55 protein-coding genes (1 of these 55 cut by a window edge) are annotated in these 57,671 nt (G+C 56.3%); 21 read left to right on the forward strand and 34 right to left on the reverse strand.

From position 1 onward, the window contains the following. From AC0L6S_RS13415 to AC0L6S_RS13430, 4 genes are all read right to left on the reverse strand, one after another. Positions 1–600: the 5' portion of an MbnB/TglH/ChrH family RiPP precursor modification enzyme gene (locus tag AC0L6S_RS13415; RefSeq protein ID WP_473424501.1), read on the reverse strand. The gene continues 276 nt to the left of window position 1, outside the view; only the first 600 of its 876 coding nucleotides appear in the window; the start codon lies at positions 598–600; its stop codon lies beyond the left edge, outside the window. A gap of 141 nt (positions 601–741) precedes the next feature. After that, positions 742–1,032 carry a BufA1 family periplasmic bufferin-type metallophore gene (locus AC0L6S_RS13420; RefSeq protein ID WP_473424502.1) on the reverse strand — a complete coding sequence of 97 codons (291 nt, stop codon included), beginning with the start codon at positions 1,030–1,032 and terminating at the stop codon, positions 742–744. A 139-nt stretch (positions 1,033–1,171) separates the two neighbouring features. Continuing rightward, positions 1,172–1,651 carry a YHS domain-containing (seleno)protein gene (locus AC0L6S_RS13425; protein WP_473424503.1) on the reverse strand — a complete coding sequence of 160 codons (480 nt, stop codon included), beginning with the start codon at positions 1,649–1,651 and terminating at the stop codon, positions 1,172–1,174. A 151-nt stretch (positions 1,652–1,802) separates the two neighbouring features. Then, positions 1,803–2,216 carry a nuclear transport factor 2 family protein gene (locus tag AC0L6S_RS13430; protein ID WP_473424504.1) on the reverse strand — a complete coding sequence of 138 codons (414 nt, stop codon included), beginning with the start codon at positions 2,214–2,216 and terminating at the stop codon, positions 1,803–1,805. Positions 2,217–2,418: 202 nt separating this feature from the next. Between AC0L6S_RS13430 and AC0L6S_RS13435 the strand changes: the two genes are divergently transcribed. The 5 genes from AC0L6S_RS13435 (at position 2,419) to AC0L6S_RS13455 (ending at position 6,603) form a co-directional block, all read left to right on the forward strand. Continuing rightward, positions 2,419–2,991: a TetR/AcrR family transcriptional regulator gene (locus tag AC0L6S_RS13435; RefSeq protein WP_473424505.1), complete on the forward strand. Its 573-nt coding sequence runs from the start codon at positions 2,419–2,421 to the stop codon at positions 2,989–2,991. 151 nt (positions 2,992–3,142) lie between these two features. Further along, complete coding sequence (locus tag AC0L6S_RS13440; protein WP_473424506.1) at positions 3,143–3,424, forward strand: PqqD family protein; 282 nt, start codon at positions 3,143–3,145, stop codon at positions 3,422–3,424. A gap of 49 nt (positions 3,425–3,473) precedes the next feature. Continuing rightward, positions 3,474–4,070, forward strand: coding sequence for a LemA family protein (locus AC0L6S_RS13445; protein ID WP_473424507.1), 597 nt, complete (start codon positions 3,474–3,476; stop codon positions 4,068–4,070). Between the two features lie 20 nt (positions 4,071–4,090). Beyond that, positions 4,091–6,043 carry a M48 family metallopeptidase gene (locus tag AC0L6S_RS13450; protein WP_473424508.1) on the forward strand — a complete coding sequence of 651 codons (1,953 nt, stop codon included), beginning with the start codon at positions 4,091–4,093 and terminating at the stop codon, positions 6,041–6,043. 164 nt (positions 6,044–6,207) lie between these two features. Next, complete coding sequence (locus AC0L6S_RS13455; protein WP_473424509.1) at positions 6,208–6,603, forward strand: helix-turn-helix domain-containing protein; 396 nt, start codon at positions 6,208–6,210, stop codon at positions 6,601–6,603. 141 nt (positions 6,604–6,744) lie between these two features. Here the strand turns inward: AC0L6S_RS13455 and AC0L6S_RS13460 are convergent, their stop codons facing one another. Next, positions 6,745–7,494 (reverse strand): YdcF family protein, encoded by a 750-nt coding sequence (locus AC0L6S_RS13460; protein WP_473424510.1) that lies wholly within the window; start codon positions 7,492–7,494, stop codon positions 6,745–6,747. Positions 7,495–7,600: 106 nt separating this feature from the next. Continuing rightward, positions 7,601–8,617 carry a UDP-glucose 4-epimerase GalE gene (galE, locus tag AC0L6S_RS13465; RefSeq protein ID WP_473424511.1) on the reverse strand — a complete coding sequence of 339 codons (1,017 nt, stop codon included), beginning with the start codon at positions 8,615–8,617 and terminating at the stop codon, positions 7,601–7,603. Between the two features lie 168 nt (positions 8,618–8,785). Between galE and AC0L6S_RS13470 the strand changes: the two genes are divergently transcribed. The 5 genes from AC0L6S_RS13470 to AC0L6S_RS13490 are packed head-to-tail and all read left to right on the forward strand — an operon-like array spanning position 8,786 to position 14,140. Next, the gene (locus tag AC0L6S_RS13470; RefSeq protein ID WP_473424512.1) at positions 8,786–9,802 is read left to right on the forward strand and encodes an NAD-dependent epimerase; all 1,017 of its coding nucleotides are present in this window, start codon (positions 8,786–8,788) and stop codon (positions 9,800–9,802) included. Then, a complete protein-coding gene (locus AC0L6S_RS13475; protein ID WP_473424513.1) occupies positions 9,799–11,103 on the forward strand; it encodes a UDP-glucose dehydrogenase family protein in 1,305 nt (434 codons plus the stop codon). Before AC0L6S_RS13470 ends, AC0L6S_RS13475 begins: the two co-directional genes overlap by 4 nt. A gap of 27 nt (positions 11,104–11,130) precedes the next feature. Continuing rightward, entirely contained in the window at positions 11,131–12,201 is a 1,071-nt protein-coding gene (locus AC0L6S_RS13480; protein ID WP_473424515.1) for a nucleotidyltransferase family protein, read from the forward strand. Positions 12,202–12,228: 27 nt separating this feature from the next. Further along, positions 12,229–13,533, forward strand: coding sequence for an oligosaccharide flippase family protein (locus AC0L6S_RS13485; protein WP_473424516.1), 1,305 nt, complete (start codon positions 12,229–12,231; stop codon positions 13,531–13,533). Between the two features lie 49 nt (positions 13,534–13,582). Further along, complete coding sequence (locus AC0L6S_RS13490; RefSeq protein ID WP_473424517.1) at positions 13,583–14,140, forward strand: acyltransferase; 558 nt, start codon at positions 13,583–13,585, stop codon at positions 14,138–14,140. Positions 14,141–14,193: 53 nt separating this feature from the next. On the opposite strand, the gene AC0L6S_RS13495 is transcribed toward AC0L6S_RS13490, so the two are convergent. The 11 genes from AC0L6S_RS13495 to AC0L6S_RS13545 all read right to left on the reverse strand — a co-directional run bounded on the left by AC0L6S_RS13495 (position 14,194) and on the right by AC0L6S_RS13545 (position 26,718). Further along, positions 14,194–15,312, reverse strand: a complete 1,119-nt coding sequence (locus AC0L6S_RS13495; protein WP_473424518.1) for a glycosyltransferase family 4 protein — start codon at positions 15,310–15,312, stop codon at positions 14,194–14,196. Between the two features lie 53 nt (positions 15,313–15,365). Further along, the gene (locus tag AC0L6S_RS13500) at positions 15,366–16,295 is read right to left on the reverse strand and encodes a carbohydrate deacetylase (protein WP_473424519.1); all 930 of its coding nucleotides are present in this window, start codon (positions 16,293–16,295) and stop codon (positions 15,366–15,368) included. Then, complete coding sequence (locus tag AC0L6S_RS13505; protein WP_473424523.1) at positions 16,205–17,389, reverse strand: carboxylate--amine ligase; 1,185 nt, start codon at positions 17,387–17,389, stop codon at positions 16,205–16,207. The genes AC0L6S_RS13500 and AC0L6S_RS13505 overlap by 91 nt, the downstream gene beginning before the upstream one ends. A 45-nt stretch (positions 17,390–17,434) precedes the next feature. Further along, a complete protein-coding gene (locus AC0L6S_RS13510; RefSeq protein WP_473424524.1) occupies positions 17,435–18,484 on the reverse strand; it encodes an EpsG family protein in 1,050 nt (349 codons plus the stop codon). 16 nt (positions 18,485–18,500) lie between these two features. Then, positions 18,501–19,625: a glycosyltransferase family 4 protein gene (locus AC0L6S_RS13515; RefSeq protein WP_473424525.1), complete on the reverse strand. Its 1,125-nt coding sequence runs from the start codon at positions 19,623–19,625 to the stop codon at positions 18,501–18,503. Continuing rightward, positions 19,622–20,839: a glycosyltransferase gene (locus AC0L6S_RS13520; protein WP_473424529.1), complete on the reverse strand. Its 1,218-nt coding sequence runs from the start codon at positions 20,837–20,839 to the stop codon at positions 19,622–19,624. Before AC0L6S_RS13520 ends, AC0L6S_RS13515 begins: the two co-directional genes overlap by 4 nt. Before the next feature lie 12 nt (positions 20,840–20,851). Continuing rightward, the gene (locus tag AC0L6S_RS13525) at positions 20,852–22,009 is read right to left on the reverse strand and encodes a glycosyltransferase family 4 protein (protein WP_473424530.1); all 1,158 of its coding nucleotides are present in this window, start codon (positions 22,007–22,009) and stop codon (positions 20,852–20,854) included. An 11-nt stretch (positions 22,010–22,020) separates the two neighbouring features. Next, positions 22,021–22,803, reverse strand: a complete 783-nt coding sequence (locus AC0L6S_RS13530; protein WP_473424531.1) for a glycosyltransferase family 25 protein — start codon at positions 22,801–22,803, stop codon at positions 22,021–22,023. A gap of 54 nt (positions 22,804–22,857) precedes the next feature. After that, entirely contained in the window at positions 22,858–25,083 is a 2,226-nt protein-coding gene (locus tag AC0L6S_RS13535) for a GumC family protein (protein WP_473424532.1), read from the reverse strand. 31 nt (positions 25,084–25,114) lie between these two features. Continuing rightward, positions 25,115–25,660 (reverse strand): polysaccharide biosynthesis/export family protein, encoded by a 546-nt coding sequence (locus tag AC0L6S_RS13540; RefSeq protein WP_473424533.1) that lies wholly within the window; start codon positions 25,658–25,660, stop codon positions 25,115–25,117. Between the two features lie 107 nt (positions 25,661–25,767). Next, positions 25,768–26,718: a hypothetical protein gene (locus tag AC0L6S_RS13545; protein ID WP_473424534.1), complete on the reverse strand. Its 951-nt coding sequence runs from the start codon at positions 26,716–26,718 to the stop codon at positions 25,768–25,770. A gap of 578 nt (positions 26,719–27,296) precedes the next feature. On the opposite strand from AC0L6S_RS13545, the gene AC0L6S_RS13550 reads away from it, so the two are divergent. Genes AC0L6S_RS13550 through AC0L6S_RS13560 form a run of 3 tightly spaced genes read left to right on the forward strand, consistent with a single transcriptional unit; the run spans position 27,297 to position 29,658 of the window. After that, positions 27,297–28,088, forward strand: coding sequence for a hypothetical protein (locus AC0L6S_RS13550; RefSeq protein WP_473424535.1), 792 nt, complete (start codon positions 27,297–27,299; stop codon positions 28,086–28,088). A gap of 30 nt (positions 28,089–28,118) precedes the next feature. Next, positions 28,119–28,811 (forward strand): hypothetical protein, encoded by a 693-nt coding sequence (locus AC0L6S_RS13555; protein ID WP_473424536.1) that lies wholly within the window; start codon positions 28,119–28,121, stop codon positions 28,809–28,811. Beyond that, positions 28,804–29,658, forward strand: coding sequence for a hypothetical protein (locus AC0L6S_RS13560; protein ID WP_473424537.1), 855 nt, complete (start codon positions 28,804–28,806; stop codon positions 29,656–29,658). Before AC0L6S_RS13555 ends, AC0L6S_RS13560 begins: the two co-directional genes overlap by 8 nt. 85 nt (positions 29,659–29,743) lie before the next feature. Here the strand turns inward: AC0L6S_RS13560 and AC0L6S_RS13565 are convergent, their stop codons facing one another. Beyond that, positions 29,744–30,985, reverse strand: coding sequence for an outer membrane beta-barrel protein (locus AC0L6S_RS13565; RefSeq protein WP_473424538.1), 1,242 nt, complete (start codon positions 30,983–30,985; stop codon positions 29,744–29,746). A 280-nt stretch (positions 30,986–31,265) separates the two neighbouring features. Here AC0L6S_RS13565 and AC0L6S_RS13570 point away from each other — a divergent pair, with 280 nt between their 5' ends. Genes AC0L6S_RS13570 through AC0L6S_RS13595 form a run of 6 tightly spaced genes read left to right on the forward strand, consistent with a single transcriptional unit; the run spans position 31,266 to position 38,759 of the window. Further along, positions 31,266–32,615 carry an O-antigen ligase family protein gene (locus AC0L6S_RS13570; RefSeq protein WP_473424539.1) on the forward strand — a complete coding sequence of 450 codons (1,350 nt, stop codon included), beginning with the start codon at positions 31,266–31,268 and terminating at the stop codon, positions 32,613–32,615. Between the two features lie 59 nt (positions 32,616–32,674). Then, positions 32,675–33,115 (forward strand): FecR domain-containing protein, encoded by a 441-nt coding sequence (locus AC0L6S_RS13575; RefSeq protein ID WP_473424540.1) that lies wholly within the window; start codon positions 32,675–32,677, stop codon positions 33,113–33,115. A gap of 3 nt (positions 33,116–33,118) precedes the next feature. Next, positions 33,119–33,880, forward strand: coding sequence for a hypothetical protein (locus tag AC0L6S_RS13580; RefSeq protein WP_473424542.1), 762 nt, complete (start codon positions 33,119–33,121; stop codon positions 33,878–33,880). Between the two features lie 40 nt (positions 33,881–33,920). Further along, positions 33,921–36,107 carry a CHASE2 domain-containing protein gene (locus AC0L6S_RS13585; RefSeq protein WP_473424544.1) on the forward strand — a complete coding sequence of 729 codons (2,187 nt, stop codon included), beginning with the start codon at positions 33,921–33,923 and terminating at the stop codon, positions 36,105–36,107. 43 nt (positions 36,108–36,150) lie between these two features. Next, positions 36,151–38,349, forward strand: coding sequence for a SulP family inorganic anion transporter (locus AC0L6S_RS13590; RefSeq protein ID WP_473424545.1), 2,199 nt, complete (start codon positions 36,151–36,153; stop codon positions 38,347–38,349). A 29-nt stretch (positions 38,350–38,378) separates the two neighbouring features. Then, complete coding sequence (locus AC0L6S_RS13595; protein WP_473428596.1) at positions 38,379–38,759, forward strand: TFIIB-type zinc ribbon-containing protein; 381 nt, start codon at positions 38,379–38,381, stop codon at positions 38,757–38,759. On the opposite strand, the gene AC0L6S_RS13600 is transcribed toward AC0L6S_RS13595, so the two are convergent. The 15 genes from AC0L6S_RS13600 to AC0L6S_RS13670 form a co-directional block, all read right to left on the reverse strand. Beyond that, on the reverse strand, positions 38,743–39,399 hold the full coding sequence (locus tag AC0L6S_RS13600; RefSeq protein WP_473424546.1) for an HD domain-containing protein: 657 nt from the start codon (positions 39,397–39,399) through the stop codon (positions 38,743–38,745). The genes AC0L6S_RS13595 and AC0L6S_RS13600 overlap by 17 nt on opposite strands. A 188-nt stretch (positions 39,400–39,587) precedes the next feature. Beyond that, positions 39,588–40,607, reverse strand: coding sequence for a hypothetical protein (locus AC0L6S_RS13605; protein WP_473424547.1), 1,020 nt, complete (start codon positions 40,605–40,607; stop codon positions 39,588–39,590). 127 nt (positions 40,608–40,734) lie between these two features. Then, the gene (locus AC0L6S_RS13610) at positions 40,735–41,676 is read right to left on the reverse strand and encodes a UDP-glucuronic acid decarboxylase family protein (RefSeq protein ID WP_473424548.1); all 942 of its coding nucleotides are present in this window, start codon (positions 41,674–41,676) and stop codon (positions 40,735–40,737) included. A gap of 73 nt (positions 41,677–41,749) precedes the next feature. Further along, positions 41,750–43,045 carry an adenylosuccinate synthase gene (locus AC0L6S_RS13615; protein WP_473424549.1) on the reverse strand — a complete coding sequence of 432 codons (1,296 nt, stop codon included), beginning with the start codon at positions 43,043–43,045 and terminating at the stop codon, positions 41,750–41,752. 53 nt (positions 43,046–43,098) lie between these two features. Beyond that, complete coding sequence (locus AC0L6S_RS13620; RefSeq protein WP_473424550.1) at positions 43,099–44,280, reverse strand: ATP phosphoribosyltransferase regulatory subunit; 1,182 nt, start codon at positions 44,278–44,280, stop codon at positions 43,099–43,101. 15 nt (positions 44,281–44,295) lie between these two features. After that, the gene (locus AC0L6S_RS13625; protein ID WP_473424551.1) at positions 44,296–44,487 is read right to left on the reverse strand and encodes a DUF2065 domain-containing protein; all 192 of its coding nucleotides are present in this window, start codon (positions 44,485–44,487) and stop codon (positions 44,296–44,298) included. Between the two features lie 85 nt (positions 44,488–44,572). Next, positions 44,573–45,472 carry a protease modulator HflC gene (gene hflC, locus AC0L6S_RS13630; protein WP_473424553.1) on the reverse strand — a complete coding sequence of 300 codons (900 nt, stop codon included), beginning with the start codon at positions 45,470–45,472 and terminating at the stop codon, positions 44,573–44,575. A gap of 2 nt (positions 45,473–45,474) precedes the next feature. Next, positions 45,475–46,629: an FtsH protease activity modulator HflK gene (hflK, locus tag AC0L6S_RS13635; RefSeq protein WP_473424554.1), complete on the reverse strand. Its 1,155-nt coding sequence runs from the start codon at positions 46,627–46,629 to the stop codon at positions 45,475–45,477. Positions 46,630–46,709: 80 nt separating this feature from the next. Beyond that, a complete protein-coding gene (hflX, locus tag AC0L6S_RS13640) occupies positions 46,710–47,981 on the reverse strand; it encodes a ribosome rescue GTPase HflX (protein ID WP_473424555.1) in 1,272 nt (423 codons plus the stop codon). Positions 47,982–48,036: 55 nt separating this feature from the next. Then, on the reverse strand, positions 48,037–48,288 hold the full coding sequence (hfq, locus tag AC0L6S_RS13645) for an RNA chaperone Hfq (RefSeq protein ID WP_159168392.1): 252 nt from the start codon (positions 48,286–48,288) through the stop codon (positions 48,037–48,039). Positions 48,289–48,435: 147 nt separating this feature from the next. After that, entirely contained in the window at positions 48,436–49,419 is a 984-nt protein-coding gene (miaA, locus tag AC0L6S_RS13650) for a tRNA (adenosine(37)-N6)-dimethylallyltransferase MiaA (RefSeq protein WP_473424556.1), read from the reverse strand. Positions 49,420–49,434: 15 nt separating this feature from the next. Then, complete coding sequence (mutL, locus tag AC0L6S_RS13655) at positions 49,435–51,276, reverse strand: DNA mismatch repair endonuclease MutL (RefSeq protein ID WP_473424558.1); 1,842 nt, start codon at positions 51,274–51,276, stop codon at positions 49,435–49,437. 13 nt (positions 51,277–51,289) lie between these two features. After that, positions 51,290–52,594, reverse strand: coding sequence for an N-acetylmuramoyl-L-alanine amidase family protein (locus AC0L6S_RS13660; protein WP_473424559.1), 1,305 nt, complete (start codon positions 52,592–52,594; stop codon positions 51,290–51,292). Between the two features lie 42 nt (positions 52,595–52,636). Next, on the reverse strand, positions 52,637–53,116 hold the full coding sequence (gene tsaE / locus AC0L6S_RS13665) for a tRNA (adenosine(37)-N6)-threonylcarbamoyltransferase complex ATPase subunit type 1 TsaE (protein ID WP_473424560.1): 480 nt from the start codon (positions 53,114–53,116) through the stop codon (positions 52,637–52,639). Continuing rightward, complete coding sequence (locus AC0L6S_RS13670; RefSeq protein ID WP_473424561.1) at positions 53,113–54,594, reverse strand: NAD(P)H-hydrate dehydratase; 1,482 nt, start codon at positions 54,592–54,594, stop codon at positions 53,113–53,115. Before AC0L6S_RS13670 ends, tsaE begins: the two co-directional genes overlap by 4 nt. 249 nt (positions 54,595–54,843) lie before the next feature. On the opposite strand from AC0L6S_RS13670, the gene queG reads away from it, so the two are divergent. Beyond that, a complete protein-coding gene (gene queG, locus AC0L6S_RS13675; RefSeq protein WP_473424563.1) occupies positions 54,844–55,920 on the forward strand; it encodes a tRNA epoxyqueuosine(34) reductase QueG in 1,077 nt (358 codons plus the stop codon). On the opposite strand, the gene orn is transcribed toward queG, so the two are convergent. Then, positions 55,907–56,452 (reverse strand): oligoribonuclease, encoded by a 546-nt coding sequence (gene orn / locus AC0L6S_RS13680; RefSeq protein WP_473424564.1) that lies wholly within the window; start codon positions 56,450–56,452, stop codon positions 55,907–55,909. The genes queG and orn overlap by 14 nt on opposite strands. Before the next feature lie 84 nt (positions 56,453–56,536). Here orn and rsgA point away from each other — a divergent pair, with 84 nt between their 5' ends. After that, positions 56,537–57,550: a small ribosomal subunit biogenesis GTPase RsgA gene (gene rsgA, locus AC0L6S_RS13685; RefSeq protein WP_473424565.1), complete on the forward strand. Its 1,014-nt coding sequence runs from the start codon at positions 56,537–56,539 to the stop codon at positions 57,548–57,550. The last annotated feature ends 121 nt before the right edge of the window (positions 57,551–57,671 follow it).

The following is a 57,671-nucleotide window of genomic DNA, read 5'->3' on the forward strand; positions in this document are numbered from 1 at the left end:
GTACTCTTCTGGCGCAAGTCTTCCCTGGTTGTGAGCATTTACCAGCAGGTTGTTGATATCTACCAGAAGCCCGCAACCCGTTTTCTCTACCACCGAGCACAGAAACTCCGTTTCGCTTTGATCGTGCCCTGGCTCATCTACATAGACAGAAATATTCTCCACCAGCAGTGGACGGCCGATGGACTGCTGCACGCGATCAATATTGCACGCCAACACCTCGAGTGACTCTCGCGTGCGTTGAACCGGCAACAGATCGCCCGCGTGCGTGCGTGCTCCGCCAATGTCCACCCAACAGAAACACAGGTGGTCGGATACCAGCATGGGATCGAAGCGCCGGGTTATTTCGGAAAGCCTTCGCACTGCAGCATCCGATATCCCGACCGCAGAGCCCAAACCCAGAGCAGTACAATGCAAACTGACATCGTAGAGATCGCGTGCCCGCTCTAGTACCGCGAGATTGGCACCGCCATCCATCGCGAAGTTTTCCGTGTGCACCTCCACAAAATCGATATCTGCAGCTCCGGACAAGGCCGACTCATAGTGCGCGTGGCGTAGCCCTACGCCGACTTTCGGTAATGCTGTCTGGCGAATAGTGGACACTGCAGCTCTCCTCCAAATCTATCTGTAACAGTTCTCGTTGAAAGGCCACTGTTCTGACGTTAAAAACGCGTACCGAACAGTGGCCTCCCCACTCTTGTTTGAGACGCTGTAGCGCCTCGTACGGCAGAGCAGGGCAGGGTTTTACGGGGTAGCCGCTTGCGCGCCCGCGTTATAACGAGCCTTGGCTTCCTCCTTCAGCATACCGCCAAGACTTTCGCAGGTGCCTTCATCAACAAGCTTCCATTCACCAGGGTCCTTGTCGACAGTAGACTGACCGGCGCAGGAGTGTGTCCCTGCAAGATTGCCGCAATCATTCTGGCCAATGCCGGCTATGCCATAGCATTTTTCTTTTCCTGCGGCACTCACAGGGGCAACTGCCAAGGTTGCGAGAGATGCGGCCAGAGCCGTAGTTGCAATTAGTTTCTTGTTCATCTGTATGTACTCCTTTGTATAAAGCTATTTTAAAAAGGGCCCCGAGGATCCTGAAAAGCGGGTCTGGTGGGGGGAAGGTGGGAAGCCAGATCACCTCTCATCAACCGGATCCTCGAAGGCCAACATGGACGAGTCTCAGTTACTCATCATCAAGCTGAGCTACCGTCAGGTTGTGGATGCCAAACCAGTTGCGATCTGCAGTGGCAATGTTGCCCGGCACGTCTTCGAGCCACTTGGCTTGCACCTGCTTGTTCAGATTCAGGTATAACTTTCCATCTACGACACGCCAGGCCAGAGGATCCACATCCAGCTTTTTGTTCAGCGCAACACCCATTGCGCAGTATCCGCCGAACTGTGGCGTGTACTTTGCTGGATCAGCACGGAAGGCGTCGCGATTCTCAGCAGACGCGAAGTGATAGATTGCATCCCTGTATGAAGCACTGTATTCGGGGTTACCCCTCACCGGACCGGATTCAGAAAAGTACGATACGGTATCGTATCCCTGTATCGCGAGGTCATTGCGATCAGTATTAACCTGCACGTCGGCTGCGAAACTGCCCGACGAGATTGCCACCGCTACAACTGCGGCAAAACGCTTGATTGATTGAAATAGTGTCATGTTCTATATCTCCTTAGTACTTGCTTAAATAGTTCGATAAGTGTTGGTATTGCGTGCCGGCAGATACGTGCCACCGACAGTTTGAACAAGGTCCAGATAAAGCGATTGCATCACCTCCCGTTTTCTAGTCGACGTTTGTTGTAGAACTGACTCACGAATGTAACCATCGCTGATCTTCGCGGATTGGTGCCTCGTTGATACTGGCATCGCGCTCGCTCATCAGACCATCCTGATCAAAGCTCCAGTGCTCATTGCCATAAGCACGAAACCACTGGCCACTGTCATCTCGGTATTCGTAGCAGAAATGCACTGCGATCCGGTTGCCATCGAAGGTGAACAACTCCTTGCGCAAGCGATAATCCAGTTCCCGTTGCCACTTGCGTTGCAGAAAAGCCTTGATCATCTCTCTTCCCTGGAAAAATTCGTTGCGATTACGCCACTTCGAACTCTCGGTGTAGGCTAAAGAAACCTTGTCCGGATCACGCGTATTCCAAAGCTCCTCTCCTCGCTTAACCTTTGCCAAAGCACTCTCTCGAGTGAATGGGGGCTTAATTTGTTCAATCATTGACTCCCTCTCCAAGTAAACCGATCTGTTTATCTTGGAGCTCAAGATAGACAGATCTGTATACCTTGTCAACAGGCGTGCGTGCATTTTTTTGAAATTTTTGATGCCATATTGGAGCTATTCTGGGATCACACCATCTGGCCGGTTGTGACTCGCTCTACTTTAAGTATACTGATCGGTATATTTTATAGAGAGACAACGAATGCCATCACCTTCCAAGCGAGACCAGATCGTCGATGGGGCACTGAAGCTGTTTTACCGTCACGGATTCAATGCCACCGGTGTGGACAAGATCATTACCGAGGCAGGGGTTTCCAAGAAAACCTTGTACAGCCACTTCAGGACCAAAGACGAGCTTATATTGGCCACCTTGCGCAAGCGGGATGAGTTATTCCGTAATAAAATGATGCGTGAGACCGAACGCCGGGCATCCCGGCCACGCGACAGATTGTTCGCGATATTTGATTTTCTGACCGACTGGTTCCATGAAGAAAGTTTTAGCGGCTGTATGTTTATTAACGCGGCGGCCGAATTTGCCGATGCTGAGCATCCGAGCCACATGATCTGCGCGGAGCATAAGCGACTGGTCGCGGATTACATTTGCCAGCAGGCGGAATTGTCCGGCGCAAAGGATGCGGTCGCGCTCTCGCACGAGATTAATATGCTGATGGAGGGCGCCATCGTTTACGCACACGTAATAGGCGACAAGCAGGCAGCGGTGAGAGCCAAGGAAATGGCAAGGTTGTTCATCGAGAGGCAATTCGCCGAGCTTTGACGCTCCGTTAACCCAGACTTTCGGATTCCGGTGCAGTAACCTATGCTTGCTCAATGAACCGGCAATAAACCCATTGTGCGGAGGTAATCTTGATCCCACAGGCTAACGGTGAATTACTTCACTACGCAGTATTAATCCGGCGGACAGCCAAATGAACCTCAATCAAGTCATTACATTGTCACCGAAGGTCATTTCCCAGGAACTCTCCGGCGAGACACTGATACTGGATCTCGAGAGCGAGTGCTACTTTGGCCTGGATGCCGTGGGCACCCGCATCTGGCACCTGATCCGCGAGGGCGCTGATGTGCTCACCATCTACAACACCCTGCTGGATGAATATGATGTAGAGGGAGCGCAACTGCAGGATGATCTGGAAGCCCTGCTTGCAGATGCCAGCAAACGTGGTCTAATAACGCTGCAGGAAGCCTCGTAAGTAGCAGGCTGATCACCTATAAACAGAAGCGCAATCGGGGAAACGTTTTATGGAGATATCTACCATCATATTCTGGCTGGTGCTACTGGGGCTGGTCATCTACATTGTCACCATCTACAACTCACTGGTGACGCTGAAAAACCGCTACCTCAACGCGTTTTCGCAGATCGAAGTACAACTGAAACGGCGTTACGACCTGATACCCAACCTGGTGGAAACCGCCAAGGCTTACATGGCCCATGAACGCGAGACGCTGGATGCGGTAATCACCGCGCGCAACGATGCAGCGGCAATACTGAAGGCAATGGCCAATGGCAATGTCAGCTCCAGTGAGCTTGGCAAACTGGCTGTAGCCGAGGGCTCACTGCAGGGCGCGTTGGGGAAACTGAATGTCACGATGGAGGCCTACCCGGACTTAAAGGCCAATGAAAATATGCTGCAATTGTCTGAGGAGATAACCACCACAGAAAACCGGGTGGCGTTTGCTCGTCAGGGCTTCAACGATGCGGTGATGGCTTACAATATCTACCGGCAGAGCTTCCCGCCCGTTTTTTTTGCGGCAAAATTCGGCCACCCGGAGGATGCCACACTGCTGGAGTTCGACGACTCGCCGCAAATTCAAACGCCGCCCAAGGTTTCCTTCTAAAGCACTGACCCGCCCATCAGATGGACTTCTTTGCGCAGCAGGACCTCGCCCGGCGCAACACGCGCTGGCTGATCGTTCTGTTTTTGCTGGCCGTGCTCGGACTGGTACTGCTGGCGAACGCCTTTGTTGCGGCGTATCTGTTCTTCAGCCAGGATTACAATATATACAGCGGTAGCCGCGCAGGACTGTCCGGCTTTTTCTCCTACTTCAGTTGGAAGCGGTTCGGCACTATCGGGCTGGCCATCACCAGCACGATTGCCCTCGTCGTACTGGTCATGTGGGTACGCCTTTCTACCGGCGGCAAAAGGGTAGCGGAGGGCATGGGGGGCACGCGCATTCTGCCGCAGTCCAGGGACACAGCGGAACGCCGCTGCCTCAATGTCGTTGAGGAGATGGCACTGGCGGCCAATATGCCAGTGCCACCGGTGTATGTGCTGAACGACGAACGCGGTATCAACGCATTCGCCGCCGGTATTACTCCCGCTGATGCAGTGGTAGCGGTTACCCGCGGAGCGATAGAGCACCTCAAGCGCCACGAATTGCAGGGTGTGATCGCCCACGAATTCAGCCACATACTCAACGGCGATATGCGCCTGAATATACGCCTGGCCGCCGTGCTCAAGGGCATCACATTCATCGGCGATGTCGGCCAACTGTTGCTCCGCAGCGGCACCCGTATTCGCTCTGGTGATAGCAGTAAACGCGGGGGCAGCGCTCTGCCCTTGTTGGGCCTCGCACTCTGGCTGTTTGGTCTACTCGGCGGTCTAGCAGCCGGCTTTATTAAAGCCGCTATTTCGCGCCAGAAAGAGTATCTGGCGGATGCCAGTGCTGTGCAGTTTACACGCAGCGCAGACGGTATTGGCAGCGCACTGAAAGTGATTGGTGGATATATACCCGGGACCCTCGTACATGCCGCTCGCGCCACCGAGATGTCGCATATTTTTTTCGGGCAGATCACGCACAGACTCTGGCAGGTATTTGCCACCCACCCGCCACTGCGGGAGCGCATTCTGCGGGTAGACCCGCAATGGGACGGCCAGTACATCAAGCGCAAACCCTCACGCTACAACTGGCAGCAGAAAAGTGCGGCGGCAGAGGTCGGCGTGGGACGCGCTGCCATCGTGGCCGCCGCCATCGCCGGGGCAGTGGCTGATGCCCCCGAAACGGACTCACAGGAAGACGCGGATTTTCAATCCGACCCGGATCAACTGGAGCGGGAAACGGCCGCAAAGCAGGACATTCCACTGGTGTATGTACAACACAGTCACGAGCCGCTGGGTGCGCAGGCGCTGGTGTTCGCGCTGCTGGTAGACGAGGATCCGGCGACGCATCAGGCACAGCTGGACATTATTGCCGAGACGGATATTGCCGGCCTGGAACTCCTGACACACACTCTGCAGCCCGGTGTTCAAGCGCTGGGCGCCCCCCGCCGGCTGCCGCTGCTTGAACTGTGCCTGCCAGCACTCAAGGCCATGTCTGCAGAGCAGTACAAGGTTTTCAAACGCTGCCTGTTACAGCTAATCCAGGCCGACAAGCATATCGCGCTGCATGAATGGTGCCTGTATCAACTGGTGCGGCACTACCTCGACCCCGAATTTGTGCGGACAAATCCCAGTCGGGCACGTTATCGCAAAGTGCAACAGGTGGTATCGCCTGTGCGGTCGGTACTGTCGCTACTGGCCCATGCCGGCAGCGGCGAGCCAGAGACAGTATTTCGGTTGGGTGCTGATACGCTGGGACTAACCCAAATCACACTGCTGCCGCCCGAAGACTGCAGTATCAAGGCGTTTTCCCGCGCTGTACACACTCTGGCAGATTGCTATCCCCTGCTGAAGCCGCGACTGCTCAAAGCCATGACACTGGCCGCCGGCAGCGATGGTGTTCTGAGTGCTGTTGAGTGGGAGATCATCGTTAGCATTGCGGCAGTCATGGATTGCCCACTTCCATCTCCGGCTTTCTCACACACAAAATAACCAAATGCGGGCATCTGCCTGCAAGCGCTTTTACATCGCAGAATGTGTGCTATTTTTAATTAGACCGCTGGCAGGCACAGACCTTCACATGAAGTTTTCTGCACCGAAAGCAAACAGGCCAGACGGCACATGTATCTAAAAACCACAACAAGGATGTTATGGCTATGGATCACTCACTCCTGTCGAACAACGGTTGGGATGACACCCTTCCACCACCCGAAAAACCCGCTTATCTGGCTCTTTCCCGCACCACTGACCGCGTGCTGCAAATCCTGCTCGGCGGCGATCTTGCCCGGCTTCGGGCAGACTCTGTTGCCGAGTCGCTGGGTATGAGCAGTACCACCCTGCGCCGACGCTTGCGCGCAGACCATACCTGCTACCAGTTCTTACTGGATCGCGCGCGGCAGTATCGCTGCGAACAGGTGCTGCGCAAGATGTGGCGACCCGGAAAGTGCCTCGCGGATGAATTGGGCTATCTGGAGGTCAACAGCTTTTACCGAGCTTTTCGTCGCTGGACCGGCGTCAGCTACAGCGAATACAAGCTGAAGCACTCCCTCTGAGCATGGTCGCCAGCAGTGGCACTGGCCAACCCGTCGCCAGTTACCACTGCCGACCACTTGGTGTCCTGGCCGGCCCAGGCCAGGGCACCCTTTTTGCCGCAATCGCATTATCGATCAAGGGGGGCACCAAATTGCGGGGGTTCACAGCCAGCCGCGCCAGCGATACACCCAATAGCCGACGATTTCATGCAGCGCATCAGTACTCTGGTGGAGATTACTCACGGTCGGCAGCCACCCCGGCAGTATCTGCGGCGTGACCAACCGCTGGTAATCAGTCGGCGCGGGCACGACGTCCAGGCCCTGGGCCTCAAACAGGGCCAGCGAACGGCGCATATGGTAGGCCGAGGTGACCAGCAGTATCCGTTCCATGCCCCGGGCTTTGAGGATTTGCGCAGTGTACACCGCGTTGTCGTGAGTATTGCGACTTTCGTTTTCCAGCAATACATACTGATCGGGAACACCCATCACCTCGAGCAGGTCTTTCATCTGCTCGGCTTCCGTGCGTGAGCCATCGACGCCGCCTCCGGTCAATACAATCAACGGAGCCTTGCCAGCTTTGAAAAGGGCGACCGAGTACACCAGCCTATCAGCGTGCTGATTGAGATCGGCCAGCGTGCTCATATGCGTATCCCCGCGCATGGCCCCGCCGAGCAACACGATTGCATCGGCAGGCGCAATAACGGACATGGCCCGTGGTACAAACCCGCGCTCCAATGTCCCTGTAATGAAGTTTGCAAACAGCGAGGTGGAACACAAATACAGCCAACCAAAGGCCACTACCAATGTATAGAAACTGCATCTCGTCCACTGCAACCGCGAAAACACCAGCGCCACCACAGCCAGAAGCAGGCTCAGGCTCAGCGGATAAATCAGCAGCGAAAGTAATTTCACGAGTGTAAAATCCATCATCCAGCACCTGCAATTTCAGGGGGTATTTTCGCCTGGGGGGTATTCATCGAAGCAGAAGCGGTATCGCAGGAGAATTTTTTGCTTGAAATCAGGCGTATCCCCTGGGGTTACCCGATTGCCATCGCCACGCATCCTCACACATTTGCGTCAGATCACGCAAAGCCTTCCATTGCAATAAGTCCTGTGCCAGCGCAGGGTCCGCCCAGCAGGTGGCTATATCACCTGGGCGACGATCCACAATTTCATATGGCACCGGCCGGCCACTGACTCGCTCAAACGCCCCTACCATCTCCAGCACTGATACGCCATTGCCGGTGCCGAGATTGATCGTATGCAAGCCGCATTCGCGGCGGATGTAGTCCAGCGCAACAACATGTCCTTCGACCAGGTCCATTACATGAATATAGTCGCGAACGCCGGTGCCATCGGGTGTTGCATAGTCATCGCCAAACACAAACAGCTTCTCGCGCTTGCCAACCGCCACCTGCGCGACAAATGGCATCAGGTTATTGGGGGTGCCCTGCGGGTCCTCCCCTATACGCCCGCTCGCGTGTGCGCCGACTGGATTGAAATACCGCAATCGCACAATACTCCAATCGGGATTCGCCACGTGCCAGTCGGCCAGAATATCTTCCACCATCAGCTTGGTACGGCCATAGGGGTTGGTGGGGCCCACCGCGAAATCCTCCCGAATGGGTACCGTAACAGGGTCTCCATAGACGGTTGCAGACGATGAAAATACCAGATTGCGCACACCGGCCTGCTGCATCGCAGCCAGTAGAACCAGCGAACCGGCCACGTTGTTATCGTAGTACTGCAGCGGCTGCTCGACCGATTCACCTACTGCCTTAAGCCCGGCGAAATGCAGCACTGCATCAATCTGGTGCTCTCTGAATAGCTGATCCAGGCACGCCCGATCGCGTATGTCACCGCGCTTGAAACTAACGGGTTTCCCACAGATGTCCTGCACGCGCTGCATTGCTACCTGGCTGCTGTTGCACAGGTTATCGAGCACTACCACGTCATACCCGGACTCAATCAATGCGACACAGGCGTGACTGCCTATATAGCCAGCACCACCAGTCACCAATACCGTACTGGCCATATTTTATTCCTTGCAATATTCTCCCCTGATACAGGTCAGTATAACCCATTCGACAGCAGCGGATGAGCCGCCAGGCTGAGCTCTGGCACTACTGTCGAGCGATGCGATGCAAATGCGCAGAAAACAATCTATCATGCGCATCCAGGCTAGCGAACCAGAGTCATCCTCATGCATATACTTGTCACCGGCGCCGCCGGCTTTATCGGCTACCATCTCAGCGAGAAGCTACTGGCACGCGGCGATGCTGTTACCGGCCTCGACAACCTGAATGACTACTACGATGTCGGCCTGAAAGAAGCGCGCCTCGCCCGGCTGCAGAAGCTGCCCGAGTTCACCTTCGTAAAGGCTGACTTGCAGGACCGCGCCGCGATGGAGGCCCTGTTTTCCGATAATGACTTCGATGCTGTGATCAATCTGGCGGCACAGGCCGGTGTGCGCTACTCGCTTGAAAATCCGCACACCTATATCGACAGCAATATCGTGGGCTTCACCAATATTCTGGAGTGCTGCAGGCATCACAATATTGGCCACCTGGTGTACGCCAGCAGCAGCTCGGTGTACGGCATGAACAGCGCCATGCCCTTCTCGGTGCACGATAACGTAGACCACCCGATTTCGCTCTATGCGGCGAGCAAGAAGGCCAATGAGTTGATGGCACACACGTATTCACACCTGTTCGGCATACCCACCACAGGCCTGCGGTTCTTCACAGTCTACGGCCCATGGGGCCGCCCCGATATGGCGCTCTTCCTGTTCACCAAAGCAATTCTTGCCGGAGAGCCCATCAAGGTGTTCAACAACGGCAATATGCAGCGCGACTTTACCTATATCGATGATATCGTCGAGGGCATTATCCGCGTGACTGACAAACCGGCCACCGCCAATACCGAATGGGACTCTACCTACCCCGACCCGGGCACCAGCAGCGCACCCTATCGACTGTATAATATCGGTAACAGTAAGCCGGTATTATTGACGGACTTTATCGAAGCGATCGAAAAAGCACTGGGACAGGCCGCGAAACGGGAACTCCTGCCCATGCAGCCCGGCGATGTGGCTGCCACCTATGCTGATATTGAGGACCTGATAGAAGATGTCGACTATCAACCCCAAACCACAGTACAGGATGGCATCAACAACTTCGTGGCATGGTATCTGAAACATATGCATAAGGAAGAGTCATGAATGTTGTAATGATCGGCGCCGGCTACGTTGGTCTGGTCTCCGGTGCCTGTTTTGCAGAATTCGGTGCCAACGTCACCTGCCTGGACGTGGACCAGGGCAAAGTCGAGGCCCTTGAAAGCGGCAAAATCCCTATCTATGAACCGGGCCTGGAAGAACTGGTAAAACGCAATGTCCAGGCGGGACGCCTGAGTTTCTCAACCGAATTCAAGGATTCTGTCGGCGATGCAGACCTTGTGTTTATCGCCGTCGGCACACCCACACGCCGCGGTGACGGACACGCGGATCTCAAGTATGTCTACGCCGCTGCCACACAAATCGCGCAGTACCTGAAGGGCTATACCCTGATCGTGGACAAATCCACAGTGCCGGTGGGTACTGCACGCGAGGTCAAACGCATAATAGCCAAAACCAACCCGGACGCTGACTTTGATGTGGCGTCAAATCCCGAGTTCCTGCGCGAGGGCTCGGCGATCAATGACTTTATGCGTCCCGATCGGGTGGTGCTGGGTGTGGAAACCCCCCGCGCCGAAACCCTGTTGCGCGAACTGTATCGCCCTCTCTACCTGATCGAGGCACCGTTCCTGATTACTGATCTGGAAAGCGCCGAGATTACCAAGTACGCGGCCAATGCGTTTCTGGCGACAAAAATCAGCTTTATTAACGAAGTCGCATTACTCTGTGAGAAAACCGGTGCCGATGTCAGCGCGGTCGCGCGCGGTATGGGCCTCGATGGTCGTATCGGCAAGAAGTTTTTGCATGCCGGCCCTGGATACGGCGGCTCCTGTTTCCCCAAGGATACCCAGGCAATGATCCGCATGGCGCAGGATGCGGGAACCTCCAGCCGCATTGTTGAGGCTGTCGTCGCGGCCAATGCTGCGCAAAAATCGCAGATGGTGAGCAAGATTCAGGCGGCGCTCGGTGGCAGCGTGGCAGACAAAACCATTGCCGTACTGGGGCTGACATTCAAACCCGAAACCGACGACATGCGCGATGCCCCGTCATTGACGATTTTGCCTTCTCTGGTTGAAAAGGGCGCCCTGATTAAAGCCCACGATCCGCACGGCATGGAAGAGGCGGCCAAGGAACTGCCCGCTGCGGTAGAGTATGCCGACAATATTGACGATCTGGTGCGGGATGCGGATGCCATTGTATTGATGACCGAGTGGAACCAGTACCGGGGCCTGAACCTCGGCCACATCAAAACCCTGATGCGCGGCGATGTCTTTGTGGATCTGCGCAATGTGTACGACAAGCAGTGGATGCTGGAGCAGGGTTTCAAGTACAGCTGTGTAGGACGTTAAGCCGTTGCATCACCCGGCCGTTGCTTGATGCCATCGAACTGGGCTGCATTTCAGGCTCTGTGTCGGACAATCGGCGGGCGCGATAGCGCGGCACTGGCATCCGCTGTCGGTGCCCAACTGATGCCGCAGATGATTGAACAGGCGGCTGCCACGGACGTCCTTCCTGCGCTGGCTGTTCGCTGTTTCGCACAACCTGAGGTGACTGACAACTTCTCAGAGCAAGACAAACAGCGGCTGCGCGATGCACTACTGGAAAACACGCAGCGCAATATGCGTATCATTGCGCAGTGCCTCAGTTTAATCCGGACACTGAACGATGCAGGTATCACGCCGCTGTTGCTTAAAGGTAGCGCACACCTGCTGACAATAAACCGGGAACAAGCGGGTTTTCGGCAGCAGGCCGACATCGACCTGATCGTGCCACCGGATTCCCTGCTTGCCGCAGGCGAGGCACTACAGGCAGATGGCTACCGCTTTTACCGCAACTACAGGCCGCTCGAGATACGTCCCGGTATTGCCGTGAATACCCGCACAGCCATCGACACCAGTACCGTACACCATCATCTCCCCCCGCTGGTAAAGGAGGAACAAGCCGCCTTCGTTGAGCTACACCGACACTTTCTGCCGCGCAGGTTTCAGGACAAAATCCCGCTGGAACCACTTTTCGACGGCGCGACTGAACAACAGGCTGGCGGCGCCACTTTCCTCGTGCCATCGCCAGAATACCAGGTCATCCATATTATTCTGGGGAAACTGCTGCATGACGGTTATCTCGCCGCCTGCCAGTTTCCAATCCGCGAGGCCTGCGACTATATTGGCTTACGGGAGGCAGCGCAGAGCTTCGACAGTAAGCTGGTCAGCGCACGCTGCGGCAAGGCATTCCATGTTTTTGACCAACTCGTCAATACGCTGATGGGATACCGGAATGCTACGCCACCGCACGCTGGCACCAGCATTCGCTATCGAACCCGATTGATGCGGATGCGCTACAATTATGCCGCCCCGGCAACACTGCTTGATCTGTATGCCAGAGCACAGCACCTTACCTACACAGCCGTGTACAACCCGTCAAAGCTGGCGAAATCTCTGCGTCGATAACGCCGCCAAACCTGCTACAGTTCGCCCATGACTGACACCGTCTCAGAGACACTGAACCTCGATCGCCTGCTGAAGCTGTTCTCCGGCAGCTTCCTGATCCGAATTTCGTACTATGTGCTGGGCTTCATCAACTCGGTTCTGCTGGCGCGCTTTCTGGGTGCTGATGGCTATGGCGTTTACGTTTTTGTGCTGAGTGTTGTCGCCCTGCTCAGTGTGCCGACCCAGTTTGGTATGCCCATTCTGGTGACGCGCGAGTTTTCCGCGCTGCAGGCACGGGAAAAATGGGGCTATATGAAAGGCCTGGCATTGCGGTCACACCAGTTTGTCGCGGTAGTGGCGGCAGTGGGCTGCCTCGGCGCTGCCGGATGGCTGTGGTTGAATCCAGGCGAGTACGCACCCCAGAAGCAGAGCGCCTTGCTGCTGGGCTTGCTGCTGGTGCCGATACTCTCGCTGGGTGCACTGCGCGATGCCATGCTCGGTGGATTGAGGCATATCATACTGGCACAACTGCCGGAGAGCATCATCCGCCCTGCGCTGTTGATGTCAGGCCTGTTGCTGGCATTATTTGTCCTGCCAATTCCAGCTTCTGCCGAATACGTTGTGGCCTACTATGTGGTCTGCTCACTGGCAGCCTTTGTTGCTGGCTGGTGCCTGTTCAACAGCCGGAAACCGCAGGCAGTGGTATCAGCCAGTGCGGCATTTGATACCCGCAAATGGTTTTCAGCGGCACTTCCCATTGGCCTGACGGCGGGAATGCAGGTATTGAATATGCAGTTGAGTATTGTCTTTCTGGCGTTCTACAGCAGCGATGCTGAAATCGCCTTTTACCGCGTCGCGACGCTACTAGCGGGGTTTGTGGTGATCATTCTACAGGTCAGCAACACGGTAGTATCCCCGTATGTCTCACGCCTGTATGCACAGGGTGATATGCGCGGTATAGAGGCGCTTGTGGGAAAAACAAATAGGCTCATCATTGCAGCCACGCTGCCGCTGATAGTGGGTATTGCCGTCGCCAGCCCCTGGCTGCTGGCGACTTTTTATGGTGCGGATTTTTCAGCGGCATACACACCGTTATTGCTGCTTACCGCCGGACAGGCCGTGAATGCCGCACTGGGCACTGTGGCCCTGCTACTGAATATGACAGGCCACCAGAATGACGTCACGAAATCGATGGTCATAGCGCTGACAGTGAATATCCTGCTGCACATTATCCTGCTGCCGCGGTTTGGCCTGGAAGGAGCCGCATTTTCTTCTATGACAATGCTGGTTACCTGGAACATACTGCTGTGGATTCGGGTAAAACAACGCCTGGGCATCAAGTACTATGTTTAACAGTCGACACAAATCCCTCTCACCATGGCAGTAACGGCGGGTCACCAGCATGATGTTTGATAATGCACTGTCGGGCCTGCGCCGCATTCGCAACACGGTCGGCGCAGCACTGCTGGTCGCCAAAAGCCGCTGGTTAATGACTGGTGTGAGCTTTGCTTCGCGCCCTGTATGCGGCGGCAAAGTCACGCTGGCGTGTACCGCAAACGGCAGAATCACTATCGGCAGCGGCGTCAGCTTCAGTGACAATGTGGTCATTGTGGCGCGCGGAGGCAGTATCACAATTGGCGACAACAGCCACATTGGCGATGGCTGTCTGATTGTCTCCAGAGAGCAGATTGATATCGGGGCCAATGCATTGATTGCCGAGTACGTGGTGATTCGCGACCAGGATCACGCACTTGATTCCGACCCCATTTGCCGCGCCGGCTTCACCACTGCGCCGGTGGTGATTGAGGACAATGTATGGCTCGCAGCAAAATCAACCGTACTGCAGGGCGTTCGTATCGGCAGTGGAGCAGTTGTAGCGGCACACGCGCTGGTGAACAGGAGCGTCGCTGCGCGAACGATAGTCGCAGGTGTGCCGGCGAAAACAATCAAGAGCCGATAAATGGAACCTTACAGGCACGGCGGCAGTTTGCTCACAGGCCCAAAACCTCGCTACTACTGCTGGACTGCGGTCGCTACTGCTCGCAGGGTAGCATCCAGCACGAGGCTCTCGTCGAACTTATCTTCCACCAGAGTGCGGCCATTCCTGCCCATCGTTACCCGCGCATCAGCCGTCATCGCTATCATCGCGCGCATGGCCTGCATCAGTGAATCACTGCTTCTCATCTGGCACAGCAGGCCGTTATAGCCGTCTGCCACGATATGTCGACAACCGGGCACATCGGTTGCAAGCACCGGCAAGCCCATCGCGCCGGCTTCCAGCAGGCTGCGCGGCATGCCCTCCCGGTAGGAGGGCAGTACGACACAATCCACCTGTGCGTAAACAGATTCCATCTCATCACAGGGGCCCAGCCACTCAACACCAGGCAGCCTCGACCACTCATCCAGTTGCGACTCGCTGATCGCTGACACATTCCCTACCCCGGCAAACCCCACCAGCCACAGAGAGCATTCAATACCCGCTGCATGGAGCGAACTAACAGCCGCAATCAGCTCATACAGGCCCTTGTCGGCCAGCATTCGCCCCGCATACAGGAAGCGAAAGGGACCCTGGTGCGACGTTCTATGGCGCGGATGAAAACGCTCGAGGTCGACGCCGGAGCCGGGCAACAGTTCGAGCCGCTCCCGCGGCACCAGATTCGAATCCACCAGACGCTGCAGATCCTCCTCATTCTGGCAAAAAATCCGCTGTGCGAACGGCTGGCTGGTTTTATAGAGCAGGCGTACTATCGCCGAGACCAGCCCCTTACGAATAAACGCCGTACCTAATCCCGACACATTGTTTATCGCCGGCACGCCCAGCGCCCTTGCCGCCCATGTACCATAGACGTTGTTCTTGATCGTGAAATGCAGCGCAGCGTCCGGCCTGTAACGCCGGTAATAACGCCAGAACTGCAGTATCAGCCCGATATCCTGGACCGGGTTATTACCGCTGTTATTCATAACCAGGGGAAACCACTCACAACCCAGTTCATCCACAAGACGCGCACTGTAATTATCCGGCGGCGAAAGACAAATCACACGATGACCACTGGCAAGAAGCTGGCGAATAGTGCTCGCGCGGAAATTGAACAGATACCAGGAGGTATTGGCCGATAATGTGATAGTGCTCATAGGCGATAATCAGCAGTTCTGTGAGTATTGGTCAGCAGTAACGATAGTGTGGTTCAAATGTCACCGTAATGCACACTGGTAAAACCGAGTGCTTGCAGTAAAACGGGCAGGCGACCGGACATCAGGAAGCGCCACTCACGCTCGCTGATATCCCCAATTCTGGTCAGCCCACCGAGCTCTCCTGAATCTCTGGCCGGGTGCACCATTAGCTCAAACACACCCGCTGGAGCCGCTTCCAGTAACACGCGGTAGTGCTCTGTATCCAACTCCTGCGGGATATTGCCCAGATCAAATATACTGCCCAACCCGCTGTTCCAATCCAGCCGCCCATTCCAACGCCGGCTATTGCGAGCCAGCAGCGCGCCCAACACGCCGAGTTTCAAGCGCCGTGCAACAGGCGCCTGCACACCGGCGGGATGCAATACCCAGGGCATACGGATCGGGATTTTTTGCGCTACACCGAAGGCGGCAACTACATCGAAGCACTGTGGAAAGGTGTGCAGATGCTGATGGCTGTCAATGTGCGTGGGGCTGAGCCCCAGCGCCCTCATCAGCCCGAACTGTGCCCTCAGTTCACGCTCAAGTTCCGCTTTACTGACACGTCCAAGCAGCAATTTTGCAGCCAGCGTACCGCGGGAATAGAATTGTCCTGATTCATCAACCAGGCTTGCAACCGAGTGAGGGCTGGAAATCGGGCGGCCCAGCGTAATATTAAAGTGCAGGCCGACACCCAATCCGGGTGAACGTTTGGCTTTGTCCACTGCATCTTCGGTTGCCCCGGCGTTGACCATCAGTGTGGTGCTGGTTACGCCACCGTCCTCGAAGGTGTCGATGATGGCATCGTTCACACCTTGCGTCAGGCCAAAGTCATCGGCATTGACTATAATCCGTTTCAGAATGCTCTCCTGAAAAACTTCATCACATAAACGGCCAACTCGGCAACAAAAGGCAGAGGGTCGGTGAGACTGAACACAGGCCAGCAACGGCCACTGACCGGTCCACCCGCGGTGAGATCCGGTGCTTCTAGAATAAAGCCCCGACCCCGATAGCGGTAGAAAACTGCCGACGCGGCATCCTTGAGCGCGTAGTGCCAGAGTATGCCATCATGCTGCTCTGTTGGGCTCGCCAGCGGCAGGCCCGTCAAATCACAATACGCTCTTTCTAGCAGGCGTTTTCCTGCGGCATGACTTGCATAGAACCACAGAGTCGGTCTGGGGTTAATTTCAATGACCTTGAGTCTCCCGTCGCGGGGATCACGTTTGAACTCGGCGCCGTAGACCCCGGAAAACCCAATAGCCGAGACAAGTTTCTCAGCTGTAGCGCGGGTTTCGGTAAGGGTCTCGCTGATGACCCTGGATGCCGAGCCAAATCCAGGCGGGTACTGCCTGAGCTTTCTTGCGGTAAACGTATCGCCAGCCCTAGCATTGTCGCTGGCATAGGCGGCCACCAGCGTGATACGCGATTCCTCGCCCGGAATGATTTCCTGTACCAACCAGCTCCCCGTCGCTTTCGGAATCGCCTTAGAGAGCGTTAGAAGTTCGTCCCGGCTCTCAACAATGAACAGTTTCTTGCCACGCAGAAACGGTTTCGCCAAGTGGATCAGTGTGGGCTTCAAAATGCAGGGAAAGGGAATCTCCGGCAATTGCGCAACTTCCGCCAAGCTCGACAGCGCCCATACCCCGGGCGTCGGAATACCGTGCCGCTCACACAGCTGATGAAACTTCTGCTTGTCCAGTAGCTGTTCAGCCTTCTCAGCGTAGCATTTGGCGATATGGAAGACGGGTTCAAGCCTGGCATAGTTCTCGATAACAAACTCGATATAGTGGTCGCTGGTGGGGATGAGCACCGCCTTACCCTCAAGTCGAGCTGCAAACTCCAACAAGCGGACCGCCAGACTTTCACTATCCGCCTCGTACCAGACGCCACCCGTCGCGCGAAAATACCGTGATGCGCCGGCACTGGCAAACCCAGTGTCTACGCCCAGCAGCGGCGTACTGCTTCGCCCTAATTCCCTGGCCACGTACAACCCGGTGGGTGACAAGCCGAGCACTATTGCATAGGGCCGGGGAGTGTTCATACGCTCAAGATCATCAATGACGTCGCCAACAGAGAAGTAGCATTCTCAGAACAAATAGCTCTGATACGGGACATAGCAAATATTGGCATGACGCGACGCCGAGAACCACACCAAAATATAGGCAGCATAAACAGCTATCACACCCAGTTCAGCCAGCTGCACAGACCGCCTGTTGGAAAACATCGCACTGGGTAAAGCAGCGAGAATATAGGCCTGCATGGGAACAACATAGAAAATGAGTCGGTGCAGCGCAACGGTATTGATCAGCATCACAGGGATCAGAGCGAATGACACTAGTGCAAACAGCCGCATCAGGTTGTATTCGTTGGGAAACACCCGAGCCATGCGCGACGTGTATAGCTCAAACAACGCTGCCGTAATAACCAGCAGACCGAGCCTGAAAATTGCACCTCCCGAGTCCATTTCGCCATAGATTTCCTCGATGTACCTGTCCTGATAGACCTCCGCCCGCCCCGACAGCAAGTACGCGGCGACCGGCATCAGAATGACAATCGCTCCGACAACCCGTGCAAAGGAATAGGACCTGCCCACCATAAGTGCCAGCGGCAGAAGAATAACCAGCGATTGATGGAAAGTTGATCCGATCAGGATATAGAGCACAACCTGTATGCGCCTGGCGTGCAGAAAAGCGTCCAGAGCCCCCATCAGGAACGCCACGGCAAGTGCCTGCCTCACACCGGACATCGACAGCTGTATTACCAGTATCGGAAATACCAGCGCTAGCAGCAAAAGCGGCCTGGGATGATTGCGTGCAAACTTGATGAGGTAGTAGAAAAAGATCGCAGCGGAAAAGATATTTAGCCAGACATACTCCAACCCCGCTTTCTTGGTCAGGTAGGAGAGCAGGAAAAAACCCGACTCACTGGTATCGAAGAGCGAGTTGATGTTATTGAACAGCAGATATTTAAAGCGTAGAAAATACGTCGCAAAATCGCAACCGGTATCCAGTCTGGCACCCACAAACAGCACAAAAAACACATAGAGCGCGCCAAAGAAAAACATTCTCTGTCGGTGCGTTACATTTGCCATGCCCAGAACGGCCAGCGACATAAAAATGGATACGTAGAGGATCACAGCAGCTGGCTACTTTTCACGATTTACCTTCAGCGCAGCCAGCACCGGCACGATTAGCCAATGCATCGTCAAACAGCTCGCGCATCTTCAAAGCCTGACGAGCGGGGGCAAAGCGCTGCTCCACATCCGCTCTGGCCTGTTCAGCAATGGATTGTCGCAACCCGGGATCATTGATCAGCATGGTCAACGACGCATACCACTCTTCTTCATTATTACAGAGATACCCGGTTCTCCCGTGATGAATTAGCTGCTGGTTGTAGCCGATTGCAGAGCAGACGGGGACGACGCCCGCGGCCATGTAGGTTCGCGCCTTGCCCCCGGACTTCCCTCGCGCCCAGTCTTCGTCAGGCAAAGGCATCAACCCGATATCGAACCGCGAAAGCGCTGTCAGCTCACCCTGCAGCGACCATGCAGTGGCCTTCCAGGGAACGCCATCCATATGAAAGTCCCCACCGCCCATCAGCTCAAAGCACACATCAGGGTTAGCAGCCGCAATCCGCTTGAGAACCGGCTCAATGACGCGCAGATACTTTACCGTTGTGGTAGAGCCCAGCCAACCTATAGTAACGGGCTTGTCATTGGAATGCCTCGCATGCATGGAAATTCTGTCCGTATCCTCTGCCACTTCGAGCGTCACAGCATGCGCCCCGTGGTTCAAAGCCTTATCGCGGAGCCAGTCATTCCCGGCCACAACGCAATCTACCAGCCCAAACAGCTCCAGATTTTTTTCCGGTGATCGTAGATAGGTCGCAACCGGGGTGAAGCGGCTCGGCTTGTTAATGAAGAGGGCATCGTCATAATCGAAGAATAAAACCGCGCCGCAGCTTTTCATATAGCGTTCGACCAATGGCGGAGCAATAGGAAACAGCTCGCGCTGCATATAGATGATGTCGTAGTCCCTGAACCGCAGCAGTACATGCAGGCGTTTGGCTATTGCCTTGCACATCAACCAGGCTTTCTGAAGGGCAGCACCGTGCGTGAAATAGCGCCGATACATCTGTGTGTCCATAAAGCTCTGCTGATCACAGCGCACACCCAGCGCTTCCAGATGGGACACGTATTGATACACCCGATACCGGCTGCTGGCGCCCTCATACGGATACCGCGTCAGGAACAGCACTTTGATTGCGCGTCTGGTCAATCGCTGCTCCGCTCACTGTTAGCCGCCAAAGCAGCGTAAATTTTCGCGTATGCTGCGATACCATCGCGTAGTGAGAACCGCTGCAGCGCTGCACTGCGACAGCGTTGGGAGATTCCCGGTAGCCGAGCAATACTGATAAGGCGCGATAGCGCTGAACTCAGAGTCTTGGAATCCCAGTCATTGATCACCACACCCGTGCCGGTTTCGTTAACGTCTTCCTCAACATCTCCGACCCTGCCATTGGTCAGTACCGGCTTGCCACTGGCGAGCATCTCACCCAGTCTGGTGGGGCTGGATGCGCGCTTCGACCATACGGGTTTGACAAAAAATATCCCTGCATCGATGTTTGCTATTTCAGCCGGTACCTGATCAAACTCCACTGCCTTCATATCGACACGTGCCATATCGACGCCCGCCCGCTCCAGGGTCTCGCGAATGTCCTTATGGCCCGACCGATTGATGACTAAAAAGCGTGACGCCGGTTCAGTTTCGAACAGCAATTTCACCACACGGGCAACATCACTGAACATATACCAACTGCCGGCAGAGCCAACGTAGCCGAGAGTGAAACCCGTGCCTTCAGCTCGAACACTAATTTGCGGCCTGAACAGCGCCATATTAGTACAGGTAGGAATAACCGAAATAGGAGGTGGCGAACTGTCAAGATAACTGAACCTGTCTATCTCGGCGGCCCCGGAGCGCGTTAACGAGACCACGTGATCGGTATGCGTAAACAGCAGGCGCTCCAGGTATTTGAAGCTGCGATATCGCAGCGAACGCTTGCGCCACATTCCGCCATCCACTCGCTCATCAACCCAGAAACCGCGCATGTCGAACAGGTGTCGCGCGCCCGTTGCCCTTTTCACCAGCAGCCCCATCAGACCGGCCAAATAGCTGCGGCAATGTACTATGCTCACATCAGCCCTGCGCGCGAGCTGCCTGCCTTTGCGAATCCCCATAACCACATCGTATAAGGTAGCTGGCATGCTAGGGCGATTATGGTACTGCAGGTAGTGCCAATCGACCCCAGCCTGCCTGCATTGCAGTGCAAGCGAAGAAAGGCGACCGGATTCTCTCAGCGCTTCGGGCTTCTCAAACGTCAGCAGCGTCATGCGGTAGTCCGGCGCCAGTCCAAGCACATACTGCAGAACCTGCGATTGGCCAAGCGGGTCCAACAATCCGGTGTATGAAATGTAGAGAATACTGGCCTTCATTATATTTTCTCGTTACCAGCGCTTGGTATTTTCGATCACCCTGGCCTGCCGCAGCGCCACCGTCTCTTCGTAGAGGGTGTTCATTTGCCTGACTATCTGCGGCAGAGCGAATAACCGCTCAACCCGTTGCCGCCCAGCCCTGCCATAGGCTTGCCGGGTGTCGCACGATGCCGCCAGCTCGCTCAATGCATGAGCCAGTTCCACTGGCTGTTGTGCCGCGACCACTGCGCCGCTAACCCCGCTTTCGACAATTTCGAGCAGCCCACCGACAGCTGTGACTACCACGGGGCGCTCAAGCGCCATCGCTTCAATCGCCGTTAAACCAAAGCCCTCAAAGCGCGAAGGAATGGCCACAATATCTGCAGAAGCGATAACTTCCAGCATGCTACGATGCGCCAGACTTCCGGTAAACGCTACAATTTCCGCAAGCCCAGCCACCCGAACTGAATGTTCCAACTCCGCGAGCATCGGGCCACCCCCGGCGATAACTGCCGTAAACCTGAGCCCTTCATCGCGCAGTATTGTTAGCGCCTGCAGCAGGTCTGTATGCCCTTTTTCGCGCACGAGGCGACCCGGCACGACAATCCGCATGGGCTCATCGGTAGGCTGTCGCCGGTGCAACGGCAAAGCGTCTATTGCATCGAGATCAACAGGATTGTGAATCACGTCGATGGCATCGAGCCCCAGAGCCGCACGGTAATGCACTGCCACGGCATTGCTGACGGCTATCTTTCGGTCAAACCCTTTCGCACCCAAAAGCGCGGCGAGCCACTTTTTCAGCGAAAGACCGATACCGCCGATGTTAACACCCGGGGCATAGGCGAGATTGTGAAACGTCACCACTGTGGCAGCACCGTGCAGGCGCAACCGCCTCACCAGCGCGACAGACTGCGCGGGAAAGTACAGGTGGGCATGGATGATATCGACACGGTGCTCTGCGGCCAGCCGGGACAGGCTCAGCGCGGTCCGGGGGAGGTTCCACTTGTGCCCTGCCGGCAGTTGCACAACCTCGACACCGGACTCTTGCAGCACCCCCGAAAGATCCAGGATTTCAGTTCTCACCGCAACCATCACGTCATGTCCCAGCCGCTGCAGCGCCGGCAGCAGAGCTGTGAGTTGCTGCTCCGCTCCCCCAACGCCCAGTGATTCAATGACATGCATGATCTTCATGGTGCGAGCTTTCAATGCCGGGAAGAGATTGCGGAGCGCTCTTCAACCAGCACAATATTCCTCTCCTTGATGCGGAAAATCAGCTGCCGGCGCAGCGCTATCAACTTTCTGCCCAGCGGATTACGCAATAGCAGGTTTCTGACTTTCACGGGCAGTGAATCTTCACGGCGATAGCCAATCGTAGATTGAAACGATTGCATTCTGCAGGGTATCGGGTGGGCCAGTCGGATTGAGCACACAGCACCAGTGCGGTGAAAAGCCGCCCAGTCATCTGCCACATACTGCAGATTGCGATTGCACTCCAGTATCCCTCTGGCGGCATCCCGGCCGATCAGGCAGGCGGCTGACGTACGCATACTGGCAGCACGCAGGGGATAGATCAGGCTGACGCCGGTGCCAGCAACAGGTACTGCATCGATGCGACTGAATTTTTCTCGTTTGATCGTGCGATTGTAAAGTGAAATAACCTCGTCGGCGGCCAGTTCGGACTGCAGCTTATCGAGAATCTGGTCTATACCAACAGGTAGGCGAACATCATCCTCCACCACAAAGCCCGCTTTGTCACCACTGGCGACGATCCTGTGGTACGCGAGCAAATGCGCGGCGGCACACCCTATCTGGCCCTGATTAAAGCCCTCCGCCCCACGAGTTGAGATAAAATCTGGCAGGGTATCCGGATCAGTGCCATCAACACAGATGGAGTGTACGGTTCTGCCTGATCTCGCTTTGACATGCCGATGGATATAGTCGAAGCGTTCACGAAATCGCGGAATCGACACCACGTAAATATCCATTCCTCTACTCCCGATAAGCCGCCGCCAATGGCGCCAGACCACAACCTGCCTGCGTCAGCTACGTTCACCAGCGTCGTAGGTGCCGTAGTAGCCGCCCCTCCCGTAGGCGCGCTGCTTTCTGGTATCCAGCCTGTTCAGTACAACACCCGTCAGCGGGAGGTTGCTGTGCTTGATCAGGTTGATATTTTTCAGCACCAGCTTGAGCGGTGTTTCGTCCGCCTTGGCGACATAGACAAGCGAATCCGCCACGGTTGCCAGAATCAGTGAATCACTGACGGCGTTTATCGGCGCCGAGTCGATGATGATGCGATCGTATTGCTCGCTCAACGCCTTCACCAGATCCCTGAACTGATGCGTGGCCAGCATTTCCTGTGGATTTGGCGGCAGAATGCCGGCGGGCAACAGGTCAAATCCGGCATCGGATTTTTGCACACAGTCCTCAGGCCGGTCACTGAGACCAAGGACATTACTTAACCCAGGGGTGCCGTTGGGCAGATTGAAGGCCTTGGCCACTGCAGGCCTCCTCAGGTCTGCATCGATCAGCAGCACGCTCTCCATCTGTGCCAGCGCCGACGCGAGGTTGATCGCCACCGTGCTCTTCCCCTCGCCCGGGTTGGTTGAGGTGACTACCGTAATCCTGTGGGGATTTTCCAGACCGGTGAGCATCAGGCCGGTACGCACACTGCGGATCGACTCAGCAAACGCCGATGTCGTGTCTTCAAGGTAGCCGAGATAGGGGCCCATCTGGCCCTTTGGCACTTTGATGTTGGGTAGAACTCCCAGCAGCGGCGCACCCAGCCGCTCTATCACCTCGTCCGGTGAACTCAGCGTGTTATCCAGCATATCCCGCAGAATGGCCAGACCGATGCCGACCAGAGCAGACAACACAAAGGCAATGAGAACAATATTCCGTTTGTTGGGTTTTATCGGTGAAATGGGAGGCGCAGCTCTCTCGACCACTCTGGCGTGCGCGGACTGGAAGCCCATCGTCTCCGATGTCTCCTTGGCCCGGTTAAAAAACATTTCGTACAGGCGCTGATCCGCCTCCACCTGTTGCTCCAGCTCGCGCAGGCGGAACTGCTTGCGATTGGAGGTAGCAACCTCTTCTTTCACCGCTGCCAACTGCTGCGACAGATTCTGCTCGTTGCGCAGCGCGACACGGTACTCCTTCTCTATCCCGGCGGCGACCTGCATCACCTGTTGTTGCAATTCTCTCTCCGCACTTTCCTCACGGGCAGTGGCGGCCATCATTTTGGGATGCTCGGGCCCATAACGCTTGGCCAGGTTCGCAACCTCCTGCTCCGCCGCAGTATGGTTTTGCTTCAGGTTCTGCACCAGTGGATGCTGCAGCACCTCCGGTATGCTCATCAGTTGGGAAACCGAGTAATTTGCTCCGCCACCGAGCTCACGGTAAATATTCTCTGCTCCGATCCGGGCCCGACGCGCCTCGCCCAGACGCGTTGTGAGCTCATTCAACTCCTGCGCATCCACCGTTTGGCCACCGGACATATCGAGAATCTCTTCCCTGTCGCGGTAGGATTGCAATGCCTGCTGCGACGCATCCAGTTTGGCCTTGAGATCCTGCAATCGGCCGGTAAGCCAGCTCCCCGCCTCCTGGGTAGAGCGCAACTTCGCGTCCAGCTGACTCTGTATGTAAACCCGGGCCAGTGTGTTGGCGATTTCTGCGGCCAGTTTTCGGTCTGTGGACTCGAAACTCACAACAACCAACTGGGTAAACTCAACGGGCTCGACGGAAAGCCGGCTCATGAATCGGTTGATCACGGCGGCCTTGCGACGCTCTTCATCATCCACGGCGGAATGCTGGTTGCGGGTAGTTGTCGCATCAAAACCGCTTATAAACTCCCGCAGGACCGCGCGCCAGCCACCCTGACTGCTTCCCTCACTGTCATCCTTGCCCGATCTGGCAGGCGCAAACAGCGGGTTGTTCCAAAGATCCAACTCGTCGGCCACCATCTCGGCGATGTCGCGGTTTCTGATAATTTCAAACTGGGTGAGAAAGTATTCCCGGATACCGGGCGGCTGACCGTAGACCTCTTCGATAGAGACCGTTTTCGCCTCCTGCGATTCGATCATTATTGTGGTGCTGGCACGGTACACCGGGCTGATCCTCATCACCCACAGTGTCGTCAACAGACTGACTACCAGACAAAGGCCCAGAATGCCCCATAGATTGTGACGGATAACCTCCCACAGGTGGTGCAGATCGATCGCATCCTCATCGGGCGGGTTGAGATCGGCGGGGCGCTGGAGTCCTGGCATTGTATTGTGTGCTCGCGGGTAAAGCGTGGCGCTAGAAGAAGCTTTGTTCAATATTGATGACGTCGCCAGGGAGGATACGCGATGTCAGTTGCGCCGGCTTGCCTTTCCCGCCCTTACCCTGGTCGTCGTCATCGGACATGATGTAAAACTCACTTTTGGAAGCTCTGGAGGTAAAGCCTCCGGCTATGGATACCGCCTTCTCCAGTGTCAAACCGGGTTTAAACGGATAGCCCCCGGGATTTTGAACTTCACCACGGACAAAAAATGGGCGGTATTCCTTGATAGCGACGTTGACCTGCGGGTTGATGAGAAAACGGCCACGCAACCCCTCCGTAATAGCCGTTTCCAGCTCACGAGGTGTGAGCCCTCGCACCATGATCTCCCCCAGCAGCGGAAAAGAGATGGCGCCGGTATCGTCAAGTACCGCGTCGATGCTGAGGTCCGGCTCTTCAAACACGGTAACCTGTACATGATCCCCCGTATTGAGCGTATAGGACGCATCAGCGGCTTCATTGGCCAGCACGGGCAATACTAACAGGAGGAGGAGCAACAATGATTGGTGCAGTCTGGCGATCAAGATAATATCCGTGAATTAGGGTGGCGAGGCGGGCCACAACCCGTGAGCTTAGCAGATACTAAGAGTAGTTGCCCGTATCTGCAAATCAACGGGCCTGTTTCGGCTGCTTACACCACATTCAGACAGTGCTGCAGCACCTGCGGGAGTGCGCCGTGCTCCCTGGGATAATGCAGGTGATATACGGGCAGGCCGTGATTCAGCAGCTGCGCAACACCGGTAAAAGTGCGCGACATCGCCCGCCGGTCAGTTGGATCGAGGCTAAACACACTGCCTAATATAGGCATCAGTGCATCTTGGCCACCGGCCGGCAGAACCCGCACTGCTCCATCTGCAGACGGCGGCGGTGCACCCAGCAGAAACAGCGCATCCAGATGCCGTGGACCGGGTGAAGGCCGAGACTGCGCGGCCAGTCGCATCTGTTGTTTGCTTGAGTCGTCCGTATAGGGCTCAAACCCCGTGGCATCGTGCCCCAGAGCGCGCAGTGAATCGGGATACAGGCGCAGCGTCGGAACACCCCCAACAATGCTGGCTCCGCGCGCATCAGACCGCAGCAAAATACAGTCGTCATCAACCATCTGTGCACCCTGCAAATGGCAGTAGGACGCCAGCGTCGATTTGCCATAACCTGATTCGCCCAGAAAAGCCACCGTCGCGCCGCCAGGCAAGGTGACAGCGCTGGCGTGCAGCAAGAGTTTCCCGGTGTTGGCCAGATAGCGCGGCAGCACCTGATTCAGGAGTAGGTGGCGCAGGAGGCCCTCATCGACACCCGGTGAGGGTAGAAATTTGATATTGCCACCTGTTGTCATGAAAAAGTTGGCCTGTCCCGGCAGGGAAAGCAAATAATCGTCATCCCGACGACCACAGCTGCAGATCAGCCGGCCATCGGCGTCGCTCCACTCATACCGGGTCTTGAACGCATCGGGCGAGACCTCATCAGCAGCGGCCTGCCGAACAGTGACGGAAGGGGCAATATCAGAGTCATCGCTCAGCTCAGGCAGCGACAGATGACTGTGGACGGCAATATCAAAAAAACGATAGGTGCCAACTTGCTGATACAAGCTCTGAGAGTCACGGGGCTCACCGGGGCAGCATGGTTGCAGATTGGAGTTCGTCACAGTATTAGTCGGCTTTTGAGTTACACATCATCGGTGTATTGAATGATACTGAGTACCCCGTAGCAAACGGGAGAAAAATATCGCTTGCGCGTGTATTATAGTAATGCAAATCTTGGCATCTGAACGATCTATATTTCAAACTGCAGTAGTGGGCGTACTCGCCCGAGATTTCCGGACAGTGAGTGCACTCGACTCATTCCGGCAAAGATTCAGGCAAAAAGGCAATATCATGGCAGTTAACGACGACTTGGCAGATGAGGGAAAAGCAGAAACTGAGAAGGACCTCAGCAGACGCGATTTCGTCAAACATTCCAGCAAGGCACTCTACATTGCTCCCACACTGACTGTTCTTGGCTCCGCGCCAGCATCGGCCCAGTTTGGCAGTCCTCCACCCCCGCCGGGGTCAGCACCAGCTCCGCCGCTGCCCGGCAGGTGACACTGGAACCATCGCCATGCCACTAGCCACCAACCGCCCACTACTAACCGCAACCTCCAAGAGAAGCCCCGCAGGATTGAAACGCATGTCAATCAACGACCATATGATTCGAATATTCGGCAAGGGAGTTGCGAAAAGACTCCACGTGGGCTCACCGCGTGCGGCGCTGGGTGCTCTGGCTACGTTCTGTTTTGCACTGGCGCTGGCTCCTCAGGTTACAGCGCAGGCTTGCGGCCCGTCACTCACCTTACCAGCAAATGAGTGGACCATGGTCGGTATTCCCTGTGTACCGCCAACGGGCAATAAAACCATTGGCGATGTTTTTGGCCCGAGCTTGGGAACGGCGGACTACGGCGTCACCTGGATTGCATGGAAACGTGTTTATGACGACAACCAGTGTGTCGTATCCTCAGGCCCGTCCGATTGCTACACCAAGTTGACGCTGGCCAGTACCGCTGACACCGGTGATGCATTCTGGATCTACACCACGGAACCAAAAACCTGGCAACCCGGCTCTACCACAGGCAGCACTCCCGGCCCGAGTTTTGACTTTGATGCAAAGCTCTCCACGGATGGCAACAGCCGCTATTACATGTTTGCCAATCCCTATGCTGGCACAGTTGACTGGTCCGATGTGATCTTCCGCACCGCCTGGTTTGGCGCTTTTACGATCAACCTCTCAACCCAGCAGGCAATCAACTATACTTTTGTCAGCAAGAACGTCCATTACTGGAACGGCAATACCTATTACACACGCGATTTGAGCAGCCCGGAGGCCACCTTCACTGCCAAGCATGCGTCATGGCTTGAAATGCTCCAGCCAACTCCTGCCAATTGGTGGCCCTCACCAGCCATCATCCGTGTGCCATCGCCATAAACCAATCCTTCAGGATAGCGGAAGATCGTCATGAATATGAAAATTGCACTACCCCTACTTCTTGCGCTGACGACAGTTGCTGCCCCGCCCCTGTCTGCAGCAGACCTTAAGTGGGGGGAATGGGCCGTCCAACTGATCCTCACGGCCGAGGCCGAGGGACTAGAGGACCCTTACAATACTCTCGGTCAACTCTGGAATGCTTCCAGAGAACTGGACGACAACGATTTACCAGAGCTCAGCCAGACTTGGGCCGGCACCTACCTCAGTGTGATTTTCTATCGCCCCGACTGGGAGTCAGAGCGAGAAACCTACAACACTGATTACCACACGCTGGAATATGGCAAGAGTGATGAATGGACATTTGAAGTCCGCAGTGACGACCCCACCCGCGATCTCAGCCTGACATGGGTTGGCCACAGAACCGGCATGCAGACAATGGCGCTGGTGGATTTGCAAGAGGACATTGTGTTCCCCGCCGTAGTCGATGGCGAGGTACAAACCTACAATTTCCGGATGAACGGCACAGTACGGGAGTTCGCCTGGCGTGTTCTGAGTCTGCGCGAATACCTGCAGTTGGTGCGCGCGGGCAGGGAAGCCGGTCGGGCGGCGCGGGTAACTCGTGAGAGCAACTGGCTGCCCAGAGGCTGGGGCCAGGGCGAAGGCAGGGGGCACCGCCGCGATACCCTGGCAGAGGGGCTACCGGAAGACCCATTTGGTGATTGAATCGAAAGGCACCAACGGCTTCCAGCAGATAACCCAGCACGACGGGAGAACCATGTCATATTCGAACCGCATCTCGCAAAAAATGCTGAGGCCGCCGGTGTTAAAGCCCCTGACGGGGCTTGCTCATAGGTCACTGATCATCGCGTCTTTTTGCGCCGCTGTCGCCGTATCGCCGCAGGCCAGCAGTCAGGCCTGCGGTCCGTCCCTTACCCTGGCTGCCGACCAGTGGACGATGGTCGGCATTCCCTGTGTTCCGCCTGCAGACAAGAGTACAATCGGGGATGTTTTCGGACCCAGCCTGGGCACTGAAGATTACGGAGTGACCTGGATTGCCTGGAAACGAGTTTATGATGACAACCAGTGTGTCGTCAGTTCCGGGCCACCGGATTGCTACATCAAACTGACGCTGGAAAGCACCGCGACCACCGGTGATGCATTCTGGATCTACACCACCGTAGAGGAAGAATGGCAGCCAGGCTCTCTCACGGCCAGCACAAACGATGCGTTTGTCGATATTCCCGTGCCGCTGTCTACAGATGGCAACAGCCGCTACTTCATGTTTGCCAACCCGTATTCCGATACGGTGCAGTGGGAGCGAAACGGCGACGTCAGTTTTCTCGTGACCCGAGGGAATGGAAGTACAGCGGTATTCAATCCCCGCCAGGCAATCAATCGCTCAATAGTGGGCAGTAACATCCATTACTGGAACGGCAATACCTATTACACCTATGCGCTGGACGATAGCGATGCGACATTCAAAGCCAAGGAATCCGTGTGGTTTGAAATGCTACAGCCGACCAACTCCAGGCTCACGACTCCGGCCAGCGTTCGCGTTTCAAAACCCTAGACAGGGTGGCGGAGAAAACAATCGAGTCGCACTATCCGCTATAGAGCACTGTTGCTATCCGGCACAGGATGCGTCACCCGTCCACTTAAAGGCTTAACTCTACCCCGACATTGAAGACATAATCCCTGTAGCTCAGGTCCTCAACATTGGAATTCTTGCGGTCATAGCCGTAGCCTGTGTACACATTCATCCAGCGGCGAAATTCATAACCCACTTTCAGTGATGCGTTGAAAATATCATCTTCTCTATTGTCAAAAGACTGCGCGTAGTTGTCCTGACCCAGCAGACCACTCAACTCGGAATAAATGCGGTCAGACCATTGGTGTGTCCAGGTCGCGGTAAAAATATCACGCTTGATGAAGTTACCCTGCAGCGTGGTTTCCTCCGGGTGCCGGGTACTCGTAACGAGGATGGTGTCCTGCTCCCTTGGCTGCATCCACAGTTCCAGCGTCCAGCCCAGGCCATCCCAGTCCTTGCGGCCAGAATCCTTAAACTCCTTGTCGATATAGCTCAGCTTGGCCGTACTGGTCAGGTTTGGTGTGACCTCCCATTGCAGGCCCGCCGAAACTGAGTTTTCATCGCTATCCAGCTGTGCCAGATTATCGAAGGGGTTGGGGTAATGTATGTGCTTAAAGCCATACTCGGCGAGGATATCTGTATTGGGGGCGATGGGGTGGAAAAAAGTGGCATCCACCGTTGTCTCATCGCGGTCACGCGGCCGCGTGATTTCCTTGAAATTAGTATACTGGCGCTCCATATAGCCGACCTTCAGGAGCACCCAGCCCACTTCGGCATCGGAGCCATACTGGAGAGAACCGCCTATATCAGCCTGGTCGTACTCTATGGGTTTGGGCAGCACCTCGCCGATCAACCCCTCGGAAAGCCCAGTACCCCTATCCTCATGCAGTGAGGCCCAACTGATAAACCCCTCCGCAATCCAGCGATCTGAAAACTCCATATGGGCCTCGCCGGAAAGGGTGTTGTCGAAATAATCATTGTCATCGTTGTGCCGGCTGACCTGATACCAAGCGGCCTCACCCTTATAGTTCAGCTGGTAGGTATTGTTACGGTCCTGCGTCAGAACATTGAGGGCCGGTTGCGCGAGGTAAATCCAGCTGTCCGTCTGGTTATTCTGCTGCAGGTAGATGTTATCGCGGTGTTTAATCTCCACGCCGGTGGATGGCGTTATTACAAAAGGGCCCGCTTCGATCGCGGCAGGGCCATCCGGCACGGCTGCCGCCAAGCACTGCCCCGCACTACCCAACGCGAGTCCAAGCAGCGTCAGAACACGAGCATTACCGGCCGGATAGGAAAACCTGTGGGGCATGCGTAGCGTCCTTCTCTTTTCGAGGAATTGATATAGGCACTTTACAGGCGAGAGGCCTGCAAACTCGGCGCTTACTACGATGTTCATTATGTGTTTTGTCAATCCGGTCGTCAGCGGCGCGGGGATTCTGCCATTCTAACGTAAAATAGGCTGGAAATAGAGCATGCCATCGCGCTGGCTTATTGCCAAGCAAATCGTGCATTGTTGGCATGGATTGCTGGCGGCAGCTTCCCCCGGCCCTGTATCATTAACGTTTGACCGCCAGAGCGCACAAGGGACTATGTCTACGGCTGCCATTAAATCATACCACTGGACCAATACCGCACTGTTTTACTACTTCCTGGCCGTTCTGGCGTGGGCACCGCTGCCGCTAGCCAGTAACCGAGACTGGTCGACAGTGCTGCTGTCGTGTTTACTGTTGGCCGGTCTGCTTGCATACCTGCTGTTACTCCATTTTGGTCACGCTGAGAAAACAACGGCGTTGCACCGCGCTCGGCCAGCCCTCTACGCTTTGATAGCAGTGCAGGTGTGGGTAATGGTGCAGCTTGCACTGGGCATAAGCGTCGCGCCAGCATCCACCAGACTTGCGCTACTGCTGGGTCTGGCGCTGGTGGCGGCCTTCGTGCTGGTACTGGCGCTGGTGGATTCACGAAAGCGTATCCACCGCATTGCGCAAGTGATGGTGGGTTGCGCTGTGTTCCAGGCTTTTTTCGCAAGCGCGATGGTTATGAGTGACATCGACCAGGTGCCGTTTCTGGATAAAACCTTCCTCCGCAGCAGTGCCAGCGGTACGTTTGTAAACCGCAATCATCTGGCAGGATTTCTGGAAATGAACCTGGCGATCGGCATCGGCATGCTGGTGTCGCAGTTACACCACCTGCCGGCTGCCAATTGGCGCGAGTTCATCCGCCGCTCGATTGACACCATCCTCAGCCGCAAGTTCAGGCTGCGGTTGTATCTGGTCATTATGGTGGTAGCTCTGGTATTGACGCGTTCGCGAATGGGGAACGTGGCATTTTTTTCCAGTCTGCTGCTCTGCGGTGTAGCGGGCATGATCCTCCAGCAGCGAGTCACGCGAAATGCCGTGCTGTTCTTTATCAGCTTGCTGCTGATCGATATCTACATCGTGGGAAAATGGTTTGGTGTGAATGAGGTTGTGGATCGACTACAGCGCACGACACTTGAAACGGAGAAGCGCGACGAGGTTGCGCGCGATAGCATTGTGATGTGGCAGGATCACTTCTGGTTCGGCACCGGCGCAGACAGTTTTTTTGACGCCTATGTACACGGCGGTTACATGAGCCCGGACTCGCTTTATTACCGACACGCCGAAAACGATTACCTCGAAATTGGCAGCGGTTTCGGATTTGTCGGTTTTGCACTGCTCGGGAGCGTTGTGCTCAGCAGCCTGTGGCAAGCGGTACAAGCACAGCGAAGACGCAGATCCAGCCTGCTACAGGGCCTGGGCTTCGCCAGTTGCATGGGTATTACCAGTCTGCTGATTCACAGCTTCACAGATTTCAACCTGCACATACCAGCGAACAGCTTGTGGTTCGTGGTGCTGCTCGCCTTCGGCTGGGTAGCTGCCGCAGAAGAGCCTAACCCGGACAAGCGCTTGGGCTTGCGTTGATGATTTAGTAAGCCTATATTTGTACTACTAATCCGACTCCTTATGGAAGGGTGTGAGTCATGCCAGTATTTCTGTCTTTTCGTAGCCTGATTCTCCTGCTAGCGCTGGCCAGTACTGGTGCCTGGTCTGCCGATGGCCGCATCCTGAACTTCGAAGGCGATGTACGGGTGAATGGCGAACCCGTCACCGCCGAAACCCTGCTGAATCGAGAAGACACCATCACTACCGGGCCAGACGCTTCCGTCAAAATAGTGCTTTCGGACAACAGCGTTCTCGATCTCGACAGCGGTTCAGAAATACTGATCAGTGATTACAGCTTTGATGCAGAGGAGCCGTCATCGAATGCCAGCAAGGTGGATATCCTCTCTGGCACGCTTCGTTACGTCAGCGGACGCATCGCCAAGGAAGATCCCGAAAATATCAGTTTTACTGCCGGCAACTCCACCATCGGCGTGCGCGGCACATTTATTAGCATTTCCGTCGCTCCCCCTGAGGAGTAAGTAGTGCGGTCACAAACCAAAATTCTCCCTGCAGTTATGCTGCTGGCTGCTACCACTATGGGCGCGTGGGGCGATACAGAAGTCGAAGTCAATGTCGAAGCGATGATTGGGGAAGCCACACTGCTACGCAAAGGTACCGGTGGGCAACAGGAAACCATCATCATACCAACCGGGAAAGTCGCTCAGAATGACCCAGGCACCGGGCAGACACTGCTGTCCCCGGCTACCGTACCCAACAGGGTAAACAAAGTTGTTCAGGCAATAGCCGCAATATCACCGGATGCCGACAGTCAAAGCCCCACTGATGACGGCTGCAGCCAGGGTAAGGCACCGCATAGACTTAACCCAAGGCCGGCATATGACGCGGCGGCGGCGGCCGCGATCGCGACTGAATTGGATGGCATGAGCTCCGGGGATCTCATGATGGTAATGGCAGTATTGATCAATAACGCCCAGCACCTCTGTATCGATAGATCTACCTTCGCCAATACCGTTGACCTGATATCAACAGAACGCCAGGACGAAGCTGCCAACGTGGTCTTTGTGGCCTCACTGCTCGATCCGATCAACTCTGATCGCTACGCTGACATTGCGCGCAAGGCGGCTCCGACTCAAGCGGACAAGATAAACAAGGTGGTTCAGGACGCAGCGAAACGGAATGACCCGAAGTCGCCGGCGCCCGCACCAGCACCCAAGCCAGTCATTGAGCCTCCACAAGACATTCCTCCGGGAGGCACCATCGGCGAGCCTCCAAGTCCTGAATAGCAATTGCATGTAAAGCCTGCGCAGGATAACTCAGCCACCCATGACGCAGTATCTGTCCAAGCACCGCACCAGGATTACACTGGGCATCACCTTGACACTGCTCGCGCTCTGGCTGCAAATGTCCGGCGCTGACTCGAGCCGGACGATCATCAACCGCCTGGACTACCTGGCCTACGACCTCCGTTTGAACCTCACCCTGCCCGATAATCCACCCGCGGCGGGCAATGTACTGATCATCGACATTGACGAAGAGAGTCTCAGGACCGAAGGCCGCTGGCCGTGGAGCCGCGAGAAAATGGGGGCGCTGGTCACTGCGCTCAAGGACGCTGGCGTCCACACGATTGGCTTCGATGTCGCTTTCGCCGAATCAGAGCGCAACGTCGCAGAGGAGTTGATCGACACCATTTCGCAGACAGGAAACCTGGAACACCGGGAGTATCTTGAGGAATTGATACCGCAAGTGGACCGGGACCTGGCGTTCGCTGAGATTCTCGACGGGAAAAATATCGTGCTGGGCTTCCTGTTACACGCCAATGACCATGAGTCTGTAGGCGCTCTACCCTCGGCATGGTCAATAATCTCACCGGAGCAACAAGGCAGACTCACTCTGCCGATCATGTCGAGCTATACCGGAAATATGGCGCTGCTGCAGAAAGCCGCGTCTCACGGCGGATTTCTTAACACCACGATGGATGCCGACGGTGTACTCAGAAGCACTCCGCTCATTCTCGGCAACGACGGCATGATTTATCCATCACTGTCGCTGGCGATGGCCCGCCGCTATACCAAATCCCTGCGCTTCAAGGTCGATACAGCCCTTGCTGGTGCAAGCGAACGCATCACGGGAATCTGGCTGGACCGCACGCTGATTCCAACCGACCAGTACGGGAGAGTGCTGATTCCATACTCGGGAAAACGCGGGGGTGTCCCGTACATTTCTGCGTCCAAAGTACTCAATACGCCACACTCCGGCACTTTCCCGGAGTTGCAAAATGCTGCGGTACTGATCGGCTCATCCGCGCTGGGATTGTCGGATCTGGTCAGCACCCCCACGGGGCCCACGTTTCCCGGTGTTGAAGTTCACGCCACCGTACTGCAGAGAATTCTCTCCGGCGACCCTTTCCCACGCGTGCCGGACTGGGGTAATGCCGCCACGGCCCTATCTATAGCCATATCAGGTTTTATTCTGTCATTCCTGTGTCCCGCTTTTGGCGCGCTGGCGATAACCGTTTTTGCTGTGTTTTTTATCGGCTTGTTTATCGCTGGTGATGCATGGCTATGGACATCTGCGCAATTAGCGTTATCACCGGTCATGCCGCTGCTTACGGTGATAGCCATTATTTCGATGAATGTGCTACTCGGCTATTTTGCCGAAGCCAGACAAAAACGCCAGGTACGCAAAGCCTTCAGTTCCTATATGGCTCCCGCCCTGGTCGACCAATTGGTAGGCAATCCGGATGGTCTGCGGCTGACAGGAGAATCACGGGAGATGTCCTTTCTGTTTTCCGACATTGCGGGCTTTACCACCTTCACCGAGAGCGCCAGCCCTGAACTGTTGGTATCTGTACTGAATGAATACCTGGAGGCCATGTGCCACGCGGTTATGGAGCATGGCGGCACCATCGACAAGATCGTCGGCGATGCAGTGGTTGGCATCTTCAACGCGCCCCTCGATCAACCCGATCACGCCGAGCGAGCGGTGAAATGCGCACTGGCAATGGATCGCATCAGCAGCGACTTCATCGCCAAGATGGCGTCCCGCGGTATGGCGTTTGGTGTGACACGCATCGGGGTCAACACCGGCTACGCCATTGTGGGAAATTTTGGGGGTAGTGAAAGATTTGACTATACTGCACACGGTGATGCGATTAACACTGCTGCTCGCATGGAGAGTGTCAACAAACACCTGGGTACACGGATTTGTATCGCGGGCACAACGACCGCGAAGTGCCCCGATCACTATTTCCGCCCGATAGGGGCTCTGGTCCTGAAGGGAAAGACTGAGGCGATAGAAGCATTTGAGCCGATCTCAGCGGATGCTGATACTGCGACGCTTACGGTGCGGTACCGCGAGGCCTATGAATTGCTGTCTAGAGAAGACCCCAGAGCGGAAGATCGTTTCAGACAACTTAAGGAAGCGTATCCGGGGGATCCACTGGTGAAACTGCATTATGAAAGAATCATCGCCGGCACAGTCTCCACAACTATAGTGCTTGCGGAGAAGTAGCATTCAGCACACCGTTAAACAATCCATCCAGGCGCTGCGAGAGTTGAGCGCCGACAGCATCGCCTCGATACTTCTCGCAGGTATCATAGCCGGTATTGTCACACTGATATCCAGTGTCAGTTTTGCCGCCCTGATCTTTCACGGCGAGCTCACCCCCTATATATCCTCAGGTATCACCATCCTGATCTCGACCGCGGTGGTAGCCGGGTCAATATACAGTCTGTTCAGCGCTGCACGGCCGGTAGTGGCGTTGCCGGACGATGACACAGCGCCGGTGCTCGCCCTGATGGTGAGCCTGATCATCGCCAGTTCACCGGCCGGCACTCCACCGGATGTCTTGTTTATCACCACTTTCGGCGCGCTGGCGTGTGCCACGCTGTTGACGGGTATCGTATTGCTGGTGCTGGGATACTTTAAGCTGGGTTCATTGGTACGCTACCTGCCGTATTCGGTAATGGGCGGCTATTTTGCCGGCGCGGGCTGGCTGATGGTACAGGGAGCACTGCGAATGGTTCACGATGCTCCAGTGGCCTCGGTGGAGGGGTTTCTTTCGGTATTTGAGGGCGAAGCTGTGTTGCGCTGGCTGCCCGCCGTAGTCGCCGCTATCTTTATACGCTGGGCAATCCGCAACTGGCATCGATCACTCGCTATGCCGGCAAGCATGATACTGCTGACGCTGGCATTCTATACGGGCACAGCACTGCTGGACATTAGCCCAGCACAGCTGATGGCCGACGGCTGGCTGGTCGGCCCCTTCCCCGAAACTAACCCCAAATTGTTTGACCCGGTACTGTTCCAGGGATCGGCCGATATCGACTGGAGTGTAGTAATCGCAAATATGAGCACAATCGGCACAATTATTATGCTCAGTGCCGTATCGCTGCTGCTAACCGCAAGCGGTCTTTCCGTAGTGCAACGCAACAATTTTGATATCAACCGCGAACTGATGGTGGCCGGTTTTGCCAATACTGTCAGTGGTTCCGGTGGCGGCCTGATAGCACTTCCGTCTATGTCACTGACCGAGCTCGCAATGAAGGTTGGCGGCCCCAGCAGTCGACTCGTCGGCTTGGTCATAGCGGCATTCTGCGCATTGATACTGTTCTATGGAATGTCCCTAATTGCGTGGTTCCCCAAAACCATCGTAGCGGGTTTGCTAATATTTCTGGGGGCATCTCTGCTGGAACGCTGGTTGATCGAAGCACGCAAGAAGCTTCCGCGGCTAGAGTATCTGGTAGTCGTCATTATTGTATTGGCAGTGGCAGCGGTGGGCTTCCTGGAGGGCGTGATGGTAGGCCTGCTGGGTGCCATTGTCCTGTTTGTTATCAACTACAGCAGAATCAATGTCGTGCGCTACGCTCTGACCGGAAGGGAGCGCGGCAGTAATGTCGAGCGCAATAGCGCTGAAGAGAAGTACCTGCGGGAGACCGGCGGTCAGACACTGATCCTGAAACTGGAGGGCTATCTGTTTTTCGGGACGGCCACCGCACTCGCCCGCCGCATAGAAGAGCGTCTTGCAGATACCGAGCAACCCACCCTTCGGTACGCCGTACTGGATTTCGCTCAGGTGACAGAGATGGACTCCTCTGCTGCATTGAGCTTTATGAAGCTGGCACAGGAGGCTTCCCAGTGCAATTTTTTCCTGCTGTTGACCGGGCTGACACAGAAAATGCAGAAGCGCCTGATGGGAAGCTGGTTCGAGGAGGAAAATACCAGCTATATCCAGATAATGCCCGACCTCGACCGGGGCATTGAATGGTGCGAAGAGCGCATCCTGAAAGAGAAAGCGCTTGGAGAGGAAGCCCACGAGGGTATTTTGCAGCAGATCTTCGAACACCTGCCCACCTACGATGACCACTCCGTGCTCGAGGCATATCTGGAGCACCGCCACGTGGAACCCGGTGACCAGCTGGCCGCTCAGGGTGAGCCCTCAGATGAGATGTTTCTGCTGCAAACCTGCACGGCCTCGGTTTACCTCGACACCAATTCCGGCAAAAAACACCGTATTCGTCGCGCAGGCGCAGGCACGGTTTTCGGCGAGGTCGGCTTCTATCTGGGCACGCCCCGCACGGCGACTGTTATCGTGGACACCGGGGGTGATCTATTTGTCCTCAGTCAGGACGCAAACACACGGCTGGAGCAGGAGCACCCGCTTATCGCCGCTGCCCTGCATAAATTCATGATCCGCATTATTACGCGACGACTGCAATTAACCACAGCGACTCTGAGGGCGGTACTGACATGAATGAAGACGGGAAAAACAGCAAGCCTTCCATGGACTGTCCGAAATGCAGAGCGCCAATGGAGACACTTGAATTTGGTACAGATATTGAAGTGAGGCGCTGCACCGGATGCAGCGGATTGTTCTGTAATTGGCGGGCATTGCAGCAGTTACGAGACGAATGGCTATCGGATGTCATACTGGATAAAGGCAGCGCTGCTCAGGGTGCGAAGCAGAACGAGATGCAGGACGTGCCCTGCCCGGCTTGCGGCACCATCATGGAGAGCGTTCAGGATCGGGAGAATGCGCGCATCACCCTGGACAGTTGCCCCGATTGTAATGGCGTTTTCCTCGACGCGGGAGAACTGACAAACATGAAATCAGTAACTCTGATGGACCACGTGCGGCACCTGCTCGCTAAGCTTGGCAGATAGCCGATTCTCCGAAGCCCTGCTCGCGCAATTCCCTGGTGTAGCGCGCGATATTGGATTGCGCATTGGCTTCCAGGCGATCTCTAAAAAATGACGATTGGTACAGGCTGGGCCAGCGCTGCAATTCACCCAGGAAACGCAGCTTCCCCATATAATACTGCTCATCGCTCACGCCCTCGGCTTCATATCGAAGCGCCGTAGAATCAGCCAGGTAGGCTTCCCAGGGCAAGCCAAAACCTGATAGATCTATATCTACGACATAGGCGATCGCAGAATCTGCGGCGGCCCCGACGTGCTGTGTAGCGATTATAAATTGCGAAACTCGCGCTACGAAATCGGCTGGCATGGCAGAGCCTGCCATGTCGCGGAAATATTCCACGCTCAGGATTTCATTGTCCTTGGCACCATAATGGTAAATCACATCATGGAACCAGATCGCCATTTCAGTAGCGCGAAACTCAGCGATATGCTCACGGGCAATATCCAGCTGGCCCAGACAGTGATCTATATGTGCCAGCGTGTGGTAGTGCCGGTGAGGTTCCTGATAATGTGATCGCAGGTTCTGCCACACCCTCTCAGTATTGTTCCCGGAACACGCTTGCCACAGATCGCTAAACCGTTTCTCAAGACACTTTTCGTCCACGCGGTACTCCAAATTTTATTAGGCGAGCACGCAACGTCCCTGATCACAGCCGCAGGGGGCGAGAGGAATCAAACGATATCTCCCAGCATAAACAAGCCCCGTCCTCCCTTTGAGCTTAGCATAGACCCCAAAGCCAACAATGCGCAATTGTGAGGACTCTGTCACAGTTTGCCACAACGATTTTGGTATCACTGTTCCACCTGGAGGACGCCACGATCTGCCCTGAGCACGTAGGCACAGTGGCCACAAAACAAGCCGAAGTAACACAGCAGACTCAGGTACTCCGGCGCACCCTCCAGCACAAGCCCAACCGTAGCACACAGGCCTGCATACGCGACCAGCAAAAGCAGGGTTTGCCTGCGGCCCAACCCCTTGTCGAGCAGCGTGTGGTGCAGGTGCAAACGATCCGCTTGCACCAGGCTTTGTCCGCGCCTGAAACGACGCAGCATAGTGGCCAGCATATCCATCAATGGCAGTGTCACCAACCACAAAGCCGTCACAGGTCTGATCAGGGCATCACTGCCCTGAGAAAAGAACACCAGCGAAGCGGTCACCAGAAAGCCCAGAGTGACACTACCGGCATCACCGAGGAACATTCTTGGTAGCAGGCGATTGTTGGGGCCCAGGTTGAACAATAGGAATACGGCCAGCGGCACAATCATCAACAACAGCGCATTCGCCATTGGATGCCCGGCCTGCAACGCCAGCAGGTACAGCACTAACAGCGGCAGAGAGATAGTACTCGCTGCCAAGCCATCGATGCCGTCGATCATATTAAAGGCGTTACTTAAGCCCGCTACTGCCAGCGCAGAAAGCGGAATGGTCAGCAACAGTAAAGGGATATCACCCAACGCGAGCAAATTGCCGACATTGGTGATAGCAATATTGCCAAACGTCGCAAGCAGTATGCCGCTGCCAAACTCCAGCAGCAGCCTTGCCGAGGCGCTGATATGGCGAAAATCATCGAACACGCCTATCAGAAACACTACGCAGGCAATGAGCAACATTGGATAGGTATAGGGCGCGATACCCAAACCGAAGGTGCCGAATAACAAGGTCAGAAAAATCGCAATGCCGCCGGTAAGCGGCACATTGCCCTGGTGCAGCTTGCGTGCATCGGGACCATCCACCAGTCCGACACGGGTTCCGATGCTCACCGTAATCCGTGTAATCACCAGCGCTGCAAGCAAAATTTGAAGAATGAGCATGATCAGCGGGCAGTCAGGGTAAGACGCCAAAAAGAGGCGCCAGTTGGTGCTGAATTAAAAGCAATATTGGCCCGCCGGGCTCGACACACCAAAATCACCGACCAATAAGGGTTGCCCTCAAATCAGATCAGAGCATTCCCTCAAAATATTGAATCGCTCTACGCAGGCCTTCTTCCAGCTCGATCTTTGGCTCCCAATCAAGCTGAGATTTCGCCAACGCAATGTTGGGCTGGCGCTGCATAGGGTCATCATTGGGCAGCGGCCGCCAGTCGAGACTGGAGCGGGAGCCCGTCAAATCGATCACTTTTTCCGCCAGTTCCCTGATCGTAAACTCATGGGGATTACCCAGGTTAATCGGACCAGTAACACTGTCGTCAGTCTCCATCATACGGATAAACCCCTCGATCAGATCATCCACATAACAGAATGACCGCGTTTGGGAGCCGTCGCCAAAAATTGTAATCGGCTCTCCGCGCAGCGCCTGCATGATGAAATTGGACACGACCCTGCCATCATTGGGATGCATGTTGGGGCCGTAGGTATTGAATATACGCGCGACCTTGATACGCAAGCGGTGCTGCCGGTAGTAATCAAAAAAGAGTGTCTCCGCGCAGCGCTTGCCCTCGTCATAGCAGGAGCGTTCGCCGGTGGGATTCACATGTCCCCAGTAAGCCTCGTGTTGCGGATGAACCTGTGGATCGCCGTATACCTCGCTGGTAGAGGCCTGGAATATCTTTGCTCCCGTACGCTTCGCCAGACCCAGCATATTGATAGCACCGTGCACACTGGTCTTGGTGGTCTGTACCGGATCATGCTGGTAGTGGATAGGCGAAGCGGGGCATGCCAGGTTATATATTTCGTCCACCTCGACATAGAGTGGGAATGTAACATCGTGACGCATCAGCTCGAAGTTGGGCTGCTCCAGTAACTCGACGATATTGTCTTTAATGCCGGTAAAAAAATTATCAACGCAGATAACGTCATGCCCTTCGCCGACCAGACGGTGGCACAAATGAGAGCCCAGAAACCCCGCACCTCCCGTCACCAATACCCGCTTTCTCAAATGCATTGTGTTTTTACACTCTTATTCAGCACGACAGTTTCTCAGGAGTTCCGGGAGGGTTGGCTACCATGCTAACCGATTAATCTCCGAAGGGGTGGCGCAGTACAATTGTCTCCACGCGGTCGGGACCGGTAGAAATGATATCGATAGGCGCCCCCACGGCTGCTTCAATCTTGTGGATATAATTGCGCGCAGCCTCGGGCAGCTCCTCCAGTGTTTTAGCACCCAGGGTAGACTCACTCCAGCCCGGAACATCCTCATACACCGGCACGAGACCCTGGTAATCATCAGAATCCATCGGGTTGAGTACAGGCTTGCCGTCTTTGCAGTTGTAACCCACACAGACCCGAATCGTTTCCAGACCATCCAGTACATCCAGCTTGGTGAGACACAGCCCGCTGACAGAGTTAATATTGACGGCCGTGCGCAATGCAAAGGCATCAAACCAGCCACAGCGTCTCGCGCGTCCGGTGGTGGCACCGAACTCGTGACCTTTCTTGGCAAGGTGTTCGCCGGTTGTATCGAATAATTCTGTGGGAAAAGGGCCGGAACCCACGCGAGTCGTGTAGGCCTTGGTGATACCCAGCACGTAATCCAGGTACAACGGGCCAAAGCCGGAACCAGTGGCCGTCCCGCCTGCGGTAGTGTTGGAACTGGTCACAAACGGGTAGGTGCCATGATCGATATCCAACAACGACCCCTGCGCACCCTCAAACATGATATTGGCGCCAGCCTGTCGATACTCGTGCAGGATACCGGTGACATCGGCCATCATCGGCAGTAATTCCCGGCCCATTTCCAGCGCCTCTGCCAGCACTTTGTCGAAACTGACAGGCTCCACCCGATAATAGTTCTCCAGGAAGAAGTTATGATAGTCCATCACTTCGCGCAGCTTGCGGGTAAAGCGCTGCTCATCCTGCAGATCGCCGAGACGCAGACCGCGTCTGCCCACTTTGTCCTCATAGGCGGGGCCGATTCCACGGCCGGTAGTCCCGATTTTTTCCTCTCCGCGCCTGGCCTCACGCGCCTGATCAAGCGCGGCGTGATAGGGCAGGATCAATGGGCAGGCTGGAGAGATTTTGAGGCGCTCACGCACCGGGACACCCTTGGCCTCCAACTCGGCGATTTCCTTCAGTACCGCTGCCGGCGACAACACCACACCATTGCCGATCAGACAAGCGACATTCTCTCGCAGAATACCGGAGGGTATGAGGTGTAAAATAGTTTTTTCACCATCGATAACCAGGGTGTGCCCAGCATTATGCCCACCTTGAAAACGCACCACAGCGCTGGCCTGATCGGTCAGCAGATCGACAATTTTACCCTTACCCTCATCACCCCACTGGGTGCCCAGTACTACAACATTCTTGCTCATTGCGTTAGCTCTTGTATTGAAGCAGATTGGGATGCACGTGCACTTCGGTTAGCTTAAACACGGTCATCGGTATTCAGTGGCAACACCTGCCACTGCTCGCCTTGTTCAACAAGTTGACGGTCACAGCATGGATCGGGGCTACCCGAAAGGCAGTTGATCACCACCTCGCCCGCTGCTCTCAACTCATGCACTTTCTGGTCCAGCGCAGCATCATCCACGTCCGGCATGCTGATCGCACCGGCGCTGTCAGGAGCCGGCGGCAGCAAGGCCACCAGCGCCTTAAGATCGGTGTTGAAACCGGTTGCAGGTCTCGCCCTGCCGTAGACAGCACCAACATCATTGTAGCGTCCGCCGTTGGCCAGCGCCTGACCACTGCCTGCCACATATGCGGCAAACACCAGTCCTGTGTGATAGTGATAACCACGCAATTCAGCCAGATCGAAATAGATATCCATATCCGGCGATTGCCGGCGGATGTCACAGGCCACTTCCTGCAGCGCATCAACACCTGCCAGCGCGTCGGGTACAGCCTCGGCAAACAACTCGCGTGCCCTGAGCAATACATCCTCGTCGCCGTGCAAGTCTACCAGTGCGATAATGAGTGAGGCGACTGTGGGATCAACATCTGCCAAGGCCAGGCGCAGATCCGGCACAGATTTGCGCTGCAGGGCATCAAAAACAGTCTTTTCCTTGTCGCCGCTGAGGCCCGCTCTGGCCAGTACTGCCTCATAGATTCCAACATGCCCGAGATCGAGTGTAACTCCGGTAAGCCCGACAGACTGGAGCGTTGCCAGCATCAGCCGCACGATTTCCACGTCCGCGCCCAGACTGTCATCGCCGTAGAGTTCAGCGCCCAACTGAATGGGCGAACGCGAGGCCAACAGCGACTTGGGACGAGTGTGCAGGGTAGAGCCGGCGTAACACAGGCGGGACACACCTTCCTCTGCCAGGCTGTGCGCATCGATGCGCGCTACCTGCGGTGTAATGTCCGCGCGTATTCCCAGGGTGCGACCGCTGAGTTGATCGGTCAGCTTGAACGTGAGCAAATCCAGGTCCTCGCCCAGCCCCACCAGCAGCGATTCCGTGAACTCCATCAGTGGCGGAATAACCAGCCGGTAGCCCCAACTGCGATAGAGATCCAGCAACGCGCGGCGCAGCGCCTCCACCGACTCGGCCTGCGCCGGAAGTACTTCCTCCACACCATCGGGAAGTTGCCAGTGATCTACTGTAGACATCATTTTCACCCGGCCCTAATGCACCAAATACAGAATTACTACGCCAAACAGCATGCTGCCCAGCCCGACATTGCGGATCACGCGATCATCCATTTTCTCAGCCATTGTCAGCATGTTCCGCCAGCGATCCGGACTTATGAAGGGCAACATGCCTTCGATAATAAACACCAGCGCAATGGCGACCGGAAGTACTTGCCAAAAATCCACGCGCTCTCCCGGCCTCCAATCTCAACACAATAAAACCCCACTGCCACCCGACCGCAATGCCAGTGCCGGGCAGCAGAAACGGGGTTTAATTCGCTACTTTTCCTTTGCCGGGTTTACCGCCTTTGGAGTCCTTCAGGTAGCGGAAGAACTCGCTGTCAGGTTGCACCAGCATAATATCACCGTTGCCCTGAAAGGCATCCTGATAAGCCCTGAGACTGCGGGTAAATGAGTAAAACTCGGGATCGGCACTGAACGCATCAGCATAGATAGCGGTGGCAGTTGCATCACCTTCACCGCGGATCAGCTCAGAATCGCGGTAGGCGTTGGCCTTCAGCACTGTGACCTCGCGATCGGCTGCGGCTCGAATACCTTCCGCGAGCTCCTGCCCCTGAGATCGGTGCTCGCGCGCTTCCTTTTCACGCTCGGCGTTCATCCGCCGATAAACGGACTCCGACACATCCGGTGGCAAATCGATCTGCTTTACGCGGACATCCACTACCTCAACACCCAGCCCCTCCTGCGCGACCACAGTGAGTTCCTCGGTAAGGTCCTGCATCAACTCATCGCGTTCGCCGGACACCACTTCCTGAATCGTACGCACGGCGACCTGGTTGCGCAGGCCATCATTGATACGTTGGGATAGCAGCGACATCGCGCGCGATTCCTCGCCATTGGTAGCCGTATAGAATTTTTCGGTATCCGCCACCTTGAACTTTGCGTAAGAATCCACGATCAGCGCTTTTTTCTCCTGGGTGAAGAAGCGCTCGGGGTTGGAGTCCACCGTGAGCACTCGCCCGTCGAACTTGCGCACATTATTGACGAAGGGAATTTTGAAATGCAGACCTGGTTGCAGGTTTGGGTTAACCACCTCACCGAACTGCAGCAATACACCGCGCTCAGTTTCCTTGATCACATACAGCGAGTTGCTCAGCAGCAGCACCGCCACCAGCGCGACAAAAATTAAGGTTATATTTCGACCTGACATGTCTAGCGCCCTCCCCTTCGACCTTCACTCACAGCAGCGTCGCGACGCAACTGTTCAGTGACGGCATTGGTCAATTCTCGAATAGTGGAGCTATCCACCTTTATCGCGCCGGGCGCACTGCTGCTCTGGCTGCGCTCAGCCAGCTTGTCCAGTGGCAGATACATCACGTTATTGCCGCCCTCTACATCAACCATGACCTTATTGGTCTGACTGAATACTGCCTGCACCGCATCCAGATATAACCGTTCACGGGTTACCACAGGTGACTTGCGGTATTCAGCCAACAGTGCACTGAAGCGCTCCGCCTCACCCTGGGCATTGGCGATAACCTGCTCCTTATAAGCGCTGGCTTCTTCAATCTGGCGCTGGGCAGAACCGCGCGCCTCGGGAACAATCCCGTTGGCGTACGCCTGCGCTTCGTTCTGCAGCCGCTCCTCGTCTTCTCGGGCCTTGATAACATCATCAAATGCGGCCTGTACCTGCGACGGTGGTTTCGACTCGTCAATCGTCACCTTGCTGACCAGGATGCCTGTTTGATAGAGATTGAGATATTCCTGCAGTCTCTGTTGAACATCCACCCCGATTTGCGCCCGGCCCTCAGTCAGCACCATGTCCATGCTGGTGCCGCCCACCACATGCCGCAACGCACTTTGCGCAGCATGTTGCAGGGAGCGCTCTGGTGCGCGCACTTTAAGTACAAAATCGACAGGATTATCCAGCACATATTGCACCGACAGCTTAACCTCGACGATATTTTCATCCTGCGTAAGCATGATTTCGCGGAAACTGATGGAGCGAACTTTGGTAACATTCAGCAGTGTTACTTCGTCAATCAGTGGGGGATTCCAATGCAAACCTGGCTGCACGGTGTCCAGATATTTACCAAACCGCAGCACAACGCCACGCTCCTGCTGGTCGACCTGATAAAAGCCCATAGCCGCCCAGATCACCAGCGCGACCACGAGCAATACGCCAAGGGCCGCACCGGAAAAGCCCGGCGTACCTCCGCTGCCGCTGGAGCCGCCACCACCGAACAGACCTCCCATTTTGGCCTGTAGTTTCTTCAGCGCCTCATCGAGATCGGGGGGACCTTGATCGCCGCCACCCCATGGGTCTTTGGGCTTATTATTACCACCACCCGGTTCATTCCAGGCCATAACGAACTCCTAATGTAATCTCGACAACAGTCTACCAAAAATTCTGCCCGGGGTACGCGCGCTATTGCACTACCCCGGCTCTAAAAAAGCGGTTCCGGCCCCTTCTTCATGAGGCGATTCCAATCGGCGCGCGGCAACCTGACGCTGAGGTGCGCCACGCCGTCTTCGCTGTAGTCTTCGGTCTCGACAGCACCCAAACTGTAGAGCGCAGCGCGCAGACTCCCGTCTTTGGGCTCCAGATACAAGTCTTCGGATACCATGTCCTGCCCCACCAGTTCTGAAATGGCCTGCGATAACAGTTCGGTGCCAGCGCCGGTAGCTGCACTCAACCACACCCGCTCGGGCTTACCCTGCGCGTCACGCTCCAGACGAGGCTCCTGTTCAAGCAGGTCCAGTTTATTGAAAACCAACAGCTGCGGGATGTCCTCGGCTCCGATCTCCGCCAGCACATCCTGCACCTGGTCGATATTACGACCCCTGTCCTCTGTCGCGGCATCCACGATATGCAACAGCAAGTCGGCGTTCAGAGTCTCCTCCAGTGTCGCCTTGAAAGCCTCGACCAGCTTGTGTGGCAGGTGTGAGATAAAGCCCACAGTGTCCGCCAGTACCACGGGACCGACACTTTCCAATTCAACGCGGCGCAAGGTGGGGTCCAGAGTCGCAAACAGTTGATCCGCCGCGTACACAGAGGAATCCGTGATGCGATTAAACAATGTGGATTTGCCCGCATTGGTATACCCCACAAACGATACAGTGGGTATCTCGGCCCTGATACGCGAGCGGCGCCCCTGCTCGCGCTGCTTGCGCACTTTCTCCAGCCTCGCCGTGATGGATTTAAGGCGGACTCGCAACAGGCGCCTGTCTGTCTCCAGCTGGGTTTCCCCCGGCCCGCGCAAGCCTATACCACCTTTTTGTCGCTCAAGGTGGGTCCACCCCCGCACCAGACGGGTCGACATATGCTGCAGCTGCGCGAGTTCAACCTGTAACTTTCCCTCGTGGGTGCGCGCTCTCTGGGCGAAGATATCCAGTATCAACCCGGTTCGGTCCAGCACCCGACACTCCAGTTCCTTCTCCAGATTGCGCTCCTGACTGGGGCTGAGTGCGTGATTGAACATCACTATTTCCGCGCACTCGACATGTACCAACTCGCGGATCTCCTCGAGCTTTCCGCTTCCCACAAAGGTACGCGGGTGCGGAGCGACTCTGGAGCCCATTACAAAGGCCACGGGGTCACCACCGGCAGACAGCACAAGTTCCTCAAACTCCCGAGGGTCCTCGCGCTCCAATTCACTGGCAATATTCAGGTGAACGAGCACAGCGCGTTCCCCCGAATCGGGACGGTCAAAAAACAAATCTACCTCTTCAGGTCAGAACCAGGCGATGACTGAAGCTCTGCCTGTGAGACACCTAACCGGCGTCTTCGTCATCGTCCTGTGGGTTTTGCAACGGCACACGCACCACGCGGGAAGGGACAACCGTGGATATCGCATGTTTGTAAACCATCTGGCTCACAGTATTTTTCAGCAGCACCACAAATTGATCGAAAGATTCAATCTGGCCCTGCAGTTTGATACCGTTTACAAGATAAATGGAAACGGGTACTCGCTCCTTACGCAAAATATTCAAATAAGGGTCTTGTAGCGTATGCCCTTTTGACATATCTCTCTCCTAATATGGCCCAACTCGGGCCGAAAAGTTAAATGGACCTACCTCATACCAATCTGGACACACGGCCCCTGCCGGTTTTCAAAGCGAATAGCGGGACCTGCGTCCTGCCGGCCACAGTATAATGCATTTGTATCATACTTATAGTGGGGGTCGCGTAAGATAGTTCAAGGCCATTGCCAGTGGCGAATCGGCGTTTGACCCCTCAAAAGCCCCACCAGAGACTTCCGACATAGCTAACTTACCGGCATGATCGGTGTATATCCAATCAATATCGGTCCATTTTCGCAACCAAGTCAGCTGTCGTTTCGCCAGTTGCCTGGTTGCAACAATTGCGGCCTGTACCGCCTCTTCGAGGCTGCATTCGCCCTCCAGGTGCCGCCACAGTTGACGATAACCGACTGCGCGAATTGCGGGTAGGTCAGCGCGCAGCTCCGGGCGCAGGCGTAAATCCCGCACCTCCTCCAAAAACCCCTCCGCCATCATCAGTTCGAATCGCATGGCGATACGCTGGTGCAGCACGGCCCGGTCGGCCGGACATATCCCCAGTTGCACGATACGACAGTGATCAAAAGCAGGGGCGGCCGTTTTTTGATGCCATTGCGTAATTGTTACGCCGCTACTATGGAACACTTCCAGCGCCCGGCTCAAGCGCTGGGAGTGGTTGGGGTGGATACGTGCGGCGGCTATCGGATCGACCTGCGCCAGCTCCCGGTGAAGCGCTGGCCAACCCTCCTCTTCGGCACGGGCCGCGATACGAGAGCGAATAGCGGGATCCGCCGGTGGCATCTCGGACAGCCCCTCCAGAAAAGCCTTGAAATATAGCATCGTGCCGCCGACCAGCAGCGGGGTCCTGCCACGTTCGAGAATCTCCGCCACCACACGGTTGGCATCCGCCAGAAAATCTGCCGCCGAATAAATCTCGACCGGATCACGAATATCTACCAGATGATGCGGGTATGATGGCTTGGCACTGCCGATATCGAGCCCTCGATATACCAGCGCGGAGTCGACACTGACCAATTCACAGTCAAGTCGCCCTGCCAGCTCTATGGCCAGATCGGTTTTTCCCGACGCGGTGGGGCCCATCAGGCAAATCAGCAGCGGACTCTCGGCGCTCGCCATCAGGGTTATTCTGGCCTATCGGCCGCGCAGAAAGAGCGAGTCCAGTTCATCCAGACCCATTTGAATCCAGGTGGGCCGGCCGTGGTTGCACTGACCAGAGCGCTCGGTTTCCTCCATGTCTCGCAGCAGCGAATTCATCTCGGGAATGGTAAGGCGCCGGTTCGCCCGGACTGAGCCGTGGCAGGCCATGGTCGACAGAATTTCATCCATATGCGCCTCTATGCGTTCCGAACTGCCGAACTCGATTAAGTCTGCCAGCACATCGCGCAGCAATTGCTCCACGTTGGAGTCTCGCAAAATCACTGGAATCTGGCGAATCACGAGACTCTCTTCTCCGCCTTCGTCGACGGCGAGACCCAGCCGCTCAAACAGTGCGCTGTGCTCTATCGCGACCTGCACTTCGCGCTGGCTGACCGCTACCGACTGCGGCACCAGCAGGGGCTGACTGCGGATACCGTTTTCATCGCGCGCGGCCTTGAGACGCTCGTAGGTAATGCGCTCATGGGCTGCGTGCATGTCTACCAGTACCAAACCGTGCGCGTTCTCAGCCAACACATAGATGCCTTTTAACTGGGCCAACGCATAGCCCAGCGGCGGCACCTCCTCGGGAGACTCCACTGCCGGTAGACCGTGCAATCTGGAGTAACTGTTCATCTGCCCCGCTACCTGATTTGCCGATGGCGCAGGGGCACCAAAGCTTCTCCCAGGCATGCCGGGACGATCGGCAGCGGGGGTGCCCCATGCCAGCGGGCTCTGGTTGCGGATCTCGCCCGTTGCCGTGTCAATTGCCATCCCGTCGGCCGTTGCCAGCAGTTGCTCCGCCGCCGGATCACCACCGGGCCCCTGCCCTGGACGTACATCGGCAAGGGCGCGATGCAGGCTGGAAAAGATGAAGTTGTGCACTGCGCGGCCATCCCGAAATCGCACCTCATGCTTGGTCGGGTGCACATTGACATCAACCTGCGCCGGATCCAGTTCCAAATACAGCACAAACGCCGGGTGCCGACCGTGGTAGAGCACATCGCGGTACGCCTGCTTTACCGCATGCGCGATCAGACGGTCACGAATAACACGGCCATTGACGAAAAAATATTGCAAGTCGGCCTGACTGCGGGAAAACGTTGGCAGCCCAACCCAGCCCGACAGGCGGTAGGGCGGGACATCAGATTCAATGGCGATGGCCTGCTCCATAAACGCCGGCCCGCAGATCGCCGCCACGCGGCGTTGACGCTCAGCCTGTACTGAAGCGGCCTTTAGGTTGTGCACCACCTTGCCGTTGTGACGCAGTGCAAATGCCACATCAAAGCGCGACAGCGCCAGGCGCTTCACCACTTCTTCAAGGTGGTTGAACTCGGTCTTCTCGGTGCGCAGGAACTTGCGCCTTGCAGGTGTATTGAAAAACAGATCACGCACTTCAACGGTCGTGCCGCGCGGATGCGGAGCGGGTTTGCGCTGCACTTCCATCTCCCGACCCTCGCAGGCCGCACTGCTGCCCTCACTGCCGCGTTCGTTAGCGTTACTGGTGAGGGTCAGGCGTGAGACCGAACCGATACTGGCCAGGGCCTCTCCCCGAAACCCCAGGCTGCCGACCCGTTCAAGGTCTTCCAGAGACGCAATCTTACTGGTGGCATGACGGGCCAGGGCGAGCGCCATGTCATCTGCAGAAATACCAAACCCATCATCGCGCACCCGAATCAGCTTGGAACCGCCGGCTTCGACATCGATATCCACGCGGGTTGCACCCGCATCGAGACTGTTCTCCAGCACTTCTTTGACTACCGAAGCGGGGCGCTCGACAACTTCTCCAGCGGCGATCTGGTTGGCCAGTCTGGAACTGAGCAAATGTATTTTGGGCATTTAAGCGGTGTTATCAGCTCTGCGGAATATTCAGCTTCTGTCCCACCAGAATTCTCGAGCTATTGCTGATGCTGTTATAGCTCTTGAGTTCGGCCAGCGGCACCCTGAAGCGATCGGCGATCCCCGACAGTGTATCACCCCGGGCGATGATGTACTCCTGTCCGCTCTGTTGCTTTTGCCAGGCCAGCAAGGTGCCGGAGGGCGGATGTGCCATGAACCACTGGCGGATGCCGCGATGGATGGCGCTGGCCATTTTCTTCTGATAGGCGGTCGTCGCAAGCAGGCCGGCTTCCTTCGGATTCGAGATAAAGCCCGTCTCCACCAATATGGAGGGAATATCCGGCGACTTGAGCACCGCAAACCCGGCCTGCTCGACCTGCCGCTTGTGCAGCTTGGCAACACCGTCGACGTTCCCCAACACCTTGGCGCCAAGTTTCAGGCTGGTATCCAGCGTCGACGTCATAGACAGGTCTGCCAGCACCCCCGCCAGCACATCATCCTTATCCGACAGACTAACACCGCCGACCAGGTCCGCCGCATTTTCCCGCTGCGCCAGATAGTCTGCTGCGGTGCTGGTAGCCCCGCCAATTGACAGCGCATAGACCGAGGCCCCGTGAGCCTCCTTGCGCTTGAAGGCATCGGCGTGAATGGACACGAAAAGATCTGCCTGGCGCTCCCGCGCCATATCCCGACGCCCCTTGAGACTGATGTAGTAATCCCCCGTGCGTATCAGGGTTGGTTTGAAGCCCGGGTCAGCCTGTAAAAGGGCATTCAGCTCACGAGCGATGGCCAGCACAACGTCTTTTTCATCGACCCGATTGGGACCGGTAGCACCCGGATCCTCACCACCATGACCGGCATCAATCGCTATCACCAGGTCCCTCTTGGCCGAGTTTTGTACCGTCTTTTTAACCTCTGCCTGCTTCGCCTGCCGGTCATACAGATCCAGCACAAGCCGATCGCCCGCCTGCTCATTAGCTTTCAACGCAAAACTGCGGGGGTCAACTTCTTCGGTAATCTCCAGCACCACGCGCAGGTCATCGCCATCGCGCACGCCGGTGCGAACAGTCGAGATCGGACTGTTGGCGAAATTCAGCTTGGTCAGGTCAGCGCGCAGTTGAGTGTCCTGGATATCCAGCACAATGCGCCCTGGGTCGGACAATACGATAAGCGAGTGCTGAGTGGGATCGGTGAGATCGAAGACAATGCGGGTGTGATCGGGTGCACGCCACAGGCGCACATCGTGCACTTCCGCGGCCCACACAGGGGACGCGCCCAGAAAACCCAGGACTATTGCAATCCACCACGCCCTGCTCATATCACTCCCACCGGATAACGCTATTGTTCTTCAGGGTTGGGTCTATGCCCCGGACTCTTTGCGCATCTGTCGCAATATCCGTTCGCCCTGCCCGGTCACCGCGTCAAATACCAGACGACGGCCCCGACCTTCTTGTTCTATGGTAATCACTAAATCAGCCGAGGGCAAAGCGCCCAGGCCTCGCTCAGGCCATTCCACCAGACAAACCGACATATCACCAAAATAATCGCGAATGCCCATGAATTCCAGTTCCTCGGGGTCGCCAAGGCGGTACAAGTCGAAATGGAATATGTCCATATTTTTAAGGTGATAGGGCTCAACCAGCGTATAGGTAGGGCTTTTGACCGCCCCCGTATGCCCCAGCGACTGAATGAACCCGCGACTGAAGGTGGTTTTGCCCATGCCCAGATCACCCTGCAGAAAAATCACCAGGCCCGGCTCACAAACAGCACCCAGGCGCGCGCCCGACTGAACCATCGCCACCTCATCTGCCGCCAATACCGTGTATTGCCCGCTCATCATTCGAGCAGACCCCGCATCGGCGCCATCAGATCAGACGCCAACAGACCGCGCTGACCCTCTGCGGCAGCGATATCAGCGGCAGCACCGTGCAAACACACTCCCAGTGCGGCCGACTCCAGCGGTACCAGATGCTGCGCCAGCAACGCCCCTATCACACCGCTGAGCACATCTCCCATACCGCCGCTGGCCATGCCGGGATTGCCGTAATCGCTCAGCAAAATACTCTGCCCATCACTTACCAGAGTGCCATTTCCCTTGAGCACAAACACACCCCCGTAGCGCGCCTGTAACGCGCTGACAGCGGCGAAGCGGTCGGCCTGTACCTCGGTCGTTGTGCAGGACAACAGCCGCGCGGCCTCTCCGGGATGGGGCGTAAACACCCGGTTTTCTAGCGCACCTATTTCACCCAGTGCGCCGCTGGCCAACAGATTCAACCCGTCGGCGTCGAGCAGCAAGGGCTTGCCGCTGGCCAACGCCTGCTGTGCCAGGTCTTTCGACCAGGACGACTGGCCCAGGCCGGGACCCACTACCAACACATCGGCACTGTCCAACATAGACTTGAAATCATCCACTGCAGTGATGCCGCGAGGCATTACCTCCGGCACTCTCGTTATCAGTGCTGCCACATGCTCAGGGCGCGTCGCCACCTGCACCAGACCGGCACCACAGCGCAGTGCTGCTTCTGCCGCCAGCAACGCCGCGCCAGCCAGGCCGTAATCACCGCCTACCACCAGTACAGTACCGTACAATCCTTTGTGGGCCGTGGCGGGCCTCACAGGGAGGCGCTCCAGCAGGGGCTCCAGTTCCAGGCGCGCACAATGCGAGGGGATGGACGCGTAGACATCGCCGGGGACAGCCAGATCACAAAAATGTACCGCGCCGGTGAAATCAGGCGCGCGCAACGTAAAGAGTCCACGCTTCAACCCTATGAAGGTAACCGTGAGATCCGCGTGCACCGCATTGCCCAGAACGCGACCGGTATCCGAACACAGACCGGAGGGAATATCGACGGCCAGCACCGGCACACCGCTTTGGTTAATTACGTCTATAGCCTTTACGTAGTCGCCGCGCACATCACCGCCCAGCCCAGTGCCTAGCATGGCATCGACGATCACGCCCTCACTTACCAGCGAGGCCTCTGCGAAGGGCACCACCCTGACCCCGTTGGCCAGTGCCTGCTCTCGCGCCAACAGCGCATCGCCGGTAATTTTTTCCGCCTCACCCACCTGAAATACGGTAACCGGGATACCGCGCTTGTGCGCCAGATCTGCGATCAGAAAGCCGTCCCCACCGTTGTTGCCGGTGCCACACAACAAGGTTAAAGATACTGGCTCCGGCCACGCTTCCAGCAAACAGCGGAAGGCCGTCTCTGCCGCGCGCGACATCAGCGTGATGCCGGGTATCCCGTGATCATGGATCGCACAGTGATCCAGCGCCCGGGTTTGTGCTGCGGTGTACAGGGGTTCTGTCCCTAACATGACTTGCTGCCTATTGTTCGACTGGATCGCTGTTCTATGTTGCGCTGGCCTGACAGCGGCAAGGGTATCCGGCCCGGTGGAGCCAGATACACCTACCGATGCACGCGGCAAGCGGATTAGTGGCCTGTCATTATAGTGGAAGCGGAGGGTGCGGCGATGCAGAACGCCGCTATTAGGAATAAAAAAACGTACATACCGAAATCTGATCTGTCAGAATTGCAACACTCTCCTAACCAGCGGTCGGAAAATTTGCCACAACATCCAACACTGCACAGCCCGCAAGCCACTGTTGAGAACATCCGGGGCTGGGCCTACGATCTCGGTTTCCAGCAGCTGGGCATTACCGGCGTTGACTTCGGCGATCATGAAGCCTATCTGCAGAAATGGCTGGATGCCGGGTATCACGGCAGCATGGCGTATATGGCGCGCCACGGCAGCAAACGCAGCCGTCCCGCCGAACTGGTGCCCGGCACCCTGCGAGTCATATCCCTGCGCATGGATTACCTGGAACCGGACACACAGCCGCTGCACATTCTCGAGTCACCCCAGAAGGCCTACATCTCGCGCTACACTCTGGGGCGCGATTACCACAAATTGATACGCAAGCGGCTGTCCCGGTTGGCGAACCGTATCGAAACCGAGCTTGGCGGCGGCCAGTTCCGGGCCTTCGTCGACAGCGCCCCGGTGCTGGAACGCGCCGCCGCAGAGCAAGCCGGACTGGGTTGGATCGCCAAAAACACCATGTTGATCAACCGCGACGCCGGCTCGTGGTTTTTCCTGGGCGAGATATTTACCGACCTGCCACTCCCGGTGGACGAAGCGCAGGGCAGCAAACACTGCGGCACCTGCACTGCCTGCCTCGATGTCTGCCCGACCAATGCATTCACCGGCCCGTTTCAACTCGATGCCCGCAAGTGCATCTCCTACCTCACCATTGAGCACCACGGCAGCATTGATCCCGCCCTGCGGCCCCTGATGGGCAACCGCATTTTCGGCTGCGACGACTGCCAGCTCTGCTGCCCGTGGAATAAGTTTGCTCAGGCGACAGCAGAGGGTGATTTTCGGCCACGTCACCACCTCGCCGATATTGATTTGGTCGCTCTATTTTACTGGGATGAAGCGACATTTCTGGCAAAAACAGAAGGCTCGGCTATCCGCCGTATAGGCTACGAACGTTGGCTGCGTAATATCGCCGTTGCGTTGGGTAATGCGCCGCGTTCAAATGAAGTGATAAATGCGCTGCTGCGTCGCCGGACGGACCCCTCACTAGTGGTTCAGGAGCACGTCGCCTGGGCACTGGCCCAACACGGCGCTATGCCAACTTGAGAAAGTGTTCGCGGTAGTAGCGCATTTCATTGATGGATTCACGGATGTCGTCCAGCGCCAGATGCGTTCCGGTCTTCTCAAAGCCGGCCTCCAACTCGGGTCGCCAACGCTGCATCAGGATTTTCAACGTACTCACATCCAGGTTGCGATAGTGGAAGAACGCCTCCAGCTGCGGCAAATGCCTGGCCATGAAGCGCCGATCCTGGCAAATCGTGTTCCCGCACATTGGGGATGCTCCCGGCGGCACCCACTGCTCCAGAAAGTCGATTGTTTCCTGCGCTGTCCGCTGCTCGTCGTAATCGCTGGCCCGCACCCTGTCCACCAGGCCGGAGCGCGTGTGATGGGTGGTATTCCATTCGTCCATCGCGCTCAACTTTTCCTCGCTCTGGTGCAGCGCGATGACCGGCCCCTCAGCCAGGGTATTCAGGTGTGTATCGGTGACTATCGTGGCAATTTCAATGACGGAATCATTGTCCGGATCGAGACCTGTCATTTCCATATCGACCCAAATAAGATTGCTGGCGTTTTGCATGCGAGGCTACCCTGAATCAGCTGAAGACGCGGCAGTGTAACAAATTGCCTCGACAGACCAAGGTCATATCCCAATAATGCAGGCATGAGTAAACGTAAGCTCAGCCGGCAGCAGGCCTGGCGCATTGAAAAAATCCAGGACGAGCGCGCCAAGCGCGCCGCTCGGCGTGATGTAGAAGCGCAGGACGCTCTCGGTGGCGGCCAGCTGGGCCCAGAGCAGGACGGGCTGGTGGTGGCACACTACGGCACACAAGTCGCGGTGGAATCCGAACCCGGCAAGACCCAGCGCTGCCATTTGCGCGCCAACCTTGACAACCTCGTCACCGGCGACCGCGTGGTGTGGTGTGAGGGCGACCCCATGGGAGTGGTTGTAGCCCAGCGCGAAAGGCATAGCGTCCTGTCACGCCCGGACCCGTACGGCAAACTGAAACCCGTCGCGGCCAACATTGACCAGATCCTTGTGGTGATTGCCCCGCTACCGGAACCTCACGCCAACCTGATCGACCGCTACCTGGTGGCCGCCGAAGCGGTGGGTATCGAACCAGTTATCCTGCTGAATAAAACCGATCTGCTGGCAGCACAGCCCGCATTGCAGGAAACCGTGGATGACTTGCTGGCAATATACCCCGAGCTCGGCTACCGGGTGATTCGCACCTCCACCAAGGACAGTGGCCTGACCGAATTGCACAGCGCCCTGCACGAGCGCACCAGCGTCTTTGTGGGGCAATCCGGTGTCGGTAAATCCTCTCTGGTGAATGCGCTGCTGCCGGACGCGGATATTCGCGTGGGCGCCCTGTCTGAGAACACTCAGAAAGGCACGCACACCACCACCACTGCGCAACTGCTGCACCTGAACTGCGGCGGTACATTGATCGATTCGCCGGGAATCCGCGAGTTTGGTTTGTGGCATATGAGCAAGGAGCAGGTGGAACAAGGCTTTCGCGAGTTTCGCGCGCTGCTGGGCACCTGCAAGTTTCGCGATTGCCAACATGAACAGGAGCCGGGTTGCGCGATTCTGGAGGCCGCAGAGTCCGGCGCGATCAGTGAGCGCAGGCTGGACAGTTATCGGCGTATTGTGGCTAGTCTGGATGACGTTTAGCACCGGCGGTGCAAGCCGGGTGTGGGTACTGGACTGGATCGTGGCGGGCTGGCCGGGTGCGGGTACCGATTATGCTTCTCAGTCGCTCCCGGGGCGCCGGACCAACGGAATTCGCTTGGTG

This window comes from Halioglobus sp. D3-4, assembly GCF_055809315.1.

Bases quoted from the DNA above. Each gene is read 5' to 3' on its own strand.
- tsaE (WP_473424560.1), bottom strand. From the start codon at position 53,116: ATGATGAGCGGGCAATACACGGTATTGGCGGCAGATGAGGTGGCGATG.
- AC0L6S_RS13585 (WP_473424544.1), top strand. From the start codon at position 33,921: ATGACGCAGTATCTGTCCAAGCACCGCACCAGGATTACACTGGGCATC.
- AC0L6S_RS13455 (WP_473424509.1), top strand. From the start codon at position 6,208: ATGGATCACTCACTCCTGTCGAACAACGGTTGGGATGACACCCTTCCA.
- AC0L6S_RS13535 (WP_473424532.1), bottom strand. From the start codon at position 25,083: ATGCCAGGACTCCAGCGCCCCGCCGATCTCAACCCGCCCGATGAGGAT.
- AC0L6S_RS13430 (WP_473424504.1), bottom strand. From the start codon at position 2,216: ATGATTGAACAAATTAAGCCCCCATTCACTCGAGAGAGTGCTTTGGCA.
- AC0L6S_RS13505 (WP_473424523.1), bottom strand. From the start codon at position 17,389: ATGAACACTCCCCGGCCCTATGCAATAGTGCTCGGCTTGTCACCCACC.
- AC0L6S_RS13490 (WP_473424517.1), top strand. From the start codon at position 13,583: ATGATGTTTGATAATGCACTGTCGGGCCTGCGCCGCATTCGCAACACG.
- AC0L6S_RS13660 (WP_473424559.1), bottom strand. From the start codon at position 52,594: ATGAGCAGGGCGTGGTGGATTGCAATAGTCCTGGGTTTTCTGGGCGCG.
- AC0L6S_RS13435 (WP_473424505.1), top strand. From the start codon at position 2,419: ATGCCATCACCTTCCAAGCGAGACCAGATCGTCGATGGGGCACTGAAG.
- AC0L6S_RS13555 (WP_473424536.1), top strand. From the start codon at position 28,119: ATGAATATGAAAATTGCACTACCCCTACTTCTTGCGCTGACGACAGTT.
- AC0L6S_RS13615 (WP_473424549.1), bottom strand. From the start codon at position 43,045: ATGAGCAAGAATGTTGTAGTACTGGGCACCCAGTGGGGTGATGAGGGT.
- mutL (WP_473424558.1), bottom strand. From the start codon at position 51,276: ATGCCCAAAATACATTTGCTCAGTTCCAGACTGGCCAACCAGATCGCC.
- AC0L6S_RS13480 (WP_473424515.1), top strand. From the start codon at position 11,131: ATGCCATCGAACTGGGCTGCATTTCAGGCTCTGTGTCGGACAATCGGC.
- AC0L6S_RS13525 (WP_473424530.1), bottom strand. From the start codon at position 22,009: ATGAAGATCATGCATGTCATTGAATCACTGGGCGTTGGGGGAGCGGAG.
- AC0L6S_RS13495 (WP_473424518.1), bottom strand. From the start codon at position 15,312: ATGAGCACTATCACATTATCGGCCAATACCTCCTGGTATCTGTTCAAT.
- orn (WP_473424564.1), bottom strand. From the start codon at position 56,452: ATGCAAAACGCCAGCAATCTTATTTGGGTCGATATGGAAATGACAGGT.
- AC0L6S_RS13670 (WP_473424561.1), bottom strand. From the start codon at position 54,594: ATGTTAGGGACAGAACCCCTGTACACCGCAGCACAAACCCGGGCGCTG.
- AC0L6S_RS13425 (WP_473424503.1), bottom strand. From the start codon at position 1,651: ATGACACTATTTCAATCAATCAAGCGTTTTGCCGCAGTTGTAGCGGTG.
- rsgA (WP_473424565.1), top strand. From the start codon at position 56,537: ATGAGTAAACGTAAGCTCAGCCGGCAGCAGGCCTGGCGCATTGAAAAA.
- AC0L6S_RS13605 (WP_473424547.1), bottom strand. From the start codon at position 40,607: ATGCTCATTCTTCAAATTTTGCTTGCAGCGCTGGTGATTACACGGATT.
- AC0L6S_RS13445 (WP_473424507.1), top strand. From the start codon at position 3,474: ATGGAGATATCTACCATCATATTCTGGCTGGTGCTACTGGGGCTGGTC.
- AC0L6S_RS13485 (WP_473424516.1), top strand. From the start codon at position 12,229: ATGACTGACACCGTCTCAGAGACACTGAACCTCGATCGCCTGCTGAAG.
- AC0L6S_RS13595 (WP_473428596.1), top strand. From the start codon at position 38,379: ATGGACTGTCCGAAATGCAGAGCGCCAATGGAGACACTTGAATTTGGT.
- AC0L6S_RS13440 (WP_473424506.1), top strand. From the start codon at position 3,143: ATGAACCTCAATCAAGTCATTACATTGTCACCGAAGGTCATTTCCCAG.
- AC0L6S_RS13565 (WP_473424538.1), bottom strand. From the start codon at position 30,985: ATGCCCCACAGGTTTTCCTATCCGGCCGGTAATGCTCGTGTTCTGACG.
- AC0L6S_RS13420 (WP_473424502.1), bottom strand. From the start codon at position 1,032: ATGAACAAGAAACTAATTGCAACTACGGCTCTGGCCGCATCTCTCGCA.
- AC0L6S_RS13620 (WP_473424550.1), bottom strand. From the start codon at position 44,280: ATGTCTACAGTAGATCACTGGCAACTTCCCGATGGTGTGGAGGAAGTA.
- hflC (WP_473424553.1), bottom strand. From the start codon at position 45,472: ATGTCAGGTCGAAATATAACCTTAATTTTTGTCGCGCTGGTGGCGGTG.
- AC0L6S_RS13570 (WP_473424539.1), top strand. From the start codon at position 31,266: ATGTCTACGGCTGCCATTAAATCATACCACTGGACCAATACCGCACTG.
- AC0L6S_RS13610 (WP_473424548.1), bottom strand. From the start codon at position 41,676: ATGCATTTGAGAAAGCGGGTATTGGTGACGGGAGGTGCGGGGTTTCTG.
- hflK (WP_473424554.1), bottom strand. From the start codon at position 46,629: ATGGCCTGGAATGAACCGGGTGGTGGTAATAATAAGCCCAAAGACCCA.
- AC0L6S_RS13520 (WP_473424529.1), bottom strand. From the start codon at position 20,839: ATGAAGGCCAGTATTCTCTACATTTCATACACCGGATTGTTGGACCCG.
- AC0L6S_RS13450 (WP_473424508.1), top strand. From the start codon at position 4,091: ATGGACTTCTTTGCGCAGCAGGACCTCGCCCGGCGCAACACGCGCTGG.
- AC0L6S_RS13550 (WP_473424535.1), top strand. From the start codon at position 27,297: ATGTCAATCAACGACCATATGATTCGAATATTCGGCAAGGGAGTTGCG.
- AC0L6S_RS13475 (WP_473424513.1), top strand. From the start codon at position 9,799: ATGAATGTTGTAATGATCGGCGCCGGCTACGTTGGTCTGGTCTCCGGT.
- galE (WP_473424511.1), bottom strand. From the start codon at position 8,617: ATGGCCAGTACGGTATTGGTGACTGGTGGTGCTGGCTATATAGGCAGT.
- AC0L6S_RS13470 (WP_473424512.1), top strand. From the start codon at position 8,786: ATGCATATACTTGTCACCGGCGCCGCCGGCTTTATCGGCTACCATCTC.
- hfq (WP_159168392.1), bottom strand. From the start codon at position 48,288: ATGTCAAAAGGGCATACGCTACAAGACCCTTATTTGAATATTTTGCGT.
- miaA (WP_473424556.1), bottom strand. From the start codon at position 49,419: ATGGCGAGCGCCGAGAGTCCGCTGCTGATTTGCCTGATGGGCCCCACC.
- AC0L6S_RS13530 (WP_473424531.1), bottom strand. From the start codon at position 22,803: ATGGATATTTACGTGGTGTCGATTCCGCGATTTCGTGAACGCTTCGAC.
- AC0L6S_RS13575 (WP_473424540.1), top strand. From the start codon at position 32,675: ATGCCAGTATTTCTGTCTTTTCGTAGCCTGATTCTCCTGCTAGCGCTG.